The organism is Streptosporangium sp. G11 (genome assembly GCF_051192615.1).
Classification (GTDB): Bacteria; Actinomycetota; Actinomycetes; order Streptosporangiales; family Streptosporangiaceae; genus Streptosporangium.
On the sequence record NZ_JBPJUQ010000013.1, the window covers coordinates 115,344 to 172,583 of the forward strand.

Consider the following 57,240-nt stretch of genomic DNA (forward strand, 5'->3'; position numbering starts at 1 on the left):
TACGCGGCGATGAAGCGCTGGGTCGACTACTCGCGCTCCACCTCGGGCTCCGACCTGATCCGCAACCAGGAGACCTACGGCGACTGGCTGAACGTCGACGACAACACGGCCAACGACCTGATCTCCACCGCGTACTTCGGCCACAGCGCCCGGTTGCTGTCGCGGATGGCCGCGGCCACCGGGCGGACCGCCGACGCCGCCTCCTATGGCACCCTGGCCGACCAGGTGGCCCAGGCGTTCACCGCCAGGTTCGTCGCGGCCGACGGGACCGTGTCGGGCAACACCCAGACCGGGTACGTGCTGGCGCTGTCGTTCGGGATGGTGCCGGAGAACCGGGCGCGGGCGGTCGCCGACAAGCTCGCCGCGAAGGTGGCGTCGCGCGACGGCCACCTCAGCGTGGGCTTCCTGGGCGTGGAGAACCTGCTGCCCGTCCTGGCGGAGAACGGCCACCTCGGCACCGCGTACCAGATCCTGCTGCAGCCCGGCTATCCCGGCTGGGGATACATGAACGGCCGCGGGGCCACCACCATCTGGGAGCGCTGGGACGGCATCCGCACCGACGGCTCCTTCCAGGACCCGGGGATGAACTCCTTCAACCACTACGGCCTCGGCTCGGTGGGCGACTGGCTGTACCGGTCGGTGGGCGGCCTGGGCCCGGACACCCGCGACCCCGGCTACCGCCGGATCACGATCGCGCCGCGCCCCGGCGGCGGGCTCACCTCGGGCAAGGCCGACCTGCTGACCCCGTACGGCAGGGCGCTCAGCGACTGGTCGATCGGCGGCGGGACGCTGACGCTGCGGGTGGAGATCCCGGCGAACGCCACGGCCACGGTCCGGGTCCCTTCGGCCCCGGCCACGGCGGTCACCGGCCCGCCGGAGGCGGTGCCCATGGGCCACGAGAACGGCGCGGCCGTCTTCCGGCTCGGCGCAGGCTCGTACACCTTCACGGCGCCCGCCTGACGACGCGGGAGGACCCGAGGGGCCCGGAGGATCGGGCCTGACACGGGCGGACCCGGGTGGCTCGTCGCTTCACGAGCCGCCCGGGTCCGCACGGCGGTCCTCAGCCGATCTCGCCCACCCCCGCGTGCCGGGAGACCGAGCGGTCCACCGTCCGGGCCGGTTCGATCGCCGTGTGCAGGACGGGGGTCCAGCCCGCGTCCGAGCCGAGGTCGGGGTCGTAGGCGGCGTTGTGCACGGCGACGAGGTCGACGGGGGCGGCCCTGCCGCCGACGCGGAGCACGTTCCCCCTGGCGGTGAGGGTGGTGCCGCCCCAGTTGTAGAGGAGATCCGCCGGGGCGACCGCCCGGCTCAGCCGGAAGAAGTTGTTCTCCGCGAAGATCTGCGACTGCACGCCCACGCCGAGGGCGTACTCGAAGGTCGAGGCGTCGGGGATCTCGTAGTAGTTGTTGTAGACGTGCACCTGGCCGAAGCGCACGCGCGGGAGCCGCTGGAGCACGTCGTCGAAGTGGTTGTGGTGGACGGTGACCTTCAGCTTGCCCGCGTCGTTCGCCGGGTTGTTGGTGGAGCCGATCAGCATCGTCTTGTCGTGGCCGGAGAAGCGGTTCCAGGAGGCCGTGACGAAGTTGGCGGCGTTGGTGATGTCGAGCTGCCCGTCGTGCACCTGGTAGGGCCTGCCGAAGTACAGCGGCTGCTCCGAGTCCGGGTTGTCGCCGTCGGTGAAGGTGTTGTGGTCGACCCACACGTGCGTCGAACCGGTCACCGAGATGTTGTCGTAGAGGGAGTTCCAGTTGCCCTCGGCGCCGTCGGTCGGGTCCCACTGCGGGAAGCAGTCGGCGGTGTCCTCGAAGAGGATGTTGCGGACGATGACGTTGTCGGCCTTGTCGACGTGCAGGTTGACGCCTCGGATACGCGCGTCCTTGCCGAGGCCGACGATGGTGGTGTTCGAGCCGACCTTGAGTTTGATGTTGGCGCTCTGCCTGGCGGCCGAGGCGGCCCGCGCGTCCTCCAGCGGGCCCGAGGGCTCGGCCTCCCTGCCCCACACCGCGGGGTCGTACGCGGCGAGGTAGGCCTCCAGCGTGTAGCCGCCGGTCGCGTAGTCGGCGCAGGTCCTGTCGGTGTCGATCGTCCCCTTGACGTAGATGATCTTCGGCGAGGGGGCGGCGAGCGCGGTGGCCAGCTCGGTGCGGGTGGAGACGGTGTGCACGTTCGACGCGGGCGCGGCGGCGCCACCGGTGGTGCCGGTGCCCTCGGCGGCCCAGCCGTCGTTCGCGGGCAGGGTCCGGCGGCCCAGGTCCGGCCTCCGCCCGGCGGTTTCCGACGAGGCGGCGGTCTCAGGGACGTCGGTTCTCAGGGTGGTGGCGGACGCGGGCGGGGCGGCGAGGACCGCCAGGGACAGCAGGGTGGTGAGCGCGACGGCTCGTTTCACGGGGATTCCTCCGCAGGTCAGGTGGGAGGGAGAGGCTCCGTACGGCCCCCGAGAGCCTTCCGGGTGGTGGAGGCGGGCGCGCCCAGGTCAGGGGTAGGCGCGCCCGCCTCGCTGAAACGGCTCAGCCGCCGTTGCGCTGCTTGTACGACGCCTGCGCTTCGGTCGGCTTGGCCGCGAACGTGTCCAGGAAGTCCTTGGGCGCCGTGGTGCCCTGCGGGACCTTCTGAAATTTTGTTCTGGGACTCGGCGATGACGTGCCGCCACACCGGGGTGCGGGCCGGGCCCCCGTTGTCGTCCCAGAAGGTGATCGTGGTCTTCCCGCCGGAGGAACCCGAGGGCTCCTCCGGGCCGCACGCGACCGGCCCCGCGCCGAGCGCCAGGACCGCCGGGCGCTTCGAGCGTGTGATCATCCGCTCTCCGCCTCTCCGTGTCGTGTTCCCGGCATGTCGTGACCGTGCGGGCCCGGATCCGCGCGTGGCGTTCCGTCACCGGGGCCCTCACCACGCGACCTCCGTGACGAGTGCCGCCGCGTCGCGGGGGCTCAGCCGCCCGTCCGCGACGACGGTGACGACGCGCCGCTGCAGGGTGTGCTCGACGAGCAGCGGCGTGTCCCAGGCGAGTGCCGGTCCGGCTCCCGGATACTCCACGACCCGGACGAACCAGGGATCGTCCCGCTGGACGAAGACGAGGGTCCAGTCGGCCGAGGTCATGGCCAGCCAGGGGGCCGTCGACCCGTGGACCGCGTCCTCGCCCTCGGCGTCCGCCGTGAAGACCCGGCGGTCCCCGGCCGAACCGGGTGCCCGCCAGAAGAAACCGCCGTACCCGGCTCCCGCCCGGCCCTTGGTCGCCGAACTCCTGACGAGCAGCGGCCCGCCGGTGAGGTTCGTCAGCGTGAACGACACGTCGAGCGCCCAACAGCCGCCGAGCTCCACCGCCCGCACGCTCCGCGCCTCGCGGGCCGTCTCGACGCCGTCCGGTCCCTCCCAGGCCAGCGACTCGCCGAACCCCGAGGGGTCACGCCAGGAGAACGCGAGATGCCGCTGCGTACCGTGGTCGCCGAGCCAGGACGGCCCGGCGTCGCGGACGTAGGTGCGGCCGCCCCAGAAGTTGCCCCCGCCCAGGTCGGAGATCGCGACGCTCACCCCGAGGTGGTGCGGATGGTCCCCGGGCGCGACCTCGGTCACGGTCGTGCCGCCGAGCGTCCGCACCGGGTGCAGGTACGGGCGGGGCGACGACGTCGGTGGCAGCTCCGGGGCCACGACGTACTCGGCGACCTCCCGCCCGTACGCCATGAGCACCGGCCCCCGTTCCCGGTCCACGGGCACGGGCCCGAGCTCGTGTGCCGTGAGCACCGGCTCCCGCTCGTTCGCCACGAGCCCCGGCACGGGCCCCGGCCGTGCCGTCTCGGGCCGGTCGCAGCCGGAGGACGGCCGCTCCGCGCCGGGACGGCGCCCGCTCCAGGGCACCCGCAGTTCCGAGTAGAGCGCCAGCCGTTCCGCGCTCGCCGCCGTCACCTCGGCGATCCTGGGCAGCACCCGGCGCTCGTCGCCGACCTCCTGGAACACGTCCGGTATGGCCAGGGGCTCGGGCGCCAGCCGCACCGCCTCCATGACGCGCATGAAACCGGCGGTCCTCTCCAGCGGTACGAGCAGGTCCGCGCCGTCGCGGATGTGCGCGACGAGGTTCTCCAGCAGGTCGGTCCTGGGGTGGACGACCGAGGTCCCGGCGAACTCGACCCGGTCCTCGGTGTAGGTCAGCCGGATCCGCCCGCGCTCGCCGTGCACGATCAGGTACGGCTCGTGCCGCCGGTCCGCGCACAGCGAGACCGCGACCGTCACCACCGTCCCGTCGTCCATCCGCACCCGTACGCACGAGGTGTCGTCCGCCTCGATCGCGTTGGCCCGGTAGAGCTCGACCTCGACGTTCTCGACCCCCGCGCCGGAGACGGCCAGCGCGGTCGCGGTCGCGTGCGCGAGCGGGTTGGTGAGGACGCCGTCCCCCACGGGAACGCCGTCGACCTCGCGCCTTCCGGCCCACGGCACCCGGCCGTAGTAGGAGTAGGGACGCTCCCACGCGCCCGCCGCGCCGATCCCGGTGACCCGGCCGATCATCCCCTCGGCGACCATCCGCCGGATCGCGGGGACCGCCTCCGAGCCCAGGCTCTGGAACCCCACCTGGCAGGCGAGCCCGGTCTCCCCGGCCACCGCGGCGATCCGCAGGTAGTCCGCGTACGTGGCGGCGGGCGGCTTCTCCAGCAGCACGTGCGACCCGGCGCGCAGCGCCTTCTCCGCCAGCTCGGTGTGGGTGTGGATGGGCGTGCACAGGATCGTCACCTCGGCGCCGGTACGCCCGATCAGCTCGACCAGGTCGCCGGAGAACTCCGCCCCCTCGGGCAGGTCGTCGACCGGCCGCACGTCGCACACCCCGGCCAGCTCCACCAGCCCGGCCTCGGTCAGCCGCCGCACGTTCGACAGGTGCCACCAGCCGTGCCCGTACGCTCCGGCGAGCACCACGCGAACCGGTTCCATCACGCCATCTCCCATCGCAGTCCCGAGCCCCGGCGGTCTCCGGCGCGAGGCCCGCCCTTCTCCGCGGTCACCGCCCGCCCGTCCGACGGCCGGGCTCGCCGCGCCGTCGTGGGGCGCGAAGGCGCGGTCTTGGCGGTGGCGCGCCCGAGGAGCCGCCGTGGTGATCGCCATCGCCGCAACTCCTTCCGAGTCGGCGTCACGAGCTGCAACCGGTTGCAAGAAACATTGATGACATCCGCCATTAACGTCAAGGGCCCAATTTGGTAAAGCGCTCCCTATCTGCGCGTTTTTCGGTATTTCTGATTGCCAGGGCAGCGTGCTCGCTTCCGTATCGTTTCGCAGACCACCTGATTCCGGCGTTGACAGTGACGCAACCGCTTGCACTAATGTGCTTCAGGGCCTGATGGAGGGCCAGGGCGAAGGAGCACGGTGGCAGCGACGATCAGGGACGTGGCGCGGGCGTCGGGAGTGCACGTCTCGACGGTGTCCCGCACCTTCTCCGCGCCGCACCTGGTGAACACCGAGACCCGCAACCGCGTGCTCGCCGTCGCCGAGGACCTCGGCTACCGCCCCAACCGCGCCGCGCGGGCCCTCACCACCGGCAGGACCCACAACATCGGCCTCATCGTCGCCGACATCTCCAACCCGTTCTTCCCGCCGCTGATCAAGGCCGCCCAGGCGCACGCCAGGGCCCGCGACTACCACGTGTTCGTGGCCGACACCGACGAGGACCCGCAGGTCGAGGAGGAGCTGATTCAGACGCTCACCAAGCAGGTCGACGGGGTCCTGCTCTGCAGCCCCCGGCTGTCCAACCGGGTCATAGAGCGTCTGCACGCCGACGTGCCGTTCGTGGTGGTCAACCGGCGGGTGAAGGGCATGCCGACGATCCTCATGGACGTCGGCCAGGGCGCCCGCCTCGCGATCGAGCACCTGACCCGGCTCGGCCACCGCAGGATCGCCCTGCTCTCCGGGCCGACCGGCTCGTGGACCAGCGGCGAGATGAGCGCCGCCGCGACCGCGATGGACGGCGTCGACCTGGTGATCCTCGGCCCGAACGCGCCCACCGAGCGCGGCGGCCTCGCCGTCGCCGCCGAGGTGATCGCCTCCGGCGTGACGGGCGTCCTCGCCTACAACGACCTGGTGGCCATCGGGCTCATCGAGGGCCTGTACGAGCGCGGCGTGCGCGTCCCCGACGAGGTCAGCGTGGTGGGCGTCGACGACATCGTGTCCGGACGGCTGAACCGGCCCAAGCTGACCACGGTGGCCATGCCCACGGCCGCCGCCGGGCGGATGGCCGTGGACCTGCTGCTGCAGTCGTTCGACGACGGGGCCACCCCTACCCTGGCCACTCTGGACACCAGCCTGGTCGTCCGCGAATCCACCGGAGAGGTGCGAGCATGAACTTCGGAACCACCCCGTCGGGCGAGCCGGTCGAGCGGCACGTGCTGTCGAACGGGCCGATGCGCGCCGCGATCCTCAGCTACGGGGCGATCCTGCAGTCGCTGGAGGTCTCCGGCGTCGACGTGGTCATCGGCTACGACAACCTCGGCGACTATCTGACGCGCAGCCGCTACTTCGGCGCCGTGGTCGGCCGGTACGGCAACCGCATCGCGGGCGGACGCTTCACCCTCGAAGGCCACGACTACGAGCTGCCGGTCAACAACGGCCCCAACAGCCTGCACGGCGGGCCGCACGGCTTCGACACCCGGGTCTGGCGGATCACCGCCGCCTCGGACACCGCCGTGACCCTGGAGTACGTGAGCCGGGACGGCGAGGAGGGCTACCCCGGCACGCTCACCGCCTCGGTCACCTACACGTTGACCGGCGACGCGATCCGGCTCGACTACCACGCGGTCACCGACGCGCCGACCGTGCTGAACCTCACCAACCACTCCTACTTCAACCTCGCCGGGGGCGGCGACGTCCTCAAGCACGTGGTCCGCATCGACGCCGACCACTACCTGCCGGTCGACGCCACACAGATCCCGACGGGGGAGCTCGCCCCGGTCGCCGGGACCCCGTTCGACTTCACCTCGCCGCGCGAGATCGGCGAGCGGATCACCGACCCCCTGCTCGGAGGCGGATACGACCACTGCTACGTGCTGCGCGGCGGCATCGAGGTCCGCGAACCGGCCGGAGGGCTCGCGATGGAGGTCACCACCACCGAGCCGGGCGTGCAGTTCTACACGGGCAACTTCCTGGACGGCGTCGCCACCGCGTACGGAAAGCACGCGGGCCTGTGCCTGGAGACCCAGCACTTCCCCGACTCGCCCAACCGCCCCGACTTCCCCTCGGTGGTCCTGCGCCCCGGCGAGAGGTTCGCCTCCACCACCACCTACCGGTTCTCCTGACGGCCCCGGGGGCCCCGCCAGGCTCCCCGGTGGGCCAGAAGCAGAAGGTCGGCGAGGGGCGGCGCGGGTCGCCGCCCACCGCGATCAGGCCCAGCCTGACCCCGGTATCGACCCCAGCCGGCGCGACAGCTCGGAGAGCCCTCCCCGCAGCCAGGCCGGGTCGTAGCCCTTGAAGAGTTCGTCGGTGACCAGGAAGCGGTCGCGGATGTCGGCGAGGGTGACGTCCCGGCGGAGGACGACTCGCCGATCAGCGCCGCGTACGCGGGGACGGCGGCGGCGGATCGCGGGACCTCGCCCCGGCTTTTCGTGATGGAATGGTTGCCGGTCAGTGATCCTTCACGTTAAAAGACGATTTGTGCAGGATTGAGAATGTCGTTACCGGGACGCGCCTCCTGAGATTCGTTGACCGGCGGAGTGCGTCCCGCTCTCAGGCCTTGGCCATGGAGTTCTCGCCGCTGAAGGCCGCGACGGCTCCCAGGCCGAGATAGACGACGCCGCTGGTGACGTCCAGGCGGCGGCGGGCGCGGGCCGAGCGGCGCAGGCGGCTCGCCATGGCCGAGGCGAGCAGGGCGAAGACGCCGTCGCTGGCCATGCCGAGCACCGTCCAGATCAGGCCGAGCAGCAGGATCTGCGGGGCGATCGGCCCGTCCTTCGGATCGGCGAACTGCGGCAGGAAGGCGAGGAAGAAGATCGCGGTCTTCGGGTTGAGCACGTTGACCACGAAGCCCTCCCAGAACATCCGGGATCTGGTCGCGATCCGCGGCTCGAAGGACTCCTCCCCGCCCGAGCGGGTCATGAGCTTGCGCACGCCCAGCCAGACCAGGTAGGCGGCGCCGAGATACTTGACGACCATGAACCCGGTCGACGAGGCCGCGAGCAGGGCGCTGATGCCCAGGGCGGCGGCGGCCACGTGGACCAGCGAGCCGAGGTGGATGCCGAGCACCGATATCAGCCCGGCGGACCGGCCCTGGGTGACGCTCCGGGTCACGATGTAGAGCACCGCGGGCCCCGGTACGAGCAGCAGGGCGAGGGTCGCGGCGGCGAAGAGCGCGAGAGTAGACAGGTCCGGCATATTCGGATCGTAGGGTCACCGGTTTCCCCGGCGCCTCACATTTTCCCGCCGGACGGCGGCTCCCGCCCGTAGCGGGGTGACCGTCCGCCCGGCGGGGCCGGGGCGCGGGTGTCCTACGAGAGGGTCACCGAGGTCAGGGCGCTCAGCAGGGCGGTGGTGGCCGGGGGCGCGGGCGGCTCGCCGTAGGTCGCGGCGTAGACGTGGCGGGTCGAGCAGGGAAGCTCGGTCGTGTGGACCTTCGGATGCCGGTGGGCGTGCAGGGCCAGCCCCGGCAGGGCGGTCACCCCGATCCCGGCGGCGACCAGGGCCTGGACGGCGACGACGTCGTCGGTGGTGAAGGCGATCTCCGGCTCGAAGCCCGCCCTGGCGCACAGTTCCAGCAGGTGACTGCGACACCGGTCGCACCCCCCGATCCACCGGGAGTCGCGGTACGAGAGCAGGTCGCCGGCCGGACCGGCGGTGACCAGGTAGCTGGGATCGTCCATCAGGTGGAGCAGGTGGATCCCGTCGTCCTCGGGGGCGGTGTCGTCGTAGCGGAAGATGACCGCCACGTCCACGTAGCCCGCCCTGAGCATGCGCAGGGCGTCGGGGGGCTCGGTCTCTGTCAGCCGCAACTCCAGGCCGGGGTGTGCCTCGGCGAGGGCGGCGGCGGCCTCCGGCACGAACGTCCCCAGGGCGGAGGGGAAGGCGGCGAGCCTGACCCGCCCGGCGCGCAGGCCCACGTGCGCCGACAGCTCGGCGGACGCGGAGTCGAGGCGGCCGATGATCTCGGTGGCCCGCTCGGCGAGCAGGCGGCCCGCCTCGGTCAGCCGGATTCCCCGGCCGGCCCGCTGGATCAGTTTGGCCCCGGTCTCGGCCTCGAGCTTCGCGAGGTGGTGGCTCACCGAGGGCTGGGAGTAGTGCAGCTCCTTGGCCGCCGCGGTCACCGAGCCGTGCCGGGACACCGAGGCGAGGACACGAAGTCGCACGATATCGAGCATGTATCAACTTTATCGATGAATGAGTAGGAAGATAGGCATTAGACGTTATGTATCTCCCCGTCGCATCCTTGAAGCATGACAACCTTGACGCTTACCCGCCCGGGCCTGGCCGAGCTGGTCGCGGGGGTCCGGGAGCTCGTCGACCCGTCCGCCGACCCTCGGGCGACGGCTTTCGCCGTGGCCGGGCTGTTGCGTGAACGGCTGCCGTCCCCCGAGATCCTCACCGAGGAGGAGCGCCTCGGCGACCCCGACCGCTATGTCGGCCACACCCTCCACACCGAGGAGAACTTCTCGATCATGGCCGTGGTCTGGCGGCCCGGCCAGAAGACCGTGATCCACGACCACATCGCGTGGTGCGTGTTCGGCGGGCTGCAGGGTGTCGAGTACGAGATCCTCTACCGCGACCACGGCGACCACCTGACCGAGATCGGCAGGGCCGCCAACCAGACCGGTGAGGTGAGCGGTTTCGCACCGCCCGGTGACATCCACCGCGTCCACAACACGGGCGACGAGACGGCCATCTCGCTCCACATCTACGGGGCCGACCTCAGCGCCGCCCCCACCAGCGTCCGCCGCGTCTACGACCTGCCCGTCCGCTGAAGGATTCCCGCGCCACGCCCATCCGGTGAACGGGGTCATGCGCCCGGCCGCCCCGGCGGACCGTAAACCCGGTGGGGTGGGGAAGCCGGGGTCCGGGGGCGTGGAGCCGCTGGACAAAAGACGTTTCCCGGCTACTTCTCGACTTCAGGCTTTCCGCCCGGGTTCAGGCTCTCCCTGATGGCCTCCAGACGGGCGGCGCCCTCGGCGTCGATGGCGGCGCGCTCGACCTCGATCATGCGCGCCTCGACGGAGCCCGAGGTCAGCTCGGCCTCGCCCAGGGCGCGGGCGTAGCGCTTCTCGATCTTGTCGCGGACCTCGTCCATGGTGGGCGTCTCGCCGGCGGGGGTGAGGCCGGACAGGTCGCCCATGGCCCTGTTGAGCTCCTCCTGCATCCTGGCCTGGTCGAGCTGGGAGAGCAGGCGCATCCGCTCGGCGATCTTCTTCTGCAGGGCCATCGCGTTGGTCTCGACCGCGGCCCGTGCCTGGGCCGAGGCCCGCGTGGCCCGCTCGTGCGCCAGCCGCGACTCCCGCTGCGCGCTCTCGGCCGCCACCAGGCGCGAGGCGAAGGCGCGGGCCGAGTCCTCGTACGACAGGGCCTTGCGCTCGTCGCCCGCGGCCCGGGTCTGCTCGGCCAGCAGGAGAGCCTGGCGGGCGTTGGCCTGGAGCCTCTCGGTCTCCTCCATGGAGCGGGCGAGCCTCATCTCCAGCTCGCGCTCGTTGCCGATCACCGTCGCGGCCTGCTGGCTCAGCCGCCGGTGCCGCTCCTTGGCCTCCTGGATGGCCTGCTCGATCTGGACCCGGGGGTCGGACAGCTCGTCCAGCCGGCCGGAGAGGGCGAAGACCAGGTAGCGCCAGGCCCGACGGATGACCTTGAACATGAGGGCTCCTTATCGATCCAGCGCGTCGCGCGTGATCTGCTCGGTTTCGTGGAGGCCCTGGCGGACTCCTTCGAGGGTGCCGGCGAGCTCGTCCAGCACCCGGAGCGGCTCCAACGGGCCGTTCGCCGACACCGCCGACAGCTCCACCAGGCGGGCGAGGAGCCCCTCGATGCCGATGGCGCTCGACTCCATCCGGGCGAGCACCCGCTCCCGCGTCGCGGAGAGCCGCTCGACCACGGCCCGCTGGGAGGCCAGCGAGGCCAGGGCGCGGTCGAGGTCCTGGGCCAGGCCCCGCTCCGCTCCCTCGCGAGCCCGTGCCAGCCTGGCCTGCTCGTGCCCGAGCCTGTCGAGGTCGAACCTGGCCAGCGCGGCGCCGGTGAGCGAGGCCTGCGCGGCCAGCCGTTCCAGCGTGGCCGTCGAGTCGTCGATCTGCGGCCGCATCATCGCGATCCGCCCGGCCAGCGGGCCGCGCTCCATCGAGGCGCTCAGCTCGCCGAAGCCGTACGCGGCGGATCCGGCCCGTGCGAGCCAGTACTCCTCCGGGCTGCCGGGGGTGACGGCGAGCCCGGTGCGGTGCCCGCGGTCCTGCAGGGCCGCGACGCCCGCCTTGGTCAACCAGACGACCACGCCCACGAACCCGGCGACGACCGGGTGCACGCTGACGGCCCACGCGGCGCCGCCGGCGGTCGCGCCCAGCAGCAGGCCCCACGGGTCCCTGAGTTCGTCGGTGAGGCGTGCCATCAGAAGTTGGATATCACCGCGGTGAACACCTGGTCGATACTTCCGGATTCGCGAGAGTCGTACGCGGCGGCGGCGGTCGCCTCGGAGATCTGTCTCAGCACGCCGAGGTCGGCGTCCTGGCCGTAGGCGATCGTGAACATCCGCACCGTCTCCTGGCCGGGTTCGGTACGCAGGTCGGGCAGCAGGTTCTCCAGGGAGAGGCTGTCGGGGTCCTCGTTCTTGCCGTCGGTCAGGAAGACCACCGCGTTGATCGCGTCACCGTTGCGCAGGCCGCGCACCTGCTCGTGGGCCGCGCGCGCGGTGTCGTACAGGCCGGTGCCGCCGTCGGGGGTCAGGCCGTCGAGCCTGGCGCGCAGTTTCTCGCGCTGGGCGTCGTCGACGGTGGCCAGCGGGGCCAGCTCCAGGTGGTCCTTCTCGCCGTCGCGCTTGGTGGAGAACATCCACAGCCCCACCTTGTCGTGCGGGCCGAACTGGGGCAGCGCGTTGATCGCGGCCTGCTTGGCCAGGTCGAGCTTGCTCTTGCCCGTGCCGGGCACCGAGGCGCCCATCGAGCCGGAGACGTCGATGACCATGAGGACGTTCGCGGGTTTGCGCAGGTCGGCCCAGCCGGTGAGCATCTTGTCGAGCACGTTCGGCGCGGGCGGGCTCAGCGTCGTCTTCGGCTCCGCGGGCAGCAGCCCGTTCGCCTGGGTGATCAGCTTGCCCGGCTTGCCGTCGTACGAGCGGAAGGCGAACGCGGCGAACCGGGCCTGCTGCTCGGGGGCCTGGAGGTGGGCCAGGAAGTCGGCCGCCACCGCCCGCTTGGCGTCGTCGACCCACGGGGCGGTCAGCACCGCGTACGGGTTGTCGGAGAGGAGCGTGCCCTCCTTGGGATAGATCGCCGCCAGCGGCACCTTGGGCTTGGCGTGCTTGCCCAGCGTCGCGGGGTCACCGGTCGGGTTGCCCTGGTTGTAGTCCCAGACCGACTTCTCCTCCACGGCCACCGCGGAGATGTAGCCCAGACCCGCGCCCGCGTCGTCGGCCCGCTGGAGGTTCGACAGGAACGTCAGCGTCGTGTCGCCGTAGTGCACGATCGAACGCTCCACGCCGCGGACGAAGTCCCTGGCCTTCGCGTCGGCCACGTTCTTCTCCGACAGGTCACCGGACAGGCCGGTCGCCGCGAAGTAGGCGCCGACGGTGGCGTTCAGGCCGCTGGTGGAGAAGTTGGGGTTGGTCTTGCCCAGTTTGAACTGTCCCCATTCGGGGTGGCCGTACTTCGCCCACGACCCGGCCGACACGGCGAGCACGTCGGACCAGCCGAGCTTCTTGCCCGGCCAGCCCAGCGCCTCGGCCATCGGCAGGGGCATCGCGACGACCAGCGGCGTCTTGGCGATCGACGGGTTGTCGGCGGCGACCAGGGAGCCGGAGTCGTTTCCCGCGGCGCGCTGCTGGAGCAGGGTGATCCAGCCGCTGCTGGCGGGCGACCACACGTCGGGGCGGGGGCCGTCCTGGCGCTCGTCCCAGCCCCTGGCCAGCGCCTGCATGGCGCCGCCGCTCGCCTTGGTCTCGACGATGACGTCGGCGCAGCGTCCGCCCACCTGCCTGCCGCTGTAGTCGGAGGCGATCGTCCGCAGCAGCTCGGCCTTCTCCGACGAGGCGGCGACGGTCAGGGTGACGCCGCCTTCGCAGGCCTTGGGCCGCCCGGCGGCCTCGCGCGGCTCTCCCGCTCCTCCGGGTTCGCTCGCGCCGACGAGGATCCGCAGGGTGACGATCAGGGCTCCGGCGAGAATGATCGCGACGATGAACGGGGCGAAGTTCCGCCGCCGTCGCTGTGGTTGCTGATACAACCCTGCCTCCCGGGGGGATGTCTGTACTTATCCGACGAACGAACCGCCCCGAGAGTTCGCGGCGACCGGAGTTGTTCGCGGGCGCGGGGAAACCGGCAGGGGTGCACGGGATCCCGGGCAGGGAAAACCGGTGGGGGTGTGGTTGTTCGCGGGCGCGGGGAACCGGCGGAAGCGTGACCGTTCGCGGGCGCGGGGAAACCGGCGGGAGGCGCGCGGGATTCCGGGCATCGGCGGTGATCCCGCCGTTCCCGTCCAACCCCTCGCCGACCGCCGGGATTCGCCCGGAACGCCCCGATGTCAGATGTCAGACCGTCGCGGAGCTGTACTCCTGGAGGAAGAGCGCCTCGGCGGTGGCGGTGCGGCGGAGCTCCTCGATGTTCACGCGCTCGTTGGGGGCGTGGATCGCCGCGTCGTCGTCCTCGGCGCCGAAGAGCAGGATCGTGGCGGCGGGGAACTGCCTGACGAAGGTGGAGACGAGCGGGATCGAGCCACCGGCGCCGACGTCGCGCGGGGGACGGCCGAAGGCACGTTCCATGGCCCGGTTCAGCGCGGAGCGGGCCGCGCCGCCGGTGTCGGCGAGGTAGCCGGAGCCCATGGTGTAGTCGCCGACCTCCACCTGGACGCCCCAGGGGGCGACCTGCCGCAGGAAGTCGACGACGGCCTCGACGGTCGTCTTCGGGTCGCCGGCCGGGGGCACCCGCACGGTCACCCGGGCCCTGGCGACGGCCTGGACCGCGTTGATCGCGCCGGAGACCGTCGGCACGTCCAGGCCGGTGATCGTGATCGCGTACGAGGCCCACAGGCGGTCGGCCAGCGAGCCGGAGCCGACGGTGGAGACGCCGTCGAGCACGCCCGCGGTGGAACGGAAGTCCTCCTCCGACGGGCCGGAGCCGAGGAAGCTGCCGCGGGGCAGACCGGGGACGCGGATGTCGCCGTGGTCGTCGTGCAGGGCGGCGAGCATCCGGATCAGCGCCGAGAGGGCGTCGGGGGCGGCGCCGCCGAACGAGCCGCTGTGCAGCGACTCCTTGAGGGTGCGTACCTCGATGGTGAAGGCGCCCATGCCGCGCAGTGAGGTCGTCACCGACGGGTCGCCCAGCCGGGGGTTGCCGGTGTCGGCGACCACGATCGCGTCGGCGCGGAAAAGCTCGGGGTTGCGCTCGACGAAGGATTCCAGGCGCTCGCCCGCGTACTCCTCCTGGCCCTCGATGATGACCTTGATGCCGACCGGGAACCGCCCCTGGAAGGCGCGGAGCGCCGCGACGTGGGAGATGACGCCCGACTTGTCGTCGGCGGCGCCACGGCCGTAAATCGCGCCGTCGATCTCCGTCGGCTCGAAGGGCGGGGTGCGCCAGAGCGCGAGGTCGCCCGTGGGCTGCACGTCGTAGTGCGCGTACAGGAGCACGGTCGGCGCGCCGGGCGGGGCGGGGGCCTCCGCGTAGACGGCGGGAAAACTGCCCTCGACGGGGATCTGCTGGACGTGCGGCAGGCCGGCGCTCCGCAGGAGTTCCTCGGTCACCGCGGCGGCCGCGAGCACGGGCGCCTCGGGGTGGCCGGGGAAGGCCACCGAGGGGATGGCGACGAGCCGTTTGAGGTCCGCCGTCGCCTGGGGCATGCCGGCGGTGACGGCGTTCTCGATCTCGTCAGGAGTCACGACTTTCCCCCGCATCTCAATATCTGGTGCGTCCTATTGGATCACAACCGCAGGTACGGCCGCTCTCGCCCGCGACTCCAGCACGCCAGGGTTCCGCCAAGTGGAACCTGGGTTTGGGTAATGATCGGATGCCCTTCTCGTCTGATCGCGGATTTCGTCGTTGTTACATAGGCGTTTTGCGGATTCCGAGGTTCTCGCACTTTAATGCCACGTTTTCACTTGGCAAGAGCTGTTCTGGCAGGCAGACTGTTGGAAGCCAGCTCAACGAGGGAAGATCGTGATGACGCACCCTGAAAACACCGACGTGACCTCGCTCATGAAGGCCGCGCAGGACAACCTGTGGATGCACTTCACCCGGCACAGCTCGTACGAGGGTGCCGAGGTGCCGATGATCGTGAGGGGCGAGGGCTCCTACATCTACGACGTGCACGGCAAGCGCTACCTCGACGGCCTCGCCGGGCTCTTCGTGGTCCAGGCGGGTCACGGCCGCAGCGAGCTGGCCGAGGCCGCCGCCAAGCAGGCCCAGGAGCTGGCGTTCTTCCCGCTGTGGTCGTACGCGCACCCCAAGGCCGTCGAGCTGGCCCAGCGTCTCGCCGCCGAGACCCCCGGCGACCTCAACCGCGTCTTCTTCACCACCGGCGGCGGCGAGGCCGTCGAGAGCGCGTGGAAGCTCGCCAAGCAGTACTTCAAGATCACCGGCAAGCCGCTCAAGCACAAGGTCATCAGCCGCCAGATCGCCTACCACGGCACCCCGCAGGGCGCCCTGTCGATCACCGGCATCCCGGCCTTCAAGCAGATGTTCGAGCCGCTGGTCCCGGGTTCCGTCAGGGTGCCCAACACCAACCACTACCGCGCCGACGAGATCAGCGGCGTGCCCGGCATGACGCCCGAGCAGTACGGCTACTGGGCCGCCGAGCGCGTCGCCCGCGCCATCGAGATGGAGGGCCCCGACACCGTGGCCGCCGTCTTCGTCGAGCCGGTGCAGAACGCGGGCGGCTGCTTCCCGCCGCCCCCCGGATACTTCAAGCGCCTGCGCGAGATCTGCGACGAGTACGACGTCCTGCTCGTCTCGGACGAGGTCATCTGCGCCTTCGGCCGCCTCGGCACCATGTTCGGCGGGCAGAAGTTCGACTACGTCCCCGACATCATCACCTGCGCCAAGGGCATGACCAGCGGCTACTCGCCGATCGGCGCCATGATCGCCTCCGAGCGCCTCTTCGAGCCGTTCAAGAACGGTACCGAGATGTTCGCCCACGGCTACACCTTCGGCGGTCACCCGGTGTCCTCGGCCGTCGCGCTGGCCAACCTCGACCTGTTCGAGCGGGAGGACCTGCTCGGCCACGTCACCCGCAACGAGCCGGTCTTCCGCTCCACCCTGGAGCGGCTCCTCGACCTGCCGATCGTCGGCGACGTGCGCGGCTCCGGTTACTTCTGGGGCATCGAGCTCGTCAAGGACAAGGTCACCAAGGAGACCTTCAACGCGGAGGAGTCCGAGCGCCTCATCAGGGGCTTCCTCACCCCCGCCCTCTACGAGGCGGGCCTGTACTGCCGCGCCGACGACCGGGGCGACCCGGTCATCCAGCTCGCCCCGCCGCTCATCTGCGGTCCCAAGGAGTTCGACGAGATCGAGTCCATTCTTCACTCGGTGCTGACGGAGGCATGGAGCCGCCTCTGAGCGCGCACGGCCGCGCACTTTCCGGACCGCCACGCGCGGCCCGGAAGGCCGCGCCGTACCCGCCGGCGCCCACCGCGTCCTCCCGCCGCCGCACCGTGCTCCCGCCGGTCCCGCCGGTCGGGCGGTACGCCACCCGCCGACCGGCCGATCACCGTGCCGGACGCCTGCCCGGTGGCAGGCCCGCCGGGACGCCGTGCCCTCCCGGCGCCATGTCCGCCGGAGTGGCCGCACCGCACCCGCAGAAGCCTCGCTGTGCCACTCCGTTGAAACGACGAAAGGAAATCCCATGAAGATCGGCGTGCCTGCCGAGGTCAAGAACCACGAGTACCGCGTCGCCGCGACCCCGGCGGGCGTGCACGAGCTTGTCCGTCACGGCCACGACGTCTATATCCAGCGCGACGCGGGCCTCGGCTCGCACCTCACCGACGAGGAGTACCTCTTCGCCGGGGCCAAGATCCTTGAAACCGCCGACGAGGTGTGGGACCAGGCCGAGATGATCCTCAAGGTGAAGGAGCCCATCGCGGAGGAGTACCACCGCATGCGCCCCGGCCAGGTGCTCTTCACCTACCTGCACCTCGCGGCGGGCCGCGAGTGCACCGACGCCCTCCTCGACCGCCAGGTCACCGGCATCGCGTACGAGACCGTCCAGGTCGGCAACACCCTGCCGCTGCTCGCCCCGATGTCCGAGGTCGCGGGCCGCCTGGCCCCGCAGGTCGGCGCCTACAACCTCATGCGCTTCAACGGCGGGCGCGGCGTGCTGCCCGGCGGCGTGCCGGGCGTGGCCCCGGCCAAGGTCGTCGTCATCGGCGCGGGCGTCTCCGGGCTCAACGCCGCGCAGATCGCGGTCGGCATGGGCGCGGACGTCACCGTCCTCGACCTCAACGTCGACCGCCTGCGCTTCATCGACGCCATCTACCAGGGCCGTCTCAAGACCCTCGTCTCGACCTCGTACGCGATCGAGAAGGAGGTCCTGGAGGCCGACCTGGTCATCGGCGCCGTGCTGATCCCCGGCGCCAAGGCCCCGACCCTCGTCTCCAACGAGCTGGTCTCCCGCATGAAGCCGGGCTCCGTGCTCGTCGACATCGCCATCGACCAGGGCGGCTGCTTCGAGGACTCCCGCCCCACCACGCACGCCGAGCCGACCTACCGGGTCCACAACTCGATCTTCTACTGCGTGGCCAACATGCCGGGGTCCGTCGCCAACACCTCCACCTACGCGCTGACCAACGCCACGCTGCCCTACGCGGTCAAGCTGGCCGGTCTCGGCTGGAAGACCGCGCTCCAGCAGGACGCCTCCCTCGCGCTGGGCCTCAACACCCACGCGGGACGGCTCACCAACGAGCAGGTCGCCATCGCCCTCGCCCTGCCGTACGTGCCGGTCTCCGAGGTCGTCGCCGCCTGAGCCGGGTTCCGCGCGTCCCGCGCCGGTAGGGCGCGGGACGTGTGACCCCCGCCGGGCCGGTGGGACCGGCTCGCGAGGGGCCGGGTGCGGACGGCGTCCGTCACGGCGCCAGGCCGGAGCGCAGGGCGCGGGCGGTGACCAGGACGTGCTCGATCTCCACCGGGGTCGGCCACGGGGCGCCCCCCGGGCGCAACAACGTGGCCCGTACGGACGCCAGATGCTCGATCGCGCTCGACGGCAGCCCGCTCCGCTCGGTCAGCCACGTCGTGACGTCGGTGTGGTCGCGCAGCGGCCGGGTGACGAGATCCCAGGTGCCGAGGATCTCGGTCAGGTCGGCGACCCTCAGGGGGGCGCCGCCCCGCCGGGCGACGGCGGCCGCGGCCAGCTCGGCGCGGGCGACGAGCTCGGGCTCGGTGGTCCGGCTCCACGGGGGAGAGGGCGGATCGGACAGCCACCGCTCCGCCTCGCGGGAGAAGCCCGCGGCCGACAGCAGCGCGGCCAGCTCGACCGCGGCCCGGTGGTGCCCGGCCTGTGCCGCCTGGCGGAACCAGTGCTGCCCGCCCTGCAGGTCGCTGTGCTCGGCGATGAGCAGCAGGCCGAAATTGAAGGCCGCCTCCGGGTCGCCACCCGCCGCGGCCCGGCTGAACCAGTGGCCGGCCCCCCGCGCGTCGCTCATCTCCACGCACACGAACCCGGCCGTCCGCTGGTCGTCGATCCTGCCGGTGCAGGCCGCCCGCTCGAACCAGGCGCGCGCGGTGCGCAGGTCGCCGAGGGACAGCGCGATCCCGCCGAGCTGGGACGCGGCGCCGGGGTGCTCGTTCCTGGCGGCCAGCCGGAAGAACGCCTCCGCCCCCTCCGGGTCGCGGTTGGCCTGCAGGAACAGCCCCAGGTGGTAGGCCGCGTCGGCATGGCCGCTCCGGGCGGCCAGCTCCCACCAGCGCAGCGTCTCGTCCTCCTCGCCGGAGGCGTAGGCGAGGAATCCGAGATCGTGAGCCGAGGCCAGATCGCCGTCCATCGCGGCCTTGCGATGCCACTCCCCGGCGGCCTTCGTCTCGCCGCCGTCCTCGCAGAGCAGCGCGAGCCGCCTGGTCGCCGCGCGCGAGCCCGCCCTGGCAGCCGTCTCGAGCCACCGCCGGGCGGCCGGGACGTCGCCGTGCTGATCCAGCAGGAGGGTCGCCAGGTTCACCGCGGCCTCGACGTCTCCGGCGTTCGCCCCCAGCTCGTACCACTTCACGGCCTCCGCGGGAGTGCCGTGCTTCTCGTGCCAGATCCCCAGGTTGTAGGCGCTGTCGAGGTTTCCCGCCGCCGCCGCGCGCTCCCACCAGTGCCGCGCCGCCGAGCGGTCGCCCCGCTGCGCGAAGTGGCGGCCGAGCAGGTGGGCGGCCTGCACGTCGCCGCCGTGCGCGGCGAGCAGCAGCTCCGTCTCGCCGTCCGTGTCGTTCTCGTGCTCGGTGCTCCGGGGGGTGGGCACCAGCCCCGCTGCCGCCTCCGGGTCGTCAGGCCACCACCCCATGTCACCCTCCTCGTCGACGGCACGCAGCCGACAGATCACAGGGTGGCACGTAACCGCTCGGTCGCGGAGGGTAATTGCGGACTTCCGCTCGCCGCTCCGCGCGTCGGTCCGCTCGGGCGCTCCGACGTTCAGCGGAAGCGCACGAACCCCGCGTACATGCCCATCGAGCAGACGTAGCGCAGGGAACCCGCGTCCCGCGCGCCCAGTCGCACGGTGGCGGGCAGTGCCACGTCGCGGCCGTCGATCGTGAGCGTGCGGGTGCAGCCGGGGATGCCCTCAAGGTGGAAGACGAGTTCGGTGGGAGCCCCCGCGCGGGCGATCACCACGTCCGGCCGGTAGCCGTGGTCGGTGGCCCAGACCTCGATCCGCTGGACGTCGTCGGCGCGTACGGCCGCCCCCGCCCGGCCGTCCGCGGCTTCCACCGGGTTCACCGTCGTCACCGCGGGGACGCCTATGGCCGTCGCCGGGTCGCCGGATCCGGGGAGCCAGCCTCCGAGGCTCAGCCCCGAGAAGATCGTCCACAGGCCCGCCGCCAGTGCGACGGCCCCCGCCGGCGCCGCCAGCCGGCTGGTCGCGGCCCGCCGCAGGACCAGCCCGAGCAGCGCGAACGCGGGCGCCGTCCCCGCCACGAACCCCGCCATCACCGCGCTCCCGCCCAGCGCCGACCCGCTGGAGACCGCCACCATCTCGACGCTGAGCGTCACCCCGCACGGCAGCAGGACCGTCGCGGCGCCGAGCGCCAGCGCCCTGGGCACGGGGGCGACGATCCAGGACACGTCGCCACGCCGGGACGTACGCCCGCTCGACGCGGTGCCCGGGTGGCATCCACCCTCCGGTTCGCGGCCGAACATGCGGATTCCGAAGAACACGACCGCGACCCCGGCCGCGACGAGCAGCGCGGCCCTGACCTGGGGACCCAGCCGCACGGCGGAACCGGCCAGCCCGAGCAGGGCCCCGGCCGCCACGTGGGAGCCGAGACGCCCGACGAGGAACAGCGCGACGACCGCGGGGCCCGACGGTCCCGCCCCGCGCCCGCCGGAGCGGGCCGGCCGGCCGCGGGAGGTGAGGCCGGTGAGCAGGCCGCCCTGCACGGCCGCGCACGAGGCCGTCCCCGCGACCAGTCCCGCGGCGAGCCCTCCGGCGAACAGCGCGGCCGGTCCCGCGCTCAGCGGACGTCCCCCGCGATCATCCAGATCCTCACGGACCAAACGTAATCTCGCCGGAGGGCAACCGACGGTGACATTTCCTTACCGAGCGCTCACGCTGTCCTTACCGGACGTCCACGTTCCTCGGCGGCCGGGCGCGTGCTCAGGCGACACCGCTCCGCAGCACCGACATGCGCTCGAAATACTCGTCGCCGCTCATCTCGCCGCGCGCGTACCGTTCGGCGAGGATCTGCTCCGCCGTCGCGGTCGTGCCGGGCGGGGCCGCGGGGGACGTGTGGCGGACGCCCCACGGCCCCCGGCCGTTGCGCCGGGCCCGGAACGCGAGCGTCCCCAGCACGACCCAGAACACGATCCAGAAAGCCGGGAACACCGGCCACCACGCTCCGGGCCCCCAGTGGGGGGCCATCGAGAGGACATCCATGTCCTCACCTCCTTAGACGCCTCCCACCCTCCTCCCGCGACGCCCACCGCGAATCGTCCCGCCGTCTGACCCCGCCCTACCGCCCGTGGCGTACGCCCCGCTCGTCACGGCGTGGTTCGGGTGTCCACGAGGATCGAGGTGTCGAGGGTGAAGCCGACCGGCTCGGGGAGGTGGAGGCGCGAACCCATCTCGACCCGGGTGGAGGTGCGGTATTCGCCCTCCTTGGGGTCGCTGAGGACCGTCACGGTGGCGGGCGTGGCCACGGGGTCGATGAGGAGCATCACGGGGACGCCGCCGGAGGCGTAGATGGCGGGCTTGCGGTCGCGGTCGTCGACGGTGCTCCCCGGAGACACGATCTCGGCGACCATGAGGAGGCCGGAGGAGAGCAGCTCGCGGGCGCCCCGGCGCGGGCAGTCGGCGGGCGCCAGGACGAAGTCGGGCTCGACCGGATCGCGCGGCCCGTCTATGCAGACGTCGACGTTCCCTGTATATGAACGCCAGCCATTTCCGATGACCAGCGAACGTAGCTCGTACGCGAGAAGCATGGCCAGCCAGCCGTGCTCGGGGGTGCCCACCGGGCTCACTATCAGTCTCCCGTCGATGATCTCGGTCCGCAGTCCCGGAAGCTGCGGGAGCGCGTCGAAGAGCTCGCGCGCCGTTCCTGGCAGGGGCTGGGACGAGGTCTCGGGGGAGGGGCGCAGGATGGCGTGGCTCCGTCGCGATGTCATGACCATGACGATATGTCCCTTCGTGTTCTGATGAACACGTTGAGTATCGCAAGTGGGGTGGGTGAGTGCGAGCCTTTGCCGGAAAGCGGGACGTCAGACCCAGCCGGGGCGGACGAGGCCGGATTCGTAGGCGATGACGACCAGCTGGGCGCGGTCGCGGGCGTGGAGTTTCATCATGGTCCGGCTGACGTGGGTCTTGGCGGTGGCGGGGCTCATGAAGAGCTCGCCCGCGATCTCGTCGTTGGTCATGCCGGTGCCGACCAGGGTGAGGACCTCGCGCTCGCGGTCGGTGAGCAGGCCGAGGTCGCGGGTCTGGTGCGGTTCCTTGGCGCGGCTCGCGTACTCGGCGATCAGGCGGCGGGTCACGCCGGGGGAGAGCAGGGCGTCGCCTCCGGCCACCACCCGGACGGCCTGGATGAGCTCGGCAGGTTCGGTGTCCTTGACCAGGAAGCCGCTGGCGCCGCCGCGGAGGGCCTCGAAGACGTATTCGTCCAGCTCGAAGGTCGTCAGAATGATGATCTTCGGTCCGGCGGGCATCTCGCGGGTGGCGGTCAGCCCGTCCATGCCGGGCATGCGGATGTCCATCAGGACCACGTCCGGCTCGTGCTCGGCGGCCAGCCGCAGGGCCTGCGCCCCGTCGGAGGCCTCGGCCACCACGGTCATCCCCGGCTGCGCGTCCAGCAGGGCGCGGAACCCGGCCCTGACGAGGGCCTGGTCGTCGGCGAGAACAATCTTGATCATTGGGGTTCCTCCGGGATCGGAAGCCGGGCCTCGACGCGGAAGCCCCGGCCGTGGTGCGTGGCGGTCAGCGTCCCCCCGAGCGCCGAGGCCCGCTCCCGCATGCCGGGTACGCCGTTCCCGCTGCCCAGGCTCTCCCCGGGGGCGTCACCGCCCGAGTCGGTGACCTGGACGGTCAGCGCGCGGGGGTCGTAGCCGAGCACGACCGTGACCGACGCGCCGGGGGCGTGCCGGGTGACGTTGGTGAGGGCCTCCTGCACGATGCGGTACCCGGCCCGGTCGACGCCGGCGGGCAGCGGCCCGGCCTCACCGACGATCTTCTTGGTGACCGGCAGCCCGCTGCGCTCGATGAGCTCGTCGAGGCGGTCCAGCCCGGCGGTGGGGGAGCGGGGAGCGCCGTCGCGCAGGACGTTGAGCACCGACCGCATCTCGGTCAACACGTCCTTGGACGCCTGCTTGATCGTGGTGAGCGCGGTCCGCGCCTGCTCGGGGTGGTCGTCGATGAGGTGCAGCGCGGTGGACGCCTGCACGTGGATGAGGGAGATGTTGTGCGCGAGCACGTCGTGCAGCTCCTGCGCCATGGTCAGCCGCTCCTCGCTGGCCTGCCGCCGCAGCTCCTCCTCCGCCACCCGTTCGCGCTCGGCCTGCCGCTCCCTCCTGGCCCGCGAGAACTCCGCCGCCACCGCCACCAGGCCCATCAGCGCGGCCACCGCGAGGTCGTGGAACCACCCGGTCGTGGGGACGGGGGCGAACCAGGACGTGTAAACCACGAAGAACACGTAGGCCAGGCCCCACATCGACCAGGCCGCCCGCCGGTGGCCGGTGACCACGGCGGCGTGGAACGCGATGATCGGGCTGAGGAAGACCGGGCCGTAGGGGTGGCCGAGGCCGATGAAGATCACGGTCGAGCCCACCGCGACGGCCAGACTGAGCACCGGACGGCGGCGGCGTACGATCAGGGCCAGGGGCCCGGCCAGCAGGAGCGCGCAGCCCAGCGGGTCGAGCGGGACCCTGAGCATGCCTGGGTCGTGGACCTGCCACCACTGCACGCCGCGGGTGCCCATGCCCTGGAAGACCCCCACGAACAGCGGGAGCAGCAACTCGGCCCAGCGGGGTTTGGCGCGCACGCTCAGCACTGTACGTGCGCCCGCCGGGAGGGCGCGTCCGTCCGGTGAGGAATGAGGTACTACATCCCCTGCGGTAGAGAAGGGGCTGACAAGGCTCACGGGCTGAGTCAAGCTGTCTGCGGGAGGTCATCATGATCAATCGTCGAGTCGCCATCCCCCTGGCGGGGATCCTGGTGGGAAGTTCCGTATTGCTCGTCCCACCCGCCGTCGCCTCTCCGCAGGCGTCACAGGTGTGGCCGGGGGCGGAGAAGAAACCCGTCGCGGAGGGGTACGGCGGCGCGGTCTCGACCGTCGACCTCGACGCCAGCAAGGTCGCGCTGGGCGTGTTGCGCGAGGGCGGCAACGCCATCGACGCGGCGGTCGCCGCGGCGGCCACCCTGGGCGTGACCGAGCCCTACTCGGCGGGGCTGGCCGGGGGCGGGTTCATCGTCTACTACGACGCGCGCCGCAAGAAGGTCCACACGATCGACGGCAGGGAGGCCGCGCCGAAGGCGATGGGACCGGCGTCCCTGGAGGGCATCCCGTTCGAGGAGGCCGTGACCAGCGGGCTGTCCGCGGGGGTGCCCGGCAGCGTGGCCCAGTGGGAGCTGGCGCTGCGCAGATTCGGCACGCTCTCGCTGCGCCAGGCGCTGAGACCCGCCGTCGAGGTCGCGTCCGAGGGGTTCAAGGTCGACCAGACCTTCCACGACCAGACCGCCGCCAACGCCGCCCGTTTCAAGGATTTCACCTCCACCGCCAAGCTCTACCTGCCGGGCGGCGCCCCGCCGCCGGTCGGCTCCACCTTCCGCAACCCCGAGCTGGCGGACACCTACCGCAGGCTCGGCAGGCAGGGGGGCGAGTGGCTGTACGGCGGTTCCCTCGGCGCCGAGGTCGTGGCCACCGTCAAGAAGCCGCCGGTCACCCCGGGCTCCACCCGCAACGTGCGGCCGGGGCTGATGGAACTGGCCGACCTCAAGGCCTACCGGGCGCTCGAACGGCCGCCCACGAAGGTGACGTACAAGGGCATGGACGTGTACGGCATGGCGCCGCCGTCCTCGGGAGGTTCGACGGTCGGCGAGGCGCTCAACATCCTCGAGGCCCTGCCGAAGGTCGGCGAGCACGAGTACCTGGAGGCGTCCAGGCTCTCCTTCGCCGACCGGGGCAAGTACGTGGGCGACATCCCGGGCGTCCCGCTCAAGGAGTTGCTGTCCGACGGGTTCGCCAAGGAGCGCGCCTGCCTGATCGGGGAGCGGGCGCTGGCGAGCCCGGCCGCGCCGGGCAACCCCGACGGGACGTACGGACCGTGCGCGCCCGCGCCCTCGGCGGACGCCACCCCGTCGGCTCCCGAGGGGCCGGAGACCACGCACCTGGTGGTCACGGACCGCTGGGGCAACGTGGTCGCCTACAACATCACCATCGAGTCGACCGGCGGCAACGGCATCGTCGTCCCCGGCCGGGGCTTCCTGCTCAACAACGAGCTGACCGACTTCACCTTCGGCCCGGCCCCGGGCGACCCGAACCTGCCCGCGCCGGGCAAGCGCCCCCGCTCGTCGATGGCGCCGACGATCGTCCTGGACGACGGCAGGCCGCTGCTCGCGCTGGGTTCCCCCGGCGGCTCGACGATCATCACCACCGTGCTGCAGATCCTGGTCAACCGCTGGGACCTCGGCATGTCGCTCCCCGAGGCGCTCGCCGCGCCCCGGGCCACCCAGCGCAACACCGCCCAGACCCAGGCCGAGCAGGGCTTCATCGACCGCTACGGCGCCGAGCTCACCAGCCGGGGCCACAGCCTCGTGCTGAACCCGGAGATCGGCGCGGCCACGGCGGTCGAGTTCCTGCGGCACGGGAAACTCCAGGCGGTGGCGGAGCCGACCCGTCGCGGCGGCGGCAGCGCGCTGGTGGTGAGCGAGCGCAGGTAGGGCTCTCGTCCTCGCCTCGCGCGGGGAGGGCTCTCGCCTGCACGGCGAGCAGGTGTGCGGGCGGGGCTCTCGTCCGTACGGCGGGCGGGGCTCTCGCCCGCACGGCGAGCAGGTGATCAGGGAGGGCTCTCGTCCTCACGGTGGTACTTACGTGACGGTACGAAAGGACGCCGGCCCCGGTGGTGCGGTCTCGACCGCGCCACCGGGGGCCTCGGCGGGGGCGCCGGGGGAGCGCGGGTGGCGGGCGGGAGCGCTCAGGGGATCAGCTCGTAGGCCTCGCGCCTCGGCCTCCTGGTGCGCGCCCAGTACTCGAAGGTGAAGCCCGGCCAGAGGGTCCTGTTGACGCCGTGCTCGTCGAGATACCAGCTGCCGCAGCCGCCCTCGTTCCAGACGCGGCGGTTCAGGCGGTCCTGGAGACGGTCGTTGTAGGCGCGCTGCGCCTCGGGGCGGACGTCGAGGGCCCTGGCCTTCGTCCTCGACAGCAGGCGCAGGCAGCCGAGGACGTACCGGACCTGAGATTCGATCATGAAGACGACCGAGTTGTGGCCCAGGCCGGTGTTGGGGCCGAGCAGGAAGAAAAGGTTCGGGAACCCGGCGACGGTGGTGCCGTGGTAGGCCTCCACGCCGTCCTGCCAGGCGTCCTGGATCTTCCTGCCGTTCCTGCCGACGATCCGCCACTCGTTCAGCGCGTCGGTGACCTTGAAGCCGGTGCCGTAGACGAGCACGTCGACCTCGGTCTCCCTGCCGGTGGAGTCGACGATCGAGTTCTCCCTGATCTCCCGCACCCCGTCGGTGATCACCTCGACGTTGTCCCTGGCCAGTGCCGGGTAGTAGTCGTTGGAGATCAGAACGCGCTTGCAGCCGATCATGTAGTCGGGCGTGAGCCTGGCGCGCAGCACCGGGTCGGGGACCTGGTCGGCCAGGTGGCGCAGGGCCGCCTTCCGCTGGGCCCCCATCAGGCGCGGATCGACCGTGAAGCCCAGCGCGCGGGCCTCCAGCGCCCAGTAGATCGCGTTGCGCAGCGCGCGGGCGGCACCGGGCAGGCCGAGGATCCGCTTCGCCCGGGGGGAGAAGGGGAAGTCGGGCTTGGAGTGGATCCAGGGGGGCGTGCGCTGGAAGACGTGGAGGCGGGAGACCTGCCCGGCGATCCGCGGGACGAACTGGACGGCCGACGCGCCGGTGCCGATGACCGCGACCCGCTTCCCGGTCAGGTCCACCGAGTGGTCCCAGCGGGCCGAGTGGAAGGACGGGCCCGCGAAGCTCTCGCGGCCGGGGATCGCGGGCAACGACGGCACGTGCAGCGCGCCGATCCCCGAGACCACGGCGTTGGTGGCGAAGGTCTCACCTCCGGCGAGGAGCACCCGCCAGTCGCGCGCCGCGTCGTCGTACTCCAGCCCGACGACCTCCTCGCCGAACCGCAGGTGGGGTGCCAGGCCGTACTTCTCGACGCAGGCCCGCATGTAGTCCTGGATCTCGGCCTGGCGGGAGAACATCCGCGACCAGCCGGGGTTGAGCTCGTACGAGAAGGAGTACAGGGGCGAGGGGATGTCGCAGGCGCAGCCGGGGTAGGTGTTCTCGCGCCAGGTCCCGCCCAGGTCGTCGGCCTTCTCCAGGATGACGAAGTCGTGGTATCCGGCTTCCTTGAGCTTGATCGCCATGCCCAGCCCGGCGAAGCCGGAGCCGATGATCGTGATCCCGGGGCGCGCGCTCATGCGGTCTCCTCGCTCCCCGCCGGTTCCTCGCCGAGGGGGCCCGGGTGGCGCGGGCCTTCCATCGGTTTCGGCTGTGGCGACGAGAGCGTTCCGTGCTCGTTTCTATTGGATTATCCGTCCAACGTAACGAGTGGAGATCACACCGTCCATAGATCACCACGAACGTCCGGGAGCGTTCGGGAACTTCGGGAACTTCGGGAACGCGAAAAGCGCCGAGGGCGATGCCATCGGCGCTGCGGACTCTTCAGTCGTTAGAGCAGCAGGTAAGCGGCCACCGCGACGACGACCAGCACCGCGACCACCACCGCCGCCGTGATCGGCAGTGCGAGCGACCGCTTCTCGGGAGCGGCCTCCGGGTCCTTACGCTGGGCGAACGCGCGGAACGCCTGAGTGTTGCCCGCGGGGTCAATCTGCTGAGGATCAGACATGGAGATGACTTTAGCGATACGGGATACCTCCCAACACTGATTTGTCCACTTTCACGGGAAGGATGTCCCGGAGGCCGGTCGAGGACGGGTACTGGAGACGGGACCGCCGACCGGGGCGGATAGCGTGGTGTCATGCTCCGCATCCTGTTCTCCGCCCGCGTGGTGGTGCTCCACCTGCTCGCGGTCGGGGCCCTCGTCGTGTGCGGGTTGCTGGGCAGGTGGCAGCTCGGCGTCTTCGAGGAGTCCGGCACGCCCCAGTCGCTGCTCGATCCCGCCCCCGTGGCGGTCGCCACCCTCACCGCGCCCGGAGAGCACATGACGGCCGACGCCGTCAGCCGCCGGGTGACCGCCGAGGGCACCTTCGACGTCTCGAAGCAGCTTCTGGTGGCCGAGCGTGACGGGGGCCTGTGGCTGCTCGCGCCGCTCGACCTCGGCGACGGCACCTCCATCCCGGTCGTACGGGGCTGGGTGGCCACGGCGGGAGACCCCGCCGTCACGGCCCCGGCGGAGGGCAGGGTGACCCTCAGCGGGCGCCTGCAGCCCTCGGAGGCCACCAACAGCGTCCAGCGCCGGATCCGGCAGTTGCCGCCGGGGCAGGTGCTGACCGTGTCGTCGGCCGAACTGATCAACCTCTGGCGGGGCACGAAGCTGCGCGACGGGTTCGTGGTCGCCGCCGAGCAGTCGCCGGCTCCCGCGGTCGCGGCCAGGCCGGTGAGCGTTCCGCCGCCGACCGAGCCGGGCGGGCTCACCTGGCGCAACCTCGCCTACGCCGCCCAGTGGTGGATCTTCGGGCTCTTCGCCGTCTTCATGTGGTGGCATTTCGTCCGTGACGCGCTGCACGGCCGTACGCGGAAGCGCGACTCCGACGCCGATTCCGCCTCGGACCCCGCCCCCGGAGACGCCGCGGGGTCCGGGGCCGAGCCGGAAACCCCTGCCCTACCAGCCCGAACCGCCCCGTGAACCGAACCCCAAGACCGAGGTAACCGACCGTGGAATCCGCTCTCAAGCCCTTTCGCATCCTGGCCTACATCGTCGGCGTGATGCTGCTCGTCCTGGTCACCTGCATCGTGCTCAGGTACGGCTTCGGTATCGAGGAGCCCTCGAAGATCGTCTCTCCGATCCACGGCTTCCTCTACATGCTCTATCTCGTGGCCGCGATGAACCTGGGCATGAAGGCGCGCTGGACGTGGTCGTACATCCTCGGGGTGATGCTCGCGGGCACCGTGCCGCTGCTCTCGTTCGTGTTCGAGCGCAAGGTCACCCGCCGGGTGGAGTCGGAGCTCGCGACCGCCACCGCCTGACCGGCGCGGTCTGACCGCCACCGTCTGATCGGCATCGCCTGACCGGCGCGGCCCGGAGTCGCGGGTTCGCGAGGCCGGGCCGTGCCGTGTCGTGCGGTTTCCTGCGGTGTCGTGCGGGGCCCGTGCCGCGTCAGCGGCCGAGACCCCGGCGACGCGAGCGCTTGAGGCGCTCGCGCTGCGACGGGTCGAGCATCAGATAGCCGATGACCGGGGCGGCGACGACGCCCAGGAGGACCAGCAGCGTCAGGAAACCTGGCAGGAACAGCCACGACAGGAACACCACTGCTCCGGCGCCGATCGCGTACTTCTGGACGGGCGACATCCTCAACATCCTCCGAACGCGGGGCGGACGCCCCGTCTTAGTTCATTGTGCGTCGCCAGTCCAACGTGTGGACCTACCGCGGTGGTTCCAACCGAGATATATCGTGATTTTGTCTACCCGGCCAGCGCCTTGAGCGTCGCCACGCCGCCGGGGTCGGCGTCCGTGCTGACCGGGACCAGGGCCACCTCGTCCACGCCCGCGTCGGCGTACGCGCGCAGGCGCTCGCGGGCCGCGTCCACGTCACCGAGCAGGGCGACCGCCTCCAGCAGGCCGTCGGGGATGGCGGCCAGCAGCTCGCGGGGGTGCGGGCGGGTCCTGGCGAACGCGACCACGTCCCCGAATCCGGCCTCGGCGAACATCTCGCCGTATCCGGGCGCGGCGAGATAGCCCACGACGGCGCGCCGTATCCGGTCGACCGCCTCGCGCCCCGGGTCGATCGCGGCCGTCACCCAGGCCGCCACCCTCGGTGCCGGCGTTCGCGCGGGGGGATGCCCCCGCTCCGGCGCGGGTGTCCCCGCCTGGGCCGCCGCGCGGAGGTCGGTGATCAGGCGGGCGGCGGAGGCGGGGGTGATCAGGTTGAGCACCATCCGGTCGGCCGTCGCGGCGGTCCGTACGGCCGAGGCGCCGAAGGCGGCCACGGTCAGCTCGGGTCGGGGCGCGGGGAGCCGGAGGCGATAGCCCCGACTTTTCACGAATTCACCTGAAAAATCGGATTTGTCGCCATCGAGGAGCGGCCTGAGCGCCCGTACCGCCTCCCGCAGTACGGCCGCCGATCGAGCCCGTGACCTGCCGTGCCACTCCTCGACGACCGTCGGGCTCGACGTGCCGACCGCCACGTTCACCGGCCTTCCGACGAGGGCGGCCACCGACGCCACCCCCATCGCGATCATCATGGGGTCCCGCACGGCCACCGCCAGCGGTCCGACGGTGAGCCCGATCCGGCCGGTGGACAGCCCGATCGCGGTGGCCAGCGCGAAGGCGTCGTAGGTGGCCATCTCGCCCACCCAGAGCTCGTCGTAGCCCAGCTCGTCGGCGGCCCCGGCGGTGAGCAGGGCCTCCTCGGCGGGCCGGTCCTGCCAGAGTCCGAGGGAGACGCCCAGCCTCATGCGACGCGCTCCAGCAGCACGGCGGAACCGCTGCCCGCCGCCCCGCTCACCGCGGCGACGCCGTACCGGGCCCCGCGGCGTTCGAGCTCGTCCGCGCAGGCGGCGATCAGGATGGCCCCGGTGGCGCCGAAGGCGTGGCCCATGGCGATGGTGCCGCCGTTGACGTTGAAGCGGTCCTCGTCGACCTTCAGGTCCCGCTGGAACTTCAGGCACAGGGCGGCGAACGCCTCGGCGAACTCGTAGACCTCGACGTCGTCGGGGGTGAGGCCGGCCCCGGCGATGACCTGCTCGACCGCGAGCTGGCCCGCGGTGAGCATGGTGACCGGGTCGACGGAGGCGGTCGCGGTGGCCACGATCCTGGCCCTGGGCCGCAGGCCCAGCTCCGCGCCGGCCGCTTCGGAGCCCACCAGGAGCAGGCCGGCCGCGTCGCACAGGCTGGGGGAGGTGCCCCTGGTGTGCAGGTGGCGCAGCTCGCCGACCTCGGGGCGGTGCCTGCGGACGATGGCGTCCTGGTCGTCCTGGCCGGCGAAGGCGGGCCCCATCGCGGCGAGCGCCTCCAGGGTCGTGCCCGGCCGCACGTGCTCGTCGCGCCGCAGGTCGTTGACCGGTACCAGCGAGCGGTCGTAGCGTCCGGCGACCCACGCCTCGGCGGCCAGGGTCTGGGTGCGCAGGCCGTACGCGTCGAGCTCCTCGCGCTCGAAGCCCTCGACCGTCGCGACCAGGTCAGCCGCGATGCCCATGTGGATCGACCCGATCTTGTCCACCACCGCCGGGTCGGCCCACAGCGGTCCGCCGTCGGAGAACATCGGCACCCGGGAGACCGACTCGACCCCTCCGGCGACCACGGTGCGGCTCTGCCCGGACTCCACGAGCGCGAAGGCCGTACGGACCGCGTCGATGCCCGAGGTGCAGTAGCGGTTGACGGTCATGCCGGGCGCGTCGAAGCCCGCGGTCAGCGCCGCGGTCCTGGCCAGGTTGCCGCCCTGCTCGGCGTTCTGCGAGGCACAGCCGACGATCATGTCGTCCGCCCGCTCGACGCCCGTCCGCTCGCGCAGGGCGTCCAGGAGCCTCTCCAGCATGGTCAGCGGCGTCACGTCCGCCAGCCCTCCGCCGGGCCTGGCCTTGCCGCGAGGGGTCCTGACTGTCTCGTAGATATATGTCGTCATCTGTTCCACTCCTGCCGGATGTCGTGCGCGAGGCCCGCGCGCTCTCGCCCGCCCACGGGTTCGGGGTGATCCTCCGCGGACCCGGCGCGGCCCCGTCGTCCGGCCGCGCCCGCCGCCGATCGCCGGCTCACGTGGTCGAGCCCCTCAGCTGGTCCGCGCGCACCCAGGTGGCGTGGAAGCCGAGCGGCACCCGCTGGGGCAGGATGATCCGGGCGATCGGTCCCGCGCCCAGGTTCGCCGCGTGCAGGATCTGCACCTCGGAGGTGCCCTCGCGCTCGTCGGTGACGAAGCTGACGAGATAGCCGTCCTCCTCGCCGGTCGCGCCGTCACGCGGCGCGAACGGGGCCTCGCTGCCGTAGCGGTGCTCGCCGTAGTAGTACGTCTCCTTGGCGCCCGTCACGTTGTCGTAGCGGACCAGGCCGTCGAAGAGGTTGGTCGCGGCGTCCTTGACCGACACGTTGTAGGCGTAGCGCGACCGCAGGCCCGTCAGCCGGGCGTCCATCGAGGGGAACTCGGTGTTGTGGTCCGGGTCCACGAAGCCCTCGGACGTGCGGCCGGTGCGCAGGTCGAAGCGGTAGCGGTACATCCGCGCGTCGAGCTTGAGGTAGGAGATCATGCGGGCCAGCGGGCTGCCGGTCCCGGCGGGCGCGGGACGGCCCACCCGGCAGACGTCCAGGACGATCTCGCCCTCCTCCTCCCAGGAGTTGACCACGTGGTAGATGTAGCAGGGTTTCGCGTCGAACCAGCGGATCTCGTGCGCCTGCCCGCGCCGGGGGATGACGCCGAAGCGCGAGGGCAGCTCCCGGTTGAACGTCAGCTTGTAGCGGCCCTGGCGGGCGGCGTCCATGTCCTGGTAGAGCGGCAGGTCCATGAGGATCGCGTGGTTCTCGGTGATCGCCATGTCGTGCGGCAGCCGCGCCCCCGGCAGCTCCAGCTCCACGCAGTGCTCGACCTGACCGCCCGCGCCGACCACCCCGTAGCGCATGTACGGCCTCCGGGGCCCGTAGTCGAACCAGAACAGCTCCCCGGTCCGCTCGTCGACCTTGGGGTGGGCCATGAAGTCGCCGGTCAGCGTGTCGAGGAAGGTCTCGGTGCCGAGCGTCTCCAGGCTGAGGGGGTCCATGCCGTACGGGGAGCCGCACAGGTACCACGTGGTGAGGACCCGGCCGCGATGGAAGATCACGTCGGTGTTGGCCGAGTCCTTGAGGCCGAGCCCGCGGGTGTTGCCGAACGGGTTGCCCTTCGGGTTCTCCATCACGCCGGTCCACAGGGAGTGCCCGGCGGCCGACTCCGCCTCGAACGCCCTGGTCCTGACGTAGCGGTTCCGGTAGCGGGCCCTGCCGTTCTCGAAGTGCATCGCGTGCACCATGCCGTCGCCGTCGAACCAGTGGTAGCGCCCCTTCACGGAGAAGCGCGCGTTGGGGCCGTTGCGCAGGTAGACGCCGTTGAGGTCCTTCGGGATCTCGCCGACGACCCTGAGGTTCTCAGCCGTGATCTCGTCCTGGACCGGCGCGTAGACGCCCAGCAGGTACGGATTCGGCTCGCCCGACTCGTCCATGACCACCACAGGTTCCGCCATGCTCTGGACGCTACGATAAAAGAAGTCAGGTCGTCAATGGCCGCTCACCGCCGGTGGCGTGAGCGGAGGGCGCACCGGGCTGTCCGGGCGGCGCCGGGTTGGTAGTTTGGCGGTTTCGCCGGAAAGAGGAACGACCACGTTCGTCGGTGACGAGTACGACCGCGCTCGCCCATGACGGGCACGACCACGCGACCATCTGGAGGGCAGGCTGTGAACGGCACTGAGCGGGAGCCGGCGCGAACCGAGCTCAGTGCGATCGGGCAGGCGCTGGCGATCCTGGGAGACCGGTGGGTGCTGCTGATCCTGCAGCGGGCGTTCCTGCTGCGGATCCGGACCTTCGCCGGCTGGCACGACGCGCTGGGCATCTCCGAGTCGGTTCTCGCCGCCAGGCTCAGGGAGCTGGTCGACCACGGCATCTTCGAGCTGTCGGCGTACCGCAACGGCCGCACCCGCTACGAGTACCGGCTGACGGATCGCGGGCTCCAGCTGTGGGCCCTGCTGGTGGCCATCCAGGCGTGGGAGCGCGACTGGGTCGCCCCGGGACGGCTCCCGCCGCTGCTGCACGAGCAGTGCGGCCAGGACGCCAAACCGTACCTCGGGTGCGGTTCCTGCCTGGAGCCGATGAGCGCCCGCGACACCCGGACCGAGCCCGGCCCGCTGGCCACGTTCTCCAGGATCGGCCCGCCGCGACGGCACCGCCGCACGGTCCGCTCCGACGCCCCGCCCGACCTGATCGGCTACTGCCCGGCGTCGATGGAGATCCTCGGCGACCGGTGGAGCACCAGTGTCCTGGCCGGCGCGTTCCTCGGCATCCGCCGCTTCGTCGACTTCCAGTCCGGTCTCGGCATCGCGCCCTCGGTGCTCACCGACCGGCTGCGCCGCTTCGTCGAGCTGTGCGTCTTCGACGCCCGGCCCGACGGCTCGTACCGGCTCACCGACAAGGGGCTGGCCTTCTTCGAGGTCTTCGCCTTCCTGGTCGACTGGGCCCAGCGCGAGCTCCCCGCCCCCGAGGGGTCGGCCCTGTCGATCACCCACGCGCTCTGCGGCGCCGCCTTCCAGCCGGTCCTGCTGTGCAGGGCGTGCGGCCGGCCGCTCCAGCGGCGCGAGGTCCGTTTCGTCCTACCCGAGTGACGGCGCTCCTCGTCCTAACCGGGCGACGGCGCTCCGGGGCTCACTTCCGGCCGCGGAGCGAGTCGACCGCCCAGCGGGCCGCCTGGAGCACTCCGGCACTGCCCCTGCCGCCGGTGTCCGGAACGGTGAACCGGTGATACTGCAGCGCCGTCACGATGTTCCCCGTACGGAGAACGACCACCGAGTTGACGCTCGAATGGCCGTTGCCGAGCTGGTAGGCGTAGGCCTCGTCACCGAGACCGGGCGCATCGGCGGGGGCGCTCACGATCCGGGAGTCCTTCGCGTCCCTTGAGCGGAGGCGAAGGTAGGTCGCGTGCGCGAGCGCCGCCTCCGGTTCGCGGACAACGGTGATCTCCAGCGTGTTCCTGAGACTGCCGGGCGCGCTCCTGTCCGCCGCCGGCCACTTGCACGCGGTCTTCTCCTTCGACGGCGAGGGCGCGAGGTAGAGACGGCCGGCCTGTTCCCCGGAGATCAGGGAGCACGGGTCCGGAGCCTTCGCGAAGAAGGTGGGCAGCGGCGCCGGAGTCGCGCTCCGCGGCTGGGCGGCGGGACGGGACCAGAGCCAGAACGCCGTACCGCCACCGGCCAGGAGGACGAGCGCGGCGGCCACGAGGAGCAGGCGGATACGGCGGGGCCTCGCGGGGCGCGAGGTGAGCCCCCGCAGGACCAGGCGGGTCGTGGTGGCGTCCGGGCGGTGTGCGGGGTCGGCCGCCAGCAGGCCCTCCACCAGCGGAGCCAGCGGGCCGGAGACCGCCGCGCCGGTACCACCCGTGACGGGGCCGAAACCGCCGGTGCTCCCCGGGGCCGGGGCGCCGCCGTCCACAGGGCGCGGGCCCGTGTGCGGCCCGGTGCCGGGTGGCTGTCCCTCGACGGCGGTGAACAGGACGGCGCCCAGGTCGCGCAGCTCGTCGGTGGCGTCGAAAATGGCGAAGCCGGTGACCACGACCCTGCCGTCAGGGGTGAGAAGCACGCTCTCCGGGCCGGCCAGGAGATGGAAGCCTCGCTCGTGGGCGGCGGTCTGCGCGTCCAGTACGCGCAGCCCGACCTCGGCCGCCCGCTCGGAGGTGAGCGGTCCTTCCGACCGGACGGCCTGCAGCACCGAGCGACCTTCGACCGACTCCAGGATCAGCCACACCCGGTCGGGGAGGGCGACGACGTCGTGCAGGGTGATGACGTCCGGGTGCCTGAAGTCGGCCGCGGCACGGATCCGGCCGAGAAGCCGGTCGCGGTGCGGGCCGGGCGGCGGGAGCGGTATCCCGGTGATGGTGACGTCGCGCTGGAGCAGCTCGTCGCGGGAGCGCCAGGTGCTCCCGGCCCGGTCGCGGCGCTCCAGCAGCCGGTAGCGACCGGCCAGCAGGTTCGGGTCGGTCATACGAGTCGTCCGGGTGTGGGCGTGGGTGTGGGCGTGGCGGGACCGAACCGTGTCGGTCGCTCGGGTGTGGCGGTGCTGGACTGTGAGGGTCGCTCGGGTGCGGTCATGCCGCACCGTGCGGGTCGTCCGGGTGCGGTGAGGAAGCATGCCGGTCGCCTGGACGCGGTGAGAGAGCGTGCCGGTCGCCTGGGCGTGGCCGGGCGGGACGCGGGCCTAGGGTGCTCAGTCACTGCTGTTCAGCTTCTCGGCGACCTGGCGGGCGACGCGAAGGGCCCGCCCGCGCAGCTCCGCGTTCGGACGCTCGCCCTTCTGTGACACGTCCACCTCGACCAGCAGGTTGCTGATCCGGAAACGAACCGTGGAGTGGATCCGGTCCAGAGCGATCACGTCGTAGGCGAAGGCCTCCGCGCCCACCCGCTCGGCCTTGCGGACGGCGCCGGTCGTGCCGAAGGGACTGTCCCCCCTGTCGGCGACGACCCTGGCGCGTTCGGAGGCGAAGAACTCGTGGGCCACCTCCGGGGCGGCCTTCGCCCTCACGGGTGCCTTGCGGGTCAGCGAGAGCCGCAACCAGCGCGCCTCCGACGGGCCGCCCCAGTTGCAACGGGACTCCCCTTCCGCCGACGCGGTCGTCGCGGGCTCGGGGGTCGAGCCGGGCACCACCGCCCGGCTCTGGGCGCCGGCCAGCAGCGAGCAGGCGTCGGGCACGGTGGCGAACCGTCCGGCGCCGGCCGAGGGCGACGGGGTCGAGGGCGTCTCGGGGTCGCTCGCCGCCGTCGTCAGCACCACCGCCCCGGTCGTCGCCAGCGCCACCGCGGCCAGCGCGACCCCGGCGATCAGACCGGTACGGCGGCGTGGGGCCGCCCGCCTCGCGGGCTCGGTCTCCTGCGAAGAGGGGGGAGAGACGGGGAAGAGCGGTTCCGCGGGCATTCCCCGGGCGACCTGCCCCAGGGCCGCGCGCAGCGCCGACTCTCCCGGGCGCTGCCGGGGATCCTTGGTCAGCGCCGCCATGAGCACCGGGGTCAGCCCCCCTGCCCTGCGGGGTTGGGGCGCCTCCTGGGTGAGGATCGCGCCGATGGTCGCGGCCGAGGTCTCGCGGCGGAAGGGGCTTCGGCCCTCGACGGCCGTGTACAGGGTCGCCGCCAGGGACCACAGGTCGGTGGCCGGGCCGTCGTCGGCGCCGCGCAGCCGCTCCGGGGCCATGTACCCCGGGGAGCCGATCAGCGCGTCCGGGGAGGTGAGCTGGACGTCCCCCTCCAGGGTGGCGATGCCGAAGTCGGTCAGCAGCACCCCGCCGTCCTGGGCGAGCATGATGTTGGCCGGTTTCACGTCGCGGTGCACGATGCCCCGGCCGTGCGCGAGGGCCAGCGCGTCCAGCACGGCCAGGCCGATCATGGCCACCCGCCGTGGCGGGAGCGGCCCCTCCGTCTGGACCGCCTGTTCCAGTGAACGGCCCTTGACCAGGTCCATCACGATCCACGGGCGGCCGTCCTGCGCGACGACGTCGTGTACGGCCACGATGGACGGGTGTCCCAGCCGGGCCGCGGCGCGCGCCTCGCGCAGGGTGCGCTCCCGCGCCTCGGCGCGCTGCGCCTCGGGCAGGTTCGGGTCGAGCCTGACCTCCTTGATCGCCACCTCACGGTGGAGCAGCTCGTCGCGGGCCCGCCACACGACGCCCATCCCACCGGCGCCGAGCTTCGCGACCGCCCGGTAGCGACCGGCCAGCACGGGCAGCGGGCCCGCCACCGGATCAGTCATCGGTCTTCAGGGACTCGGTGAGCCAGCGGGCCACCTTCAGCGCGCCTTCGGAGATCTTGCCGTCGGGGTCCTCCTTGACGCCGCCCCGCTCGTAGTCGACCTCGGCGATCAGGTTGCTGACCCGGAAGACCACGGTCGCCTTGTAGGAGCCGCCGTACAGGTTGATGGAGTTGTACGCGCCGGAGGTGAACGCCTCCTCGCCGACGCCCCGCAGGTCCTTGGGCGGAAGGGGCTTGGGGGTGGTGAACTGGCTCTTGTCGACGAGGTCCTTCTTCTTGCCCGCCAGATACTCCCTGGCCCTCGCGACCTCCGACCCGTCCTGTTTCTGGGCGATCAACCGGACCCGCAGGTCGTACTTCTCGACGTTGGGCTTGCGCCAGTCGTGCTGGTTGAGCCAGTTGCAGACGGAGCGCTCGACCTCTGAGCTCTTGAAGCCCGGCACGACCTCGTTCACCTGCTTGTCGTCGAGCAGGCTGCAGGCTCGGGGAGCCGTGGCGAAGCGGCCCTTGGCGCCGGAGGGTTCGGAGGCGGAGAGGTCGTCGTCGGAGTTCGCGACCATCGAGGTGAGAAGGACGCCGATGGTGACCGCCATGCCGAAGAGCAGCACACCGGTCAGCGCCACGACGGGCCGGGGTACGAGCACTCCCGTCGTCCGCGTCGAAGGCTCGGCGGGCGCGGATTCCGGTGCCGGGACGGGGAGGACGGCCGGCTCGCGCGAGGTGGGGGCGTCCGCCGGGTTCGGGTGGGGTGGCGTGGGACCGGGCTGGAAGGGCGCGCCGGGGTGGGGCTGTCCCTGCTGGGGAGGCCCCTGCGGAGGAGGTCCCTGATGGGACGGTCCCTGCTGCGGGAGGCCCGGGTGGGGCGCGTCCTGTTGCGGCGGGACCGAGGGCGGGGCCTGCCAGAGGATCTGCATGCCCGGGGAGGAGGAGAGCGCGGCCTGCGGGGGGACGGGGACGTCCTGGAGGGGGAGCCTCGCCGTGATGGCCGACATCTGCTCGGTCAGGTTCTTCCTGAAGGGCGCGGTCACCTCCACCTCGGGGACCGGGGCGATCCCGCCGTCCTCCTGCCCCCAGGGGGCTCCGGGGGCTCCGGGACCTCCGAGCGGCGCGGTCGCGCCGTGCCCCTGAGGTCCCGTCGTCTGGGGGCCCGTCGTTTCCGGTCCGGTCGCGGTCGGCCCCGGACCTGTCGCGGCGGGTCCGGTCGTCCCCGGCACGACCGCGTTGGGTCCGGTCGTGGTGGCCACTCCCCGCGCCCCGGGCGCTCCGGGGCCCGGGAGAGGCGCCTGTCCGAAGGCCGCCGCCGGTGTCCCGGGGGCGGAGGGGGGAAAGGGAGCGGAAGGGGGGAGGGGGCCGGGGGCTCCCGGATCGGGGTTCCCCTGGACCTGGGGGAGCGCACCCACGGGGAACGGCGCGGCCGGAGGCTCGGGACGGTACTGGGAGACGTCGATCAGCGCGCCGCGCAGGGTGTCCGGGTCGGGCCGCTGGGTGGGATCGCCCGCGAGCAGGTGGAACAGCACGGGCGCGATCGGGCCCGCGTTGTCCAGGGAACCTCCGGGCGACGGCGGACGGCCCTCGACGGCGGTGTAGAGGGTCGCGCCGAGCGACCACAGGTCGGCGGCCGGGCTGGTCACCCCCTCGGGGGAGGTGAAGAGCGAGGACGGCAGGGACGGCCCGGCGAGGACGATCTGATCGTAGGGGCCGAGCAGCACCGAACTCGGCCGCACGTCGCCGTGGAGCATGCCCTGCCTGTGCATCGCCACGAGCTGGTCCAGCACGGCCAATCCGACCACCGCGGCCTGCTGCGGGGACATCGGCCCGAAGCGGGCGATCACCTGCTCCAGCGAGCTCTGCTCAAGCATCGGCGCGCCCTCGGCTCCAGCGATCCCGGGCCCCGGCGTGAGGGGAGCGGTGTGCCCGCCCGCGTGCCTGCCCTGTGATCGAGGAACGTCTGGATGGTTCATCCGCTCGCCTTCTGCTTGTTCAACGCGTTCGCGATCCAGGTCGCGGTGGTGTGGGCGCCCGCCTGGATCGCCGGGCCGTCCTTGCTGCCGTCCACCACGGTGTAACCGACGTCGAGGACGAGGTTGTCCACGCGCACGACCACGTAACTCTGCTCCAGCCTGCCTGTCTTGCGATTCTCGTAGACGTCGTAGCCGAACGCCTCGTCCCCGACGGGTCTCACCGCCGTCGGCGCCGTGGAGCGGGAGGAGCGGATACCGGCCTGGATCTCCGGCCAGCTCCAGGCGTTCTCCCCGCTCGGTATGACGCTCTGACGCCGGTTCACGAACAGCTCGTGGGCCTGCCGCGGGCTCTTGCCCCACTGGTCGCCGCCGGAGAGACGCACCTCCAGCCCCATGCCGCTGGCCGCCCACTGGCAGCCGCCGTCGTTGGTCGGCTTGCCCTCGCCCGCCAGCGCGGGCAGCAGCTTCCTGGCCGTGGCACCGGGGACGAGCTTGCACACGTCCACCGGTGTGGCGAAGGCTCCGGGACTCTCGCTGAGCCTGACCCGCTTCTCGGCGGCCGTGGGGTCCGAGGTCAGCAGGAACGTCACCCCGAAGGTGACCGCGATGACCACCGCGATCCCGGCCGTCTCCGCGGCGACCCACAGCGCCGTGCGATTCCGGCGCGGCTCGGGCGGCCGTACGGGGACGAGGGCGGGGGACGGCGGGGCGACGGCGGGCGCGGCCGGGACGTCGGTGACCGTACGGCCGGCGGCCAGCTCTCCCAGCGAGCGGGCGACGGCCTCGAAGGACGGCCGGATCTCGGGAACCGGGTCGAGCATGCGCGCCAGCAGCGGGCCCAGCTCGCCCGCGCGCTCCGGCGGTCTCGGCGGCTCGGTGAGCACCCGGCTGATCGCCGCGATGGGGGTCTCCGCGGGGTGAGGCGGCACCCCCTCGACGGCGAAGTAGAGCGTGGCGCCGAGGGACCACAGGTCGGAGGCGGGGCCGCCGCGCTCGCCGCGCAGTCGTTCGGGCGCGATGTAGTTGGGCGAGCCGACGAGGTGGCCGGTCCGGTCCGAGGTGACCTCGCCGTCGGCGACCGCGAAGCCGAAGTCGGTGAGGACGGCCTTGCCGGTCCTGGTGAGGAAGACGTTGCCCGGCTTGACGTCGTGGTGGACCACTCCGGCGGCGTGGGCGGCACCGAGCGCGCTGAGGACGCCCACGCCGATCCTGGCCACCTGGTGCGCGGGGAGCGGCCTCCGGTCGCGGACGGTCTGCTCCAGGGACGCGCCCGACAGCAGCTCCATGACGAGCCAGGGCCGTTCCCGGTCGATGACCACGTCGTGGACGGTCACGATCGAGGGGTGTTTGAGCCGGGCCGCGAGGTTGGCCTCGCGGAGCGCCGAGGCGAAGATCTCCTGCCGCCTGGCAGGCGCGAGGTCGGGTGGGAGCCGTACCTCTTTCACCGCCACGTCGCGGCCGAGCGTCTCATCGGTGGCGAGCCAGACCGTGCCCGCCCCGCCCTCGGCGAGAGGGTTGAGCAGCCGGTAACGGCCTGCCAGCACTCGAGTGTCGATCCCGCTCACCCCGTTCGCTTATCCCATCGCGGACAGCAACATAGTCACTTAGCGGCACATGAACCAATGAACAGTGATTCCGCCTCATCCATTGACCCCTAGCTTCTGTTTTCGTAGTGTCTCGAAGACCCCTCACGAGGCCCCTGGAGTCGCGATGAAGCGCCTGCACACGCAAGAGCGGATCGACCGTTACACCGCCGGCGGCTGGTGGACCGGAGACACGATCGACCAGCTGCTACGTGCCCAGGTGAGCGCCCGCCCCGACGCTCTCGCGATCGCCGATCCGCCCAACAAGGCCGACCTGCTGCCCGGTGAGATCAAGAGGCTCACATGGTCGGAGCTGAACGCCGAGGTCGACCGGGTGGCGGGGGTTCTGCGCGGCCGGGGCGCCGGTCCAGGGGACGTGGTCGCCGTCCAGCTGCCCAACAGCGTGGAGCTCGCGGTCACCTTCCTGGCCGTGGTCAGGGTGGGCGCGGTGGTCACCCCCTTTCCCGTGCAGTACCGCGAGTACGAGCTGAACCAGCTCTGCGCCCTCGCCGGGGTTATGATCTTCGTCACCTCGACGACCGCCGCCGCCCGCGTGCCGGAGAACATCCCCGCCCTCACCTGGGGTGGCGACCTCGACACCGCGACCGCCTCCCCGTCCGGTACGACCGCCTCCCCGGACGGCGGGCCCGGCTCCTCCCCGCCCGACTCATCCGAGGCGCGTTCGCCCGAGGCACGGGGCGTCCCGTACGAGGCCCACCCCGCCGACCCCGTCACGATCTGCTGGACCTCGGGCACCGAGGCCACTCCCAAGGGTGTGCCGAGGTGTCACTACGACTGGCTCGCGGTCGCCTCCACGTGTGCCGCGGCTCCCGGTCTCACCGAGGACGACGTCATCCTCAACCCCTTCCCCATGGTCAACATGGCGGGGATCGGCGGGGTCTTCCTGCCCTGGCTGAAGACCGGCTCCGTGCTCGTCCAGCATCACCCGTTCGACCTGCCGACCTACCTCGGGCAGATCGCGGCCGAGGGCGTCACCTACACCCTGGCCCCGCCCGCGCTGCTGACGCTGCTGCTCCAGCAGGAGGCGATCCTCGCCAAGACCGACCTCACCACGCTGACCCGGATCGGCTCGGGCTCGGCACCGCTGCCGCCGCCGATGGTCAAGGGCTGGCAGGACCGGTACGGCATCGCGATCATCAATTTCTTCGGTTCCAACGAGGGCGTCGCGCTCCTGTCGGACCCGGTGCACATGCCCGACCCCGAGGACAGGGCCCGCTTCTTCCCCCGGCCCGACGCTCCGGGCACCACCTGGCCCGGCACCCTCGGCGCGACCAGGACCAAGCTGGTCGACCCCCTCGGCGAGGAGATCGTCGAGGCCGGGGTCCCCGGCGAGCTCCACCTGTCGGGGCCGACCGTCTTCTCCGGCTACCTGCCGGGCACGGCCGCCGCCGACCCGTTCGACAGGGACGGCTACCTGAGGACCGGCGACGTGTTCGAGATCGCTGGAGACCGGGGACAGTACCTGCGCTACGTCGACCGCGCCAAGGATCTGGTCATCCGGGGCGGTATGAACATCGCCCCCGCCGAGCTGGAGGCGCTGGTCTCCGGGCACCCGGCGGTGGCCGAGGTGGCGGTGGTCGGCTACGCCGACGAGGTCCTCGGCGAACGGGTCTGCGTCGTGCTCGTTCCCAAGCCCGGCCAGACCGTGGACCTCGCCTCGGTCGTGGACCACCTGCGGGGCAGGGGCATCGCCTCGTACAAGCTCCCCGAGCGTCTGAAGCTCGTCGAGGCGCTGCCCCGCAACCCCCTGGGCAAGATCCTCAAGCGGGAGCTGAAGGAGTCGCTGGCGACGAGCGACTGAGGCCCGCGCCCGCGCTCCCGCCCCCGGCGGCCGTGGTCCTTCGCGGCGGGCCGGGGGGCGGCCCGCCCGGAGACGCGACCTCTCGCGACCTTTCCGACCTCTCCCGACTCCCGTGACCTCCCGTGACCTTTCGCGACGCGGGGACACGAGGGGGGTGGGGTCAGGGCCGGGCCAGGGGGCGGCGAGAGCTGGACCACTTCTCGTGGGCGGTCCACAGGCGCAGCCAGAGCATGGCGCGTTCCGCGGGGGTGACGTCGGGCAGGGACAGGCCGAAGACGTCGGCCAGCATCTCGAAGTAGTCGCGTTCGGTCCGCGCGGTCAGGGTGTGCTCGCGGTCGCCGAGACGGGTCAGGACCAGGCCCCGCATGACGTCGACACCGCTCGCGTCGCGCCGCTGGATCGTGGCCACGCGGACGAAGCCCGACTCGGGTGAGGTGGAGAGGAACTCGTGCATCGCGGCGAACTCCGGCATCTCGGCGGGTGCGGCGCGGAAGTCCATGCCGAGGAAGTCGCCGCGCGGGTCGTGGTCGAACCGCCACCCGCCGGGCGCCACCTCGGAGGGACGCAGGCCGTAGGTGAAGGGGCCCTGCCGGTACGTGCCCTCGACGAGCGGGAGCGGTTCGTGGATCGCGTCGCCCAGGCCCTGGTCGACCAGCCACCTTCCCCCGGGATTGCCCGGACCGGGCAGTCCCGAGACCGTGAGCACGAGGTGGCCGCCGTCCACATTCGCCGGGACCCCGGCGTGGCCCTGCACCCCGCCGCGGTGCCGGGTCACCCGGTAGCCGAGCGCCTTCAGCAGCATGGAGAAGGCGCCGTTCAGGTGGTAGCAGTAGCCGCCCCGGCCCCGGATGATCCGCGCCGCCGACTCCACGGGGTCGACGGTCGTCGGGCGGCCCAGCCAGATCTCCATGCACTCGTACGGCACGCGCTCCGCGTGCGCCCGGTGCAGCAGGTGCAGTGACTCCACGCTCGGAGGTCCGTCGACCTTCACGCCGATCCTGCGGAGGTACGCGGTGACATCGATCACCTCGTCACGGTAACGCCGAGGCGGGCACGGATCTAGCCTCTGACATGCGCTTCTTCGGGAACGCGGGAATGGTCGTGAACCTCCGCCGCGCCTCACCCGCGACGTTCGGACGTCGCCTCACCCGTGCCACTCGGACGTCACCCCGTCCGCGATGCCTCGCCGTCACCCCCGTGACGCCCCCGTGACGCCCCATGCCGCGCCCCGGCGGGTGCCGGGGCGCGGCGCGGTTCGGTGGGGTCAGGCGCGGCGCATGGCCCGGGTGCCGACGAGCAGGCCCAGCGTGGCCACGACCACGGCCGCGATCAGGCCGCCGCCGGTGGCCGCCGAGACGATCTCGCCGTTGAACAGGGCGCGCTCGGCCTCCACGACGTACGTCAGCGGGTTGATCCGTGAGAGCGCCCGCAGCCACTCCGGGCCGTCGCTGACGGGCAGCAGCATCCCGGCGAGCAGCATCAGCGGGAAGAGCAGGGTCTGCTGGACCCCCCAGAACATCCACTCGCTGTCCTTGGACGCCAGCGCCAGCGTGTAGGACAGCGCGCCGAGGCCCACGCAGAAGACGGCGAGGATCAGCAGGCCGAGGACGGTTCCCGCGAGGTGCGGGCGGAACCCGAACGGGACGGTGACGGCGATGACGACCACCGTCTGGGCGAGCATCGGCACGATCTCCTTCAGGGCCCGCCCGACGATCAGGGCGGGTCTGCGCAGCGGGGAGACGAGCATCCGCTCGTGCGATCCGGTCTGGATCTCGAACAGCAGGTTCGCCCCGGTGGAGGAGGTGCCGAAGAGGCAGGACATCACCACGATGCCGGGGACGAACCACTGCAGCGCGGATCCGCCCTCCACGGCCGGGAGCAGGGGCGCGAACAGCGCCAGGAAGAACAGCGGCTGCACCATCGTGAAGATCACGGAGAACGGGTTGCGCAGCACGGGGCGCAGCTCGCGGTTGAAGACGGTGACGGTGTCGGTGACCAGGGTGGTGCCGCTCATGCCGTGCTCTTTTCGGGGGTGGTGACGCCGGACTCGGTGGTGGCGGAGGTGGTGGCGGACGTGGCGGGGACCGGTGTCCCGGTGACGTCCTCGCGGAGGCTGCGGCCGGTCAGGTTGAGGAAGACGTCGTCGAGGGTGGGACGCGCGACCTCGACACCGGTCACCTCGATGCCCGCGTCGTCCAGGCCACGCAGCAGCTTCGGCGTGAGCTGGACGCCACCGGCCACCTCGATCACGACCCGTGCGCCGGTCCGCTCGACCCGCGCGCCCGCCACGACGCCCAGCGGCTCGTCGACGGCCCGCCGGGCGTCCCGCTCGCCGCCGAACGTCAGGGTGACGCGGTCGCCCGCGTGGTCGGCCTTGAGCCGCGCCGGGGTGTCGTCGGCGATGATCCGCCCGTGGTCGATCACGATGACCCGCTCGGCCAGTTGGTCGGCCTCGTCGAGGTAGTGGGTGGTCAGGACGATCGTGGTGCCGTGCTCGGCCCGCAGCGCGCGGATGTGCTCCTGCAGGTTGGCCCGGTTCTGCGGGTCGAGGCCGGTGGAGGGCTCGTCCAGGAACAGCAGGTCGGGGGCGTGGATCAGGCCCATCGCGATGTCCAGCCGCCGACGCTGGCCGCCCGACAGCGACGAGACCATCCGGTCGGCGACGCCCTCCAGGTCCAGGGAGGCGATCAGCTCGGCCGCCCGGTCGCGTGACGCGCGGGCGCCGAGCCCGTACGCGCGGCCCTGGCTGATCAGCTCGTCGCGGCCCCGCTGGCTGTGCGCGGCCCCGTTGCCCTGGCCGATGTAGCCGATCCGGCCGCGCACGCCGCGCTGTCCGGTCGTCACGTCGTGTCCGGCGACCTCCGCGCTGCCCGAGGTCGGGGAAAGCAGAGTGGTGAGCATCCGCAGGGTGGTCGACTTGCCTGCCCCGTTGGGACCCAGCAGCGCCACCATCTCGCCGGAGGCGACGTGCAGGTCGAGGCCGCGTACCGCCTCGACCGTCTCTTTCCTGACGGTGAAATGCCTGGTCAGCCCGCTCGTGCGGATCATCGTGCTGTTCATGGGGACCACGCTAAAATTGATTCCGGCCAGTTTCTGACCGGAATCAACGAGAGCCTGGATCCATGGCGAACACGAGTGCGCGGATGCTGCGGTTGCTGTCCCTGTTGCAGACCCACCGATACTGGCCGGGCGGTGAGCTCGCCGAGCGGCTGGACGTGAGCGAGCGGACGCTGCGGCGCGACGTCGACAGGCTGCGCGAGCTGGGTTACCCGGTCGACGCCAACCGGGGCGTCGCGGGCGGCTACCAGCTCCAGACCGGTGCGATCATGCCGCCCCTGCTGCTCGACGACGAGGAGGCGGTGGCCATCGCCGTCGGGCTGCGGACGGCGGCGGGAGGCGCCGTGGCCGGCATCGAGGAGACGTCGGTACGGGCGCTGACCAAGGTGATACAGGTGATGCCGCCCCGGCTGCGGCGACGGGTCGACGCGCTGCGGGCCTACACCGTGCCCGCCGTCATCGGCGGGGGGCCAACGGTCGACTCGCTCGCCCTGACGGCGATCGCCCAGGCGTGCCGGGACGACGAGCGGCTGCGGTTCGAGTACACGGCGCGCGACGGCGACCGGACGACCCGTCTGGTCGAGCCGCACCGGCTGGTGTCCCTGGGACGCCGCTGGTATCTCGTCGCCTGGGACGTCGAGCGCCACGGCTGGCGTACCTTCCGCGTCGACCGGCTGGCCGGCGCGGAGCCGACCGGTGCCCGGTTCCGCCCGCGCGAGCTGCCCGGAGGCGACGCCGGGGCGTTCGTCCGCGACAGCATCACGTCGATGCCGACGCAGTACCGGATCGTGGTGGTCGTACGGGCGGCGGCCGCCGACGTCGAGCGGATCGTGTCACCCCTGGGAGGGGTGGTCGAGACCGTCGACGACCGGTCGTGCCGGTTGCTGATGAACGCCGACGGGATGGAGTGGCCGGTGCTGATCCTCGCCGCGCTGGGTGCCGACTTCGAGGTGGTCCAGCCGGCGGAGTTCCGCGACTACCTGCGCGCGACCGGCGACCGGTTCGCCCGCGCCGGCGAGGTGGCGTCCGATTATCCGGTTGAAGCCGAACCGGACACGCCGGTAGCCTGACCGTCCGATCGAGTGTGAGGAGGTGAGGAGCACATGTTCGCCATCCCTGTCACGCGCTCCCGCCTCGGGCGACAGGCCGCCTGAGACCGGGAAGCGCACCCGCTTTCTGGAGTTTCGCTTGTCCAAGCTGTCTCTGCCCAACCTGTCCATGTCCGACCTGAGGTTCCGTCCGCTCGAAGCAGGCGAGTTCGACCTGTTCCACCGTTACGGCCCGCTCCCCGCCTCCGGCGTCGGTGCCCGCCACCTGCCCTTCGAGGAGCTCGGCTACCGGCCCGAATGGGTCTGGGTCGCGCTGCGCGGCGACGAGGTCGTCGCCAGGGCCGCCTTCTGGGGCCCGCCGGGCTCCGAGCACCCCTTCAGCCTCGACTGGTTCGACCCCGGGGCAGGCCCCGGCCGGATCGAGGTGGGAGCCGCCCTCCTGCGAGCCGCGTACGCGGCCCTGGTCACGCCCGGATACGCCACACCGTCCGGGGTGCGGCCCGACTACCACCTGTTCCTGCCCGCCGACTGGCGAGAGCGTCCCGACGCGTTCGCGGACGCCTCCGACCGGATCGCCGCCGCGGAGAGGGCCGGGCTGCGGCGGTCCGTCGAGCGGCTCAACCTGCGCTGGCTCCCCGAGTACGGCCTGCCGCCCAGGTCGGCCCGGCTCACCTTCGCCCCGGCCGACGACGACGAGGTGGTGGTGAGCCTGCTGGCCCGCGTCACCGAGGGCAGCCTCGACGACTGGGACCGGCGCAACCTCGCGGCGGAGGGCGCGAGGGCGACGGCCGAGAAGACCGTGGCCGAGGTCGCGGACATGCCCGGCGGGCGCCGGCTGTGGCGGCTGGCCCGTGACGCGTCGGGAGAGCTCGTCGGCATCGTGATGGCGACGCGCAACTCCAGGAACGCCACGATCGGCTATCTCGGGGTCGACCCGGCCCACCGGGGCCACGGCTACGCCGACGACCTGGTCGCCGAGGCGCTGCACGTCTTCGCCGCCGAGGGTGAGCCCGAGGTGAAGGACAACACCGACGTGGGCAACGCGCCCATGGCGGCCTCGTTCGCCCGGATCGGCTACCGGATCACCGGCCGCCGCCTGATCCTCGCCTGATTCCGGCTTCTTTCCGGCCCGGGTGGGACCCTCGTACGCGCGAGGGCCCCACCCGGTGGTGGTCAACCGGTCACCGGGTGCGCAGAACCTTCACAATTCACCACAGGTCTTCTGCACGGCTCCGGTCTACGCTGCCGAGCATGGCAACCCCTCAGCAACGACGTGTCCTCGTGGTCGAGGACGACGAGACGATCGCGCGGGCCGTACGTCACAGGCTGGCCGCGGAGGGCTTTGACGTGCAGGTCGTCGGGGACGGGGAGGCGGCACTGGCCGCCTACGCGAGGACGGGACCCGACGTGGTGGTCCTCGACCGGCTGCTGCCCGGCCTCGACGGGCTTGAGGTGTGCCGCCGGATGCAGGCGGCCAGGCCGGTACCGGTGCTCATGCTCACCGCGCTGGGAGAGGAGACCGACCTTCTCGTGGGACTCGGGGTCGGGGCCGACGACTACATGGCCAAGCCGTTCAGCATGCGCGAGCTGGTCGCCCGGGTGCACGCCCTGCTGCGCAGGGTCGAGCGGGCCTCCCAGCTGGCCGTGACCGACACGGTCATCCGCCTCGCCGACGTCGAGATCGACACCGCGGAGCGCCGCGTCTACGTGCGGGGCACCGAGGCCCAGCTGACCAGGACCGAGTTCGACCTGCTCTGCCGCCTCGCCGAGCGTCCCGGCCAGGTCTTCGAGCGGGAGCGGCTGCTGGCCGACATCTGGGGCTTCTCCGAGGCCGCGGCGACCCGCACCGTCGACAGCCACGTGCGGGCCCTACGCCGCAAGCTCGGCCCCGGCGTCGTCCGTACCGTCCATGGTGTCGGCTACGCCCTCGTCAGACCTTGAACGACATGGTCGTACAGCCGGTGAGCACGCGCTCGTGCCCGTCCGCGAACGCGCATTTCGGCGGTGTCGTGGACGCGCGTTCACGCACGTCCGCGAACGCGTATCGCCGGCCTCCGCGCGCCCCCGGAACGGCACTCGCGGCCTGGCGAGAACCGATCGCCCTCCCCGTCACTCAGACACTCATATGTCCTTCCACTCCAACACCGGGATGCGCCGACCATTGAGACCTCTCGACTTCCTGGGCCGGATCAAGATAAAGCTCGGAATGGTGATCCTGCTGGCCGTGGTGGCGGCGTTCGTCGTCAACGAGGTCGGCATCAACGCCGGGTACTCGCGCAACGTGCGCGTCGCGGTGGCCGCGGTGTTCGCGATGATCCTGGTGCAGCTGCTCGCGCGGGGGATGACCAAGCCGCTGCGCGAGATGGCCGCCGCCGCGCAGACCATCGCCAAGGGCCGCTACAGCCTGCGGGTCACCGCGTCCTCCCGTGACGAGGTCGGCGAGCTCGCCCGTGCCTTCAACGCGATGGCCGCCGACCTGGGCGAGGTGGACCGGCAGCGACGGGAACTGGTGGCCAACGTCAGCCACGAGCTCCGTACGCCGATCACCGCGCTCCGGGCGGTGCTGGAGAACGTGGTCGACGGGGTCTCGGACCCCGATCCCGTCACCCTCGGCACCGCGCTCGCCCAGACCGAGCGGCTGGGCCGGCTGGTCGCGCAGTTGCTCGACCTGTCCCGTCTGGAGTCGGGGGCCCGGCTGATCGAGCGTGAGGACGTCGAGCTGCTCCAGCTGTGCGAGCAGGCCCTGCGGGAGGCCGTCCTGGCCAGGGAGGGCGTGGTGGCGCGCTGCGAGGTCCCGGAGGGGCTGAGCCTGCGCGCCGATCCCGACCTGCTCGCGCAGGTCCTCGCCAACCTGCTGGACAACGCGGTGCGGCACAGCCCCGCCGGAGGGCTGGTGGTGCTGACGGCCACGGCCAGGGGAGAGGGCGTCCGGCTGCGGGTGAGCGACCAGGGGCCGGGGATCGCGGCCGAGGACCGGGCGCGGGCGTTCGAGCGCTTCTCGCGCCTGGACGCGGGCCGGGCCGCCGACGACGGCGGCGCGGGGCTGGGCCTGGCCATCACCAAGGAGATCGTCGAACTTCACGGCGGCTCCATCCACGTCGACGACGGTGTCGGCTGCCACGTCGTGGCCGACCTTCCGGAAAGGATCGAGATGAACCCCCCGTCTCTTCCCGCCAAGGGCTCCCTCCCCCCGGAGGTGGACGCCGTCACCTCGGAGAAGGCCCCTCCGGGCGAGGCACCGGCGGTCCCCGCGCCCTCCGAGCCCTCCGTCCCGCCCGCGGCCGGTACGCCGTCAGGACGTCGCGAGGCCGCCGGGGGTTCCATGTCCGGCGAACCGGTGGAGGCCGATCGGGTATCCGGGGCTGACCAGGGGTCCGAAGCCGTCGAACCGATCGAAAAGGGTGAACCCGCGGAAACCGGCCGGGCGCCCGAGGCCCGTGAGGCGGTCGAGGCCGGGCGAACGTCCCGGTCACGAGAGGTCGCGGCGACCGCTTCCGCGTCCGGATCGGTGTCCGCTTTCGCGTCCGGATCGGTGACCGGCCCGGCGTCCGGATCGACGGCCGGCCCGGTGACCGGCCCGGCGACCGGCCCGGTGGCCGGTTCTGTGGCGGGTCCGATGGGCGGCCCGGCGACCGGTTCGGGTTCCGGCGCCGGCGAACCGGCTGGAGCCGTTCAGGCCGCCGACCCCGTTCAGGTGCCCGAACCTCGTGAGACCGGCGCGGCACTCGACGCCTCCGACCCGGTCACGGCCGCGGGCGGATCCGGGCGCGACGTGACGTCCGGGCCGGTGCCCGCCTCTCCTGATCCCGGAGCCGCCGTCCCCGACGTCGCCGCCACACCCCCTCCTCCCGTACGGCCCTCCCCCCAGCCGTACCCCCCGCAGCCCGTTCTCGTCCGGGACGGGAGCGCGAGTCGGAAGCCGGTCGTGACGCGGAACTGGCCGGGAGCGTTCATCGGGGTCTTCCTCGGCGGCGTCGCGGGGCTGGTCTGCGCCGTGCTCGTGGGCATCGGCCTCGCGAACATCGACCCCCTGCTGGCCGCGTTCGCCGGAGCCGTCATCTTCACCATCGGCGCGTTCGTCGGCACGGTCATCGGTGCCACCACGCCCACCGGCGACTTCCTGGCCTCCGTCGAACCGCTCCCGCACCGGCCCCCGGCGCGGGGACCCGCCGCGCAGCGCGTCACCGTACCGGGTCCGGGAGCTCCGCAGCGGGAAGGCGAGGCACGGCCGGCAGGTGTCAGGGAAGGGGCGACGGGCTCGTCGGCGGTCTCGGGGCCGGGCGGCGGGGGGAGAGGTCCCGGGGCTCCCGGCGGGTACGAGGCGCCGCCGATCTTCCCCCGGCCCGAGCTGCCGGACACGCCCCGGTGGGTGCTGCCGGCGTCGGCCCTCGTCGGGCTGCTCGCGGCGGTCGCGGTGCCGTACAGCAGGGCGGGGCTGGGACTCGTGCTGGTGTCCGCGGCGATGGGGGTGGCGGCGATCCCCGCGGCGCGCAGGAGGATCAACCCGTGGTCGGCCGGGATGGGGGCGATCGCCTACGGGCTGGTCGCGACGGTGATGTTCAGGGACGCGGACTGGCTGGTCGCGACACTTCTGCTGGCCGGGTTCCTGACGGCCGCGCTCGCCCTGTCGGGGGCCGGGCGCGGCTGGCTCGGAGTGATCAGGGGCGGCGCGTCGGTGATCCTGGGCCTGCTGCCGGTGCCGTGGTTCCTCGGCGCGAGGCTGAAGGGCCTCGCGTCCCGCCGCCGCGTGATGCCCCTGCTGCTGGGGGGCGGGCTGACCGTCGTGCTGCTCGCCGTGTTCGGGGCGCTGTTCGCCTCGGCGGACGCGGTCTTCGCCGAGGCCGTCGAGCGGGTGTTCAGCGCGCAGGAGTGGGCGGAGTCGATGCCGCTGCGGATCCTCCTCTTCGTCGTCTTCGCGGTCGTGGTCGCCTCCTCGGTACTGGTCGGGCTGCGACCGGTGGCCGAGCCGAAGGCCCCCGACCTGAAGGTCACGGTCGGCCGGGGTATCTGGGTGACCCCGCTGACGGCGCTCAACCTGCTGTTCGCCACGTTCGTGGGAATGCAGCTGACCGTGCTGTTCGGCGGTACCCGGTGGGTACTGTCCGCCACCGGGCTGACCTACGCCGAGTACGCGCGCTCCGGCTTCTTCCAGCTCGTCGTCGTCAGCGTGTTCGTGCTGGCCATCGTGGCGGTCGCCTCGGGAACGCTGGAGCTCAAGGGAGCCGACCGCTGGCTGATGGCCGGGCTGCTCGGCCTGCTCTGCGTGCTGACCCTGGTGATCCTGTTCTCCGCGCTGCACCGTCTGGACCTGTACGCCGACGCCTACGGGCTCTCCCGGCTGCGGGCCTCGGTCTCGGCGACGGTGCTGTGGCTGGGCGGGATCTTCGCGCTGGTCCTCGCCGCGGGCGCGGCCAGGCTCACCGGACGCGGGCACGCGCGCTGGCTGCCCAGGACCGTCGTCATCATGACGAGCGCCTCCCTGCTGGCGTTCGCGGTCTGGAATCCCGACCTGCGGGTCGCGGAGACCCAGATCGCCGTACGGGGCGTGGAGCGGGTCGACCTCGAATACCTGGGCGACCTCGGCGCGGAGGCCGTGCCCGCCCTGGACAGGCTGCCGGAACCGGCTCGCAGCTGCGTCCTGCGGGACGTGGTCGCGGCCAACGAGCTCGCCGGGCCCGACCCGTGGAACGGCTGGAATCTGGCCCGTCGCGAGGCGAGGGAACTCCTGGAACGGCGTCCTGTCAACAGGGGCGTCTCATGCCCGCAGACGCCCTCCCGGCTGGAGATTCCGTACCAGGACTGATCCGAACCTCCCGGCGGGCAGAGCGGGAAGGCGGCCCCCGCCCGGGGGCGGGGGCCGCGTCGGGTCATCCGAGGGTCAGGGGACCCAGTGGTTGCCGGTCACGGTGATCATGACCTGGAGCTGGATGCTGGTCGAGTAGTAGTCGCTCGCGGTGAACGGGGTGTTGAGCATCTTGTTCCACAGGGCGTCCAGCCAGGCCTGGCTGCCGGAGTCGGTCATCGCCGCCACCGCGAACGGGGCGAAGTAGGCCGGTTCGCTGCCGCTGGAGATCTGGGTGCCGTTGAGGGAGTAGCCGACCGCGATGTTGTTCGGGTTGCCGCCGGTCTTGCCCTTGATCCAGGTGTTGAGCTTGCGCGCGGCGGCGAGTGACTTGGCGTCGCCGCTGGTCACCGCGTCGTTGCCGATCCGCCACGGGTCGCGGCAGGCGTTCCACCAGAACTTGCCGTCGTTGGCGTCCTCCAGGACCTGGCCCGGCGCGGGCTTCGGGGTGGTGTTGGTGTCGACCACGAAGTCGGCCAGCAGGCCCGTGCTCGGGGCGTAGGCCGACTGCTGGGAGGCGATCAGGTTCTGGTGGTTGGTGCGGACGGTGTCCCAGGTCGTGTCGCCGGTGGCCTTACGGAACGCCCTGAAGTGGTCGATCATCCAGTCCGAGGAGCGGCTGATCCAGTAGTACTGGTCGCCCGAGCTGCTCCAGTCGCCGAGCTTCATGAGCTTGGTGGTCGCGTTGACCTCGCCGGACTTGATGGCGTTGATGTGGTTGATCGCGAGCTGCCGGTAGTTGTAGGTGCCGGAGCTGCCCCACTGCCGGTCGGCCAGCAGCAGGCCGTAGGCCACGTCCAGGTCGCCGTCGGTGGCCGAGTCGCCGCCGTTGACGCTCTGGCAGGCGGTGTTCTGCTCGGCGGCGAGCAGGCCGGGGGTGATCGACGACGGGTGGGCCAGGACGTACTTCACCAGGCCGTCGAAGATCTTCTTGGCGTCGGGGTCGGCCCCGGCCATCGTGGCGGTGATGACCATGCCGTAGCCCTGCGCCTCGGCCACGTACGGGTGGTCGGCGTCGGGGGAGATGATCTGGTACCAGCCGTTGCCGCAGTTCTGCTTGACGAAGGCGGCCTTCCACGCCTTGTAGTAGTCGACCACCTTCTGGTCGAGCGTCGCCTGGGCGCCGGTCGGGCGCAGTATCCCGCTCGCGTAGGGGATCTTGTGGGAGCCGAACGGCACGCCGGGGCCGCCGGGGGTCGGGGTGATCGTCGGAGTGGGAGTCGGGGTCGTGCCGCCCGTGCTGCCGTAGACCTCCATCTCGTACAGCGAGTAGCCGTAGACGGTGCCCCGCGCGGTCCCGTACATCCGCACGTAGCGGCCGGTGCCGGACAGGGTCAGGTCGTCGGTGCCGCCGTCGCCGGTGGTGGTCGAGTAGGCGGGGGTCCAAGTGGAGCCGTCGGGCGAGACCTCGATGCGGTAAGACTTCCCGTAGGCGGCCTCCCAGGTCAGCTTGACCCGGGAGATCGTGGCGGAGGCGCCGAGGTCGACGCGGATCCACTCGGGGTCGTGGCCCTCGACGGAGGCCCAGCGGGTGGCGGTGTTGCCGTCGAAGGCGGCGGCGGGGAGCAGCGTGGAGTCCTCGTTGGAGGACGAGGTGGCCGGACGGCCCTGGGAGAGCAGGGAGTCGGCGGCGAAGCCGGGTGGGGCCACCAGCACGAACACCGATGCGATCAGTGCCGACGCCAGTGCCAGGACGAAAACGGTCGAGGGGCGTTGGAGACGCGGTCTCGCATGCACAGGGGGTGCCCTCTCTGCGATCATCTAGTTAGGAAAGGTTCCTAACTAGTGAAAGATGGCACCATTCCTGACACGTCACGGTCAAGGGGATGGGGGGCCCAAATTCCCCCACTCCGTGATCGAGGGGAAATCCAGGACGTGGGCAGGGAGAACGGAGGCGAGCGCTGGATGCGGCGAAAACCTTCCGAGTGATTGAATCCCGGCATGTCATTCGATGTGTTGATCAGGGATGGCTGGGTGCTGGACGGCACCGGAGCCCCGGCCTGCCGTGCGGACGTCGGCGTCAACGGAGACCGGATCACCGCCGTGGGCCGCCTTGAGGGCGCGGACGCCACGACCGTCGTCGAGGCCGCCGGACGTCACGTGATGCCCGGCCTCGTCGACTGCCACGTCCACGGCGACGCCCTCGTCTTCGACAAGGATGTGCAGCTCGCCGCGCTCCGGCAGGGCGTGACCACGTTCGTCCTCGGCCAGGACGGGCTCTCCTACGCCCCGTCCACCACCCCGGAGACCTTCGCCTACGCCACCCGCTACTTCGCGGCCGTCAACGGCGTCCACCCCTCGGCCGACGGGCCGATCGGCGTCGGGGAGCTGCTCGCGGGCTACGACCGGACGACCGCCCTGAACACCGCGTACCTGCTGCCGCACGGCACGATCCGCCACGACGTGATGGGCGCCGCCGAGCGGGCCGCCACCGCCGACGAGCTGGCCGCGATGCTGGCCCGCGTCGAGCGCGGCCTGGCGGAGGGCGCCTCCGGCCTCTCCACCGGCCTGGAGTACGCCCCGGGCCGCTACGCCGACGCCGCCGAGATCGCCGCGCTCTGCGCGCCGCTGGACCACCTGCCGTACGTGACGCACATGCGCGGGTACGGGGCGGCGGCCCCCGCGGGGATGGCCGAGGTGACGGACATCGCCCGGCGCTCGGGCGTCGCCGTGCACGTCTCGCACTACCACGGCCCGGCCTCCACGCTCCTGCCGCTGGTCGACGAGGCCCGGCTCCGGGGACTGGACGTCACCTTCGACACCTACCCCTACCTGCGGGGCAGCACGATCCTGGCGATGGTCGCGCTGCCCGGGTGGGTCCCGGCCGCCGACACCGACCGCGCGCTGGAGCTGCTGGAGTCCGAGCCGATCGAGTGGGACGAGACGCTCTGGCCGAGGATCACCTTCTCCCACGTGCCCGGGGCCGAGTGGGCCGAGGGGATGACGCTGCCCGAGGCCGCCACGGAGGCCGGGCTGGAGCCGGGGGAGTTCTGCCGCAGGATCCTGATCGAGACCCGGCTGGAGGCCGGGTGCGTGTCGGCCCGCCCCGACGAGGGCCCCGAGGGCGAGGCGTCGGTCCGTGCGGTCCTGCGCCACCCGGCCCACACCGGCGGCTCCGACGGCATCTACGTGGGCGGTCACCCCCATCCCCGGGGCTACGGGGCGTTCGCCCGGATGCTCGGCCACCACGTCCGCGAGACCGGCGACTGGACCCTGGAGCAGGCCGTCGTCCACCTCTCCTCGCACCCGGCCCGCCGCTTCGGTCTCGTGGGGCGGGGCCTCGTCCGCCCCGGGCAGGTCGCCGACCTGGTCGTCCTCGACGCCACCGCGGTCGCCGACCTGGCCACGTACGCCGTCCCGCGCACCCCGGCAACCGGGATCGGCGACGTCCTCGTCTCCGGGGTCCCGGTCCTCGCCGGAGGGGGGCTCACCGGGGCCACCCCCGGCAGAGCGCTGCGCCCCTGAGGCCGCGGCCCTGGAGAGGCCGCCGTGAGGATAGGGTCCTCAGGGCGGCCAAGGGGGACGCGATCTCCCGCGCCCGGATTCGGCGGCCGATGAGCCGATAGATCCGCCGAGGCGACCAGAGGGGGCGGGACGTGAAGGGGATCGTGGATCCCGAGGCGGCGCTGGGGGCCTCACTGTTCGGCGGGGCGTTCACCTTCCCGGTGATGGTGGCCCACCGGAGCGCGCTGGAGCACAACATCGCGACCCTCGCGGCCTTCACCCGGGAGTACGGGCTGACCTTCGCCCCGCACGCCAAGACCACCATGTCGCCCGAGCTGGTCGGGGCGCAGCTCGACGCGGGCGCGTGGGGGCTGACGGTCGCCACCCCCAGCCAGGCGCTCACCCTGCGCGAGTTCGGAGTCTCCCGGATCGTCCTCGCCAACCAGGTCTTCGACCCGGCCGGGCTGACCGCCCTCGCCGCCCAGCTGGCCGAGGACCCCGCGTTCGAGTTCCTCTGCTTCGTCGACTCGGTGGCCGGGGTCGAGGCGCTCTCCCGGCACGCCGGAGCCAGGCCGTTCCGCGTGCTGGCCGAACTCGGCCACGAGGGCGGGCGGGGCGGCAGCCGCACGCTCTCCCAGCTGCTGGAGGTCGCCTCGGCGGCGCAGGCGGCCGAGGGGGTGGAGCTGGCGGGCGTCGCCGGGTACGAGGGGTCGCTGGGCTCCGCGCAGGAGGTGCGGGCCTACCTGCACCGGCTGCTGGAGGCGCTGGAACACCTGCGGGTGCGCGGCCCGATCCTGTCGGTGGGCGGCAGCCAGTGGTTCGACGTGATCGGCCGCGAGCTCGCCACCTGCCAGGCCACGGTCATGCTGCGCAGCGGCGCCTACGTCTCCCACGACGACGGCTACTACCGCGAGCGCACCCCGTACACCC

46 protein-coding genes (2 of these 46 running past the window's edge) are annotated in these 57,240 nt (G+C 72.1%); 17 read left to right on the forward strand and 29 right to left on the reverse strand.

Annotation, left to right across the window (positions count from 1 at the left end; translation table 11 throughout):
- Positions 1-960, forward strand: the end of a protein-coding gene (locus ACSDR0_RS15775; protein ID WP_435289542.1) for a family 78 glycoside hydrolase catalytic domain. 2,772 nt of this gene lie to the left of the window's left edge; 960 of the gene's 3,732 nt are visible here — the last part of the coding sequence; the start codon falls outside the window, past its left edge; the stop codon is at positions 958-960.
- A gap of 100 nt (positions 961-1,060) precedes the next feature.
- On the opposite strand, the gene ACSDR0_RS15780 is transcribed toward ACSDR0_RS15775, so the two are convergent.
- The 3 genes from ACSDR0_RS15780 to ACSDR0_RS15790 form a co-directional block, all read right to left on the reverse strand.
- Positions 1,061-2,386, reverse strand: coding sequence for a pectate lyase family protein (locus ACSDR0_RS15780; RefSeq protein ID WP_435289543.1), 1,326 nt, complete (start codon positions 2,384-2,386; stop codon positions 1,061-1,063).
- Between the two features lie 17 nt (positions 2,387-2,403).
- Positions 2,404-2,796 carry a hypothetical protein gene (locus ACSDR0_RS15785; protein ID WP_435289544.1) on the reverse strand — a complete coding sequence of 131 codons (393 nt, stop codon included), beginning with the start codon at positions 2,794-2,796 and terminating at the stop codon, positions 2,404-2,406.
- 87 nt (positions 2,797-2,883) lie between these two features.
- The gene (locus tag ACSDR0_RS15790) at positions 2,884-4,914 is read right to left on the reverse strand and encodes a DUF6807 family protein (RefSeq protein ID WP_435289545.1); all 2,031 of its coding nucleotides are present in this window, start codon (positions 4,912-4,914) and stop codon (positions 2,884-2,886) included.
- A 429-nt stretch (positions 4,915-5,343) separates the two neighbouring features.
- On the opposite strand from ACSDR0_RS15790, the gene ACSDR0_RS15795 reads away from it, so the two are divergent.
- Together ACSDR0_RS15795 and ACSDR0_RS15800 are read left to right on the forward strand one after the other, a co-directional pair.
- Positions 5,344-6,315 carry a LacI family DNA-binding transcriptional regulator gene (locus ACSDR0_RS15795; protein WP_435289546.1) on the forward strand — a complete coding sequence of 324 codons (972 nt, stop codon included), beginning with the start codon at positions 5,344-5,346 and terminating at the stop codon, positions 6,313-6,315.
- Complete coding sequence (locus ACSDR0_RS15800; RefSeq protein ID WP_435289547.1) at positions 6,312-7,265, forward strand: aldose epimerase family protein; 954 nt, start codon at positions 6,312-6,314, stop codon at positions 7,263-7,265. Before ACSDR0_RS15795 ends, ACSDR0_RS15800 begins: the two co-directional genes overlap by 4 nt.
- A gap of 427 nt (positions 7,266-7,692) precedes the next feature.
- On the opposite strand, the gene ACSDR0_RS15805 is transcribed toward ACSDR0_RS15800, so the two are convergent.
- Together ACSDR0_RS15805 and ACSDR0_RS15810 are read right to left on the reverse strand one after the other, a co-directional pair.
- Positions 7,693-8,337 carry a LysE family translocator gene (locus tag ACSDR0_RS15805; protein ID WP_435289548.1) on the reverse strand — a complete coding sequence of 215 codons (645 nt, stop codon included), beginning with the start codon at positions 8,335-8,337 and terminating at the stop codon, positions 7,693-7,695.
- A 113-nt stretch (positions 8,338-8,450) separates the two neighbouring features.
- On the reverse strand, positions 8,451-9,317 hold the full coding sequence (locus ACSDR0_RS15810; protein WP_435289549.1) for a LysR family transcriptional regulator: 867 nt from the start codon (positions 9,315-9,317) through the stop codon (positions 8,451-8,453).
- A 75-nt stretch (positions 9,318-9,392) separates the two neighbouring features.
- Here ACSDR0_RS15810 and ACSDR0_RS15815 point away from each other — a divergent pair, with 75 nt between their 5' ends.
- Positions 9,393-9,917 (forward strand): cysteine dioxygenase, encoded by a 525-nt coding sequence (locus tag ACSDR0_RS15815; protein WP_435289550.1) that lies wholly within the window; start codon positions 9,393-9,395, stop codon positions 9,915-9,917.
- Positions 9,918-10,048: 131 nt separating this feature from the next.
- Here ACSDR0_RS15815 and ACSDR0_RS15820 read toward each other — a convergent pair whose 3' ends face one another.
- The 4 genes from ACSDR0_RS15820 to ACSDR0_RS15835 all read right to left on the reverse strand — a co-directional run bounded on the left by ACSDR0_RS15820 (position 10,049) and on the right by ACSDR0_RS15835 (position 15,013).
- Positions 10,049-10,795: a PspA/IM30 family protein gene (locus tag ACSDR0_RS15820; RefSeq protein WP_435289551.1), complete on the reverse strand. Its 747-nt coding sequence runs from the start codon at positions 10,793-10,795 to the stop codon at positions 10,049-10,051.
- 9 nt (positions 10,796-10,804) lie between these two features.
- Positions 10,805-11,536, reverse strand: a complete 732-nt coding sequence (locus tag ACSDR0_RS15825; protein WP_435289552.1) for a hypothetical protein — start codon at positions 11,534-11,536, stop codon at positions 10,805-10,807.
- Positions 11,536-13,362, reverse strand: a complete 1,827-nt coding sequence (locus ACSDR0_RS15830) for an extracellular solute-binding protein (protein WP_435289553.1) — start codon at positions 13,360-13,362, stop codon at positions 11,536-11,538. Before ACSDR0_RS15830 ends, ACSDR0_RS15825 begins: the two co-directional genes overlap by 1 nt.
- Before the next feature lie 304 nt (positions 13,363-13,666).
- On the reverse strand, positions 13,667-15,013 hold the full coding sequence (locus ACSDR0_RS15835; protein WP_435289554.1) for a M20/M25/M40 family metallo-hydrolase: 1,347 nt from the start codon (positions 15,011-15,013) through the stop codon (positions 13,667-13,669).
- A gap of 280 nt (positions 15,014-15,293) precedes the next feature.
- Here ACSDR0_RS15835 and ACSDR0_RS15840 point away from each other — a divergent pair, with 280 nt between their 5' ends.
- Both ACSDR0_RS15840 and ald read left to right on the forward strand, forming a co-directional pair.
- Positions 15,294-16,688, forward strand: a complete 1,395-nt coding sequence (locus tag ACSDR0_RS15840) for an aspartate aminotransferase family protein (protein WP_435289555.1) — start codon at positions 15,294-15,296, stop codon at positions 16,686-16,688.
- 286 nt (positions 16,689-16,974) lie between these two features.
- Positions 16,975-18,090 carry an alanine dehydrogenase gene (ald, locus tag ACSDR0_RS15845; protein WP_435289556.1) on the forward strand — a complete coding sequence of 372 codons (1,116 nt, stop codon included), beginning with the start codon at positions 16,975-16,977 and terminating at the stop codon, positions 18,088-18,090.
- Positions 18,091-18,190: 100 nt separating this feature from the next.
- Here the strand turns inward: ald and ACSDR0_RS15850 are convergent, their stop codons facing one another.
- The 6 genes from ACSDR0_RS15850 to ACSDR0_RS15875 form a co-directional block, all read right to left on the reverse strand.
- Entirely contained in the window at positions 18,191-19,603 is a 1,413-nt protein-coding gene (locus ACSDR0_RS15850) for an SEL1-like repeat protein (protein WP_435289557.1), read from the reverse strand.
- Positions 19,604-19,731: 128 nt separating this feature from the next.
- Positions 19,732-20,811: an urease accessory protein UreH domain-containing protein gene (locus ACSDR0_RS15855; protein ID WP_435289558.1), complete on the reverse strand. Its 1,080-nt coding sequence runs from the start codon at positions 20,809-20,811 to the stop codon at positions 19,732-19,734.
- A 100-nt stretch (positions 20,812-20,911) separates the two neighbouring features.
- The gene (locus tag ACSDR0_RS15860; protein WP_435289559.1) at positions 20,912-21,190 is read right to left on the reverse strand and encodes an SHOCT domain-containing protein; all 279 of its coding nucleotides are present in this window, start codon (positions 21,188-21,190) and stop codon (positions 20,912-20,914) included.
- Between the two features lie 104 nt (positions 21,191-21,294).
- Positions 21,295-21,918 (reverse strand): Uma2 family endonuclease, encoded by a 624-nt coding sequence (locus ACSDR0_RS15865; protein ID WP_435289560.1) that lies wholly within the window; start codon positions 21,916-21,918, stop codon positions 21,295-21,297.
- Positions 21,919-22,011: 93 nt separating this feature from the next.
- Positions 22,012-22,659: a response regulator gene (locus tag ACSDR0_RS15870; RefSeq protein ID WP_435289561.1), complete on the reverse strand. Its 648-nt coding sequence runs from the start codon at positions 22,657-22,659 to the stop codon at positions 22,012-22,014.
- Positions 22,656-23,783 carry a sensor histidine kinase gene (locus ACSDR0_RS15875; protein ID WP_435289562.1) on the reverse strand — a complete coding sequence of 376 codons (1,128 nt, stop codon included), beginning with the start codon at positions 23,781-23,783 and terminating at the stop codon, positions 22,656-22,658. The genes ACSDR0_RS15870 and ACSDR0_RS15875 overlap by 4 nt, the downstream gene beginning before the upstream one ends.
- Positions 23,784-23,914: 131 nt before the next feature.
- Between ACSDR0_RS15875 and ACSDR0_RS15880 the strand changes: the two genes are divergently transcribed.
- Positions 23,915-25,681, forward strand: coding sequence for a gamma-glutamyltransferase family protein (locus ACSDR0_RS15880; RefSeq protein WP_435289563.1), 1,767 nt, complete (start codon positions 23,915-23,917; stop codon positions 25,679-25,681).
- A 254-nt stretch (positions 25,682-25,935) separates the two neighbouring features.
- Here ACSDR0_RS15880 and ACSDR0_RS15885 read toward each other — a convergent pair whose 3' ends face one another.
- Positions 25,936-27,393 (reverse strand): flavin-containing monooxygenase, encoded by a 1,458-nt coding sequence (locus tag ACSDR0_RS15885; RefSeq protein ID WP_435289564.1) that lies wholly within the window; start codon positions 27,391-27,393, stop codon positions 25,936-25,938.
- A 251-nt stretch (positions 27,394-27,644) separates the two neighbouring features.
- Positions 27,645-27,821: a hypothetical protein gene (locus tag ACSDR0_RS15890; protein WP_329425724.1), complete on the reverse strand. Its 177-nt coding sequence runs from the start codon at positions 27,819-27,821 to the stop codon at positions 27,645-27,647.
- Between the two features lie 132 nt (positions 27,822-27,953).
- On the opposite strand from ACSDR0_RS15890, the gene ACSDR0_RS15895 reads away from it, so the two are divergent.
- Complete coding sequence (locus ACSDR0_RS15895) at positions 27,954-28,781, forward strand: SURF1 family protein (protein ID WP_435289565.1); 828 nt, start codon at positions 27,954-27,956, stop codon at positions 28,779-28,781.
- A gap of 29 nt (positions 28,782-28,810) precedes the next feature.
- On the forward strand, positions 28,811-29,122 hold the full coding sequence (locus ACSDR0_RS15900; protein WP_435289566.1) for a DUF3817 domain-containing protein: 312 nt from the start codon (positions 28,811-28,813) through the stop codon (positions 29,120-29,122).
- Positions 29,123-29,252: 130 nt separating this feature from the next.
- Here ACSDR0_RS15900 and ACSDR0_RS15905 read toward each other — a convergent pair whose 3' ends face one another.
- From ACSDR0_RS15905 to ACSDR0_RS15920, 4 genes are all read right to left on the reverse strand, one after another.
- Complete coding sequence (locus ACSDR0_RS15905; RefSeq protein ID WP_435289567.1) at positions 29,253-29,444, reverse strand: hypothetical protein; 192 nt, start codon at positions 29,442-29,444, stop codon at positions 29,253-29,255.
- Between the two features lie 113 nt (positions 29,445-29,557).
- Entirely contained in the window at positions 29,558-30,550 is a 993-nt protein-coding gene (locus ACSDR0_RS15910) for an LLM class F420-dependent oxidoreductase (RefSeq protein WP_435289568.1), read from the reverse strand.
- Positions 30,547-31,716, reverse strand: a complete 1,170-nt coding sequence (locus ACSDR0_RS15915; RefSeq protein ID WP_435289569.1) for an acetyl-CoA C-acyltransferase — start codon at positions 31,714-31,716, stop codon at positions 30,547-30,549. Before ACSDR0_RS15915 ends, ACSDR0_RS15910 begins: the two co-directional genes overlap by 4 nt.
- 127 nt (positions 31,717-31,843) lie before the next feature.
- Positions 31,844-33,295, reverse strand: coding sequence for a carotenoid oxygenase family protein (locus ACSDR0_RS15920; RefSeq protein WP_435289570.1), 1,452 nt, complete (start codon positions 33,293-33,295; stop codon positions 31,844-31,846).
- A gap of 210 nt (positions 33,296-33,505) precedes the next feature.
- Between ACSDR0_RS15920 and ACSDR0_RS15925 the strand changes: the two genes are divergently transcribed.
- Positions 33,506-34,426 carry a winged helix-turn-helix transcriptional regulator gene (locus tag ACSDR0_RS15925; protein WP_435289571.1) on the forward strand — a complete coding sequence of 307 codons (921 nt, stop codon included), beginning with the start codon at positions 33,506-33,508 and terminating at the stop codon, positions 34,424-34,426.
- 40 nt (positions 34,427-34,466) lie between these two features.
- Here ACSDR0_RS15925 and ACSDR0_RS15930 read toward each other — a convergent pair whose 3' ends face one another.
- From ACSDR0_RS15930 to ACSDR0_RS15945, 4 genes are all read right to left on the reverse strand, one after another.
- A complete protein-coding gene (locus ACSDR0_RS15930; RefSeq protein WP_435289572.1) occupies positions 34,467-35,798 on the reverse strand; it encodes a hypothetical protein in 1,332 nt (443 codons plus the stop codon).
- A gap of 222 nt (positions 35,799-36,020) precedes the next feature.
- On the reverse strand, positions 36,021-37,553 hold the full coding sequence (locus ACSDR0_RS15935) for a serine/threonine-protein kinase (protein WP_435289573.1): 1,533 nt from the start codon (positions 37,551-37,553) through the stop codon (positions 36,021-36,023).
- A complete protein-coding gene (locus ACSDR0_RS15940) occupies positions 37,546-39,513 on the reverse strand; it encodes a hypothetical protein (protein WP_435289574.1) in 1,968 nt (655 codons plus the stop codon). Before ACSDR0_RS15940 ends, ACSDR0_RS15935 begins: the two co-directional genes overlap by 8 nt.
- Positions 39,510-41,057 (reverse strand): serine/threonine-protein kinase, encoded by a 1,548-nt coding sequence (locus ACSDR0_RS15945; protein WP_435289575.1) that lies wholly within the window; start codon positions 41,055-41,057, stop codon positions 39,510-39,512. The genes ACSDR0_RS15940 and ACSDR0_RS15945 overlap by 4 nt, the downstream gene beginning before the upstream one ends.
- Positions 41,058-41,223: 166 nt before the next feature.
- Here ACSDR0_RS15945 and ACSDR0_RS15950 point away from each other — a divergent pair, with 166 nt between their 5' ends.
- Positions 41,224-42,918 carry a class I adenylate-forming enzyme family protein gene (locus ACSDR0_RS15950; protein ID WP_435289576.1) on the forward strand — a complete coding sequence of 565 codons (1,695 nt, stop codon included), beginning with the start codon at positions 41,224-41,226 and terminating at the stop codon, positions 42,916-42,918.
- A gap of 160 nt (positions 42,919-43,078) precedes the next feature.
- Here the strand turns inward: ACSDR0_RS15950 and ACSDR0_RS15955 are convergent, their stop codons facing one another.
- From ACSDR0_RS15955 to ACSDR0_RS15965, 3 genes are all read right to left on the reverse strand, one after another.
- A complete protein-coding gene (locus ACSDR0_RS15955; protein WP_435289577.1) occupies positions 43,079-43,945 on the reverse strand; it encodes an arylamine N-acetyltransferase family protein in 867 nt (288 codons plus the stop codon).
- A 237-nt stretch (positions 43,946-44,182) separates the two neighbouring features.
- Complete coding sequence (locus ACSDR0_RS15960; RefSeq protein ID WP_435289578.1) at positions 44,183-44,932, reverse strand: ABC transporter permease; 750 nt, start codon at positions 44,930-44,932, stop codon at positions 44,183-44,185.
- Positions 44,929-45,966 (reverse strand): ATP-binding cassette domain-containing protein, encoded by a 1,038-nt coding sequence (locus ACSDR0_RS15965; protein WP_435289603.1) that lies wholly within the window; start codon positions 45,964-45,966, stop codon positions 44,929-44,931. Before ACSDR0_RS15965 ends, ACSDR0_RS15960 begins: the two co-directional genes overlap by 4 nt.
- Positions 45,967-46,040: 74 nt before the next feature.
- On the opposite strand from ACSDR0_RS15965, the gene ACSDR0_RS15970 reads away from it, so the two are divergent.
- The 4 genes from ACSDR0_RS15970 to ACSDR0_RS15985 all read left to right on the forward strand — a co-directional run bounded on the left by ACSDR0_RS15970 (position 46,041) and on the right by ACSDR0_RS15985 (position 52,827).
- Complete coding sequence (locus ACSDR0_RS15970) at positions 46,041-47,045, forward strand: helix-turn-helix transcriptional regulator (RefSeq protein ID WP_435289579.1); 1,005 nt, start codon at positions 46,041-46,043, stop codon at positions 47,043-47,045.
- Between the two features lie 118 nt (positions 47,046-47,163).
- Positions 47,164-48,135: a GNAT family N-acetyltransferase gene (locus tag ACSDR0_RS15975; protein WP_435289580.1), complete on the forward strand. Its 972-nt coding sequence runs from the start codon at positions 47,164-47,166 to the stop codon at positions 48,133-48,135.
- A 140-nt stretch (positions 48,136-48,275) separates the two neighbouring features.
- Positions 48,276-48,965, forward strand: coding sequence for a response regulator transcription factor (locus ACSDR0_RS15980; RefSeq protein ID WP_435289581.1), 690 nt, complete (start codon positions 48,276-48,278; stop codon positions 48,963-48,965).
- Between the two features lie 208 nt (positions 48,966-49,173).
- Positions 49,174-52,827 (forward strand): DUF4153 domain-containing protein, encoded by a 3,654-nt coding sequence (locus tag ACSDR0_RS15985; RefSeq protein ID WP_435289582.1) that lies wholly within the window; start codon positions 49,174-49,176, stop codon positions 52,825-52,827.
- 75 nt (positions 52,828-52,902) lie between these two features.
- Here ACSDR0_RS15985 and ACSDR0_RS15990 read toward each other — a convergent pair whose 3' ends face one another.
- Positions 52,903-54,603 carry a glycosyl hydrolase family 8 gene (locus ACSDR0_RS15990; RefSeq protein WP_435289583.1) on the reverse strand — a complete coding sequence of 567 codons (1,701 nt, stop codon included), beginning with the start codon at positions 54,601-54,603 and terminating at the stop codon, positions 52,903-52,905.
- Between the two features lie 204 nt (positions 54,604-54,807).
- Between ACSDR0_RS15990 and ACSDR0_RS15995 the strand changes: the two genes are divergently transcribed.
- Both ACSDR0_RS15995 and ACSDR0_RS16000 read left to right on the forward strand, forming a co-directional pair.
- Positions 54,808-56,331 (forward strand): N-acyl-D-amino-acid deacylase family protein, encoded by a 1,524-nt coding sequence (locus ACSDR0_RS15995; protein WP_435289584.1) that lies wholly within the window; start codon positions 54,808-54,810, stop codon positions 56,329-56,331.
- Between the two features lie 131 nt (positions 56,332-56,462).
- On the forward strand, positions 56,463-57,240 hold the 5' portion of the coding sequence (locus ACSDR0_RS16000; RefSeq protein ID WP_435289585.1) for an alanine racemase. 332 nt of this gene lie beyond the right edge of the window; only the first 778 of its 1,110 coding nucleotides appear in the window; it begins with the start codon at positions 56,463-56,465; its stop codon lies beyond the right edge, outside the window.

Coding starts and splice junctions, on each gene's coding strand:
- ACSDR0_RS15985 (WP_435289582.1), top strand. CDS start 49,174: ATGCGCCGACCATTGAGACCTCTCGACTTCCTGGGCCGGATCAAGATA.
- ACSDR0_RS15860 (WP_435289559.1), bottom strand. CDS start 21,190: ATGGATGTCCTCTCGATGGCCCCCCACTGGGGGCCCGGAGCGTGGTGG.
- ACSDR0_RS15910 (WP_435289568.1), bottom strand. CDS start 30,550: ATGAGGCTGGGCGTCTCCCTCGGACTCTGGCAGGACCGGCCCGCCGAG.
- ACSDR0_RS15890 (WP_329425724.1), bottom strand. CDS start 27,821: ATGTCTGATCCTCAGCAGATTGACCCCGCGGGCAACACTCAGGCGTTC.
- ACSDR0_RS15965 (WP_435289603.1), bottom strand. CDS start 45,966: ATGATCCGCACGAGCGGGCTGACCAGGCATTTCACCGTCAGGAAAGAG.
- ACSDR0_RS15790 (WP_435289545.1), bottom strand. CDS start 4,914: ATGGAACCGGTTCGCGTGGTGCTCGCCGGAGCGTACGGGCACGGCTGG.
- ACSDR0_RS15905 (WP_435289567.1), bottom strand. CDS start 29,444: ATGTCGCCCGTCCAGAAGTACGCGATCGGCGCCGGAGCAGTGGTGTTC.
- ACSDR0_RS15840 (WP_435289555.1), top strand. CDS start 15,294: ATGACGCACCCTGAAAACACCGACGTGACCTCGCTCATGAAGGCCGCG.
- ACSDR0_RS15785 (WP_435289544.1), bottom strand. CDS start 2,796: ATGATCACACGCTCGAAGCGCCCGGCGGTCCTGGCGCTCGGCGCGGGG.
- ACSDR0_RS15940 (WP_435289574.1), bottom strand. CDS start 39,513: ATGAACCATCCAGACGTTCCTCGATCACAGGGCAGGCACGCGGGCGGG.
- ACSDR0_RS15820 (WP_435289551.1), bottom strand. CDS start 10,795: ATGTTCAAGGTCATCCGTCGGGCCTGGCGCTACCTGGTCTTCGCCCTC.
- ACSDR0_RS15865 (WP_435289560.1), bottom strand. CDS start 21,918: ATGACATCGCGACGGAGCCACGCCATCCTGCGCCCCTCCCCCGAGACC.
- ACSDR0_RS15980 (WP_435289581.1), top strand. CDS start 48,276: ATGGCAACCCCTCAGCAACGACGTGTCCTCGTGGTCGAGGACGACGAG.
- ACSDR0_RS15810 (WP_435289549.1), bottom strand. CDS start 9,317: ATGCTCGATATCGTGCGACTTCGTGTCCTCGCCTCGGTGTCCCGGCAC.
- ald (WP_435289556.1), top strand. CDS start 16,975: ATGAAGATCGGCGTGCCTGCCGAGGTCAAGAACCACGAGTACCGCGTC.
- ACSDR0_RS15885 (WP_435289564.1), bottom strand. CDS start 27,393: ATGAGCGCGCGCCCCGGGATCACGATCATCGGCTCCGGCTTCGCCGGG.
- ACSDR0_RS15800 (WP_435289547.1), top strand. CDS start 6,312: ATGAACTTCGGAACCACCCCGTCGGGCGAGCCGGTCGAGCGGCACGTG.
- ACSDR0_RS15880 (WP_435289563.1), top strand. CDS start 23,915: ATGATCAATCGTCGAGTCGCCATCCCCCTGGCGGGGATCCTGGTGGGA.
- ACSDR0_RS15970 (WP_435289579.1), top strand. CDS start 46,041: ATGGCGAACACGAGTGCGCGGATGCTGCGGTTGCTGTCCCTGTTGCAG.
- ACSDR0_RS15815 (WP_435289550.1), top strand. CDS start 9,393: ATGACAACCTTGACGCTTACCCGCCCGGGCCTGGCCGAGCTGGTCGCG.
- ACSDR0_RS15850 (WP_435289557.1), bottom strand. CDS start 19,603: ATGGGGTGGTGGCCTGACGACCCGGAGGCGGCAGCGGGGCTGGTGCCC.
- ACSDR0_RS15895 (WP_435289565.1), top strand. CDS start 27,954: ATGCTCCGCATCCTGTTCTCCGCCCGCGTGGTGGTGCTCCACCTGCTC.
- ACSDR0_RS15935 (WP_435289573.1), bottom strand. CDS start 37,553: ATGACTGATCCGGTGGCGGGCCCGCTGCCCGTGCTGGCCGGTCGCTAC.
- ACSDR0_RS15870 (WP_435289561.1), bottom strand. CDS start 22,659: ATGATCAAGATTGTTCTCGCCGACGACCAGGCCCTCGTCAGGGCCGGG.
- ACSDR0_RS15960 (WP_435289578.1), bottom strand. CDS start 44,932: ATGAGCGGCACCACCCTGGTCACCGACACCGTCACCGTCTTCAACCGC.
- ACSDR0_RS15920 (WP_435289570.1), bottom strand. CDS start 33,295: ATGGCGGAACCTGTGGTGGTCATGGACGAGTCGGGCGAGCCGAATCCG.
- ACSDR0_RS15915 (WP_435289569.1), bottom strand. CDS start 31,716: ATGACGACATATATCTACGAGACAGTCAGGACCCCTCGCGGCAAGGCC.
- ACSDR0_RS15995 (WP_435289584.1), top strand. CDS start 54,808: ATGTCATTCGATGTGTTGATCAGGGATGGCTGGGTGCTGGACGGCACC.
- ACSDR0_RS15950 (WP_435289576.1), top strand. CDS start 41,224: ATGAAGCGCCTGCACACGCAAGAGCGGATCGACCGTTACACCGCCGGC.
- ACSDR0_RS15825 (WP_435289552.1), bottom strand. CDS start 11,536: ATGGCACGCCTCACCGACGAACTCAGGGACCCGTGGGGCCTGCTGCTG.
- ACSDR0_RS15930 (WP_435289572.1), bottom strand. CDS start 35,798: ATGACCGACCCGAACCTGCTGGCCGGTCGCTACCGGCTGCTGGAGCGC.
- ACSDR0_RS15805 (WP_435289548.1), bottom strand. CDS start 8,337: ATGCCGGACCTGTCTACTCTCGCGCTCTTCGCCGCCGCGACCCTCGCC.